General features: G+C 65.3%; 54 protein-coding genes, 1 tRNA gene and 1 pseudogene (1 of these 56 only partly in view). 26 read left to right on the top strand and 30 right to left on the bottom strand.

The window, feature by feature from the left end; all coding sequences use genetic code 11:
* The 4 genes and pseudogenes from IPP28_07040 to IPP28_07025 all read right to left on the bottom strand — a co-directional run.
* Positions 1-613 carry the 5' portion of a cell surface protein gene (locus IPP28_07040; protein MBL0040792.1) on the bottom strand. 593 nt of this gene lie to the left of the window's left edge, so the window shows 613 of its 1,206 coding nt (coding positions 1-613); the start codon lies at positions 611-613; the stop codon falls past the left edge of the window.
* An 82-nt stretch (positions 614-695) separates the two neighbouring features.
* Entirely contained in the window at positions 696-1,712 is a 1,017-nt protein-coding gene (locus IPP28_07035) for a fructose-bisphosphate aldolase class I (protein MBL0040791.1), read from the bottom strand.
* A gap of 58 nt (positions 1,713-1,770) precedes the next feature.
* Positions 1,771-3,741: pseudogene (locus IPP28_07030) on the bottom strand (bifunctional (p)ppGpp synthetase/guanosine-3',5'-bis(diphosphate) 3'-pyrophosphohydrolase).
* A 3-nt stretch (positions 3,742-3,744) separates the two neighbouring features.
* Entirely contained in the window at positions 3,745-5,004 is a 1,260-nt protein-coding gene (locus IPP28_07025; protein ID MBL0040790.1) for a 2OG-Fe(II) oxygenase, read from the bottom strand.
* Positions 5,005-5,081: 77 nt separating this feature from the next.
* On the opposite strand from IPP28_07025, the gene IPP28_07020 reads away from it, so the two are divergent.
* From IPP28_07020 to IPP28_07010, 3 genes are all read left to right on the top strand, one after another.
* Positions 5,082-6,038 (top strand): 2OG-Fe(II) oxygenase, encoded by a 957-nt coding sequence (locus IPP28_07020; protein ID MBL0040789.1) that lies wholly within the window; start codon positions 5,082-5,084, stop codon positions 6,036-6,038.
* A gap of 144 nt (positions 6,039-6,182) precedes the next feature.
* Positions 6,183-7,208, top strand: coding sequence for a class I SAM-dependent methyltransferase (locus tag IPP28_07015; protein MBL0040788.1), 1,026 nt, complete (start codon positions 6,183-6,185; stop codon positions 7,206-7,208).
* Between the two features lie 5 nt (positions 7,209-7,213).
* Positions 7,214-8,290 carry an acyltransferase gene (locus tag IPP28_07010; GenBank protein MBL0040787.1) on the top strand — a complete coding sequence of 359 codons (1,077 nt, stop codon included), beginning with the start codon at positions 7,214-7,216 and terminating at the stop codon, positions 8,288-8,290.
* Between the two features lie 8 nt (positions 8,291-8,298).
* On the opposite strand, the gene hrpA is transcribed toward IPP28_07010, so the two are convergent.
* The gene (gene hrpA / locus IPP28_07005; protein MBL0040786.1) at positions 8,299-12,135 is read right to left on the bottom strand and encodes an ATP-dependent RNA helicase HrpA; all 3,837 of its coding nucleotides are present in this window, start codon (positions 12,133-12,135) and stop codon (positions 8,299-8,301) included.
* Positions 12,136-12,297: 162 nt separating this feature from the next.
* On the opposite strand from hrpA, the gene IPP28_07000 reads away from it, so the two are divergent.
* From IPP28_07000 to IPP28_06945, 12 genes are all read left to right on the top strand, one after another.
* Positions 12,298-13,098: a S1/P1 nuclease gene (locus IPP28_07000; GenBank protein MBL0040785.1), complete on the top strand. Its 801-nt coding sequence runs from the start codon at positions 12,298-12,300 to the stop codon at positions 13,096-13,098.
* The gene (locus tag IPP28_06995; GenBank protein MBL0040784.1) at positions 13,095-13,496 is read left to right on the top strand and encodes a response regulator; all 402 of its coding nucleotides are present in this window, start codon (positions 13,095-13,097) and stop codon (positions 13,494-13,496) included. Before IPP28_07000 ends, IPP28_06995 begins: the two co-directional genes overlap by 4 nt.
* Before the next feature lie 91 nt (positions 13,497-13,587).
* Positions 13,588-15,015, top strand: a complete 1,428-nt coding sequence (gene ccoN / locus IPP28_06990) for a cytochrome-c oxidase, cbb3-type subunit I (protein ID MBL0040783.1) — start codon at positions 13,588-13,590, stop codon at positions 15,013-15,015.
* 11 nt (positions 15,016-15,026) lie between these two features.
* Positions 15,027-15,635: a cytochrome-c oxidase, cbb3-type subunit II gene (gene ccoO / locus IPP28_06985; protein ID MBL0040782.1), complete on the top strand. Its 609-nt coding sequence runs from the start codon at positions 15,027-15,029 to the stop codon at positions 15,633-15,635.
* Positions 15,636-15,638: 3 nt separating this feature from the next.
* A complete protein-coding gene (locus IPP28_06980; GenBank protein ID MBL0040781.1) occupies positions 15,639-15,788 on the top strand; it encodes a CcoQ/FixQ family Cbb3-type cytochrome c oxidase assembly chaperone in 150 nt (49 codons plus the stop codon).
* The gene (gene ccoP / locus IPP28_06975) at positions 15,785-16,693 is read left to right on the top strand and encodes a cytochrome-c oxidase, cbb3-type subunit III (protein MBL0040780.1); all 909 of its coding nucleotides are present in this window, start codon (positions 15,785-15,787) and stop codon (positions 16,691-16,693) included. The genes IPP28_06980 and ccoP overlap by 4 nt, the downstream gene beginning before the upstream one ends.
* 3 nt (positions 16,694-16,696) lie before the next feature.
* A complete protein-coding gene (locus IPP28_06970) occupies positions 16,697-17,026 on the top strand; it encodes a hypothetical protein (GenBank protein MBL0040779.1) in 330 nt (109 codons plus the stop codon).
* 38 nt (positions 17,027-17,064) lie between these two features.
* On the top strand, positions 17,065-18,453 hold the full coding sequence (gene ccoG / locus IPP28_06965) for a cytochrome c oxidase accessory protein CcoG (GenBank protein MBL0040778.1): 1,389 nt from the start codon (positions 17,065-17,067) through the stop codon (positions 18,451-18,453).
* 7 nt (positions 18,454-18,460) lie between these two features.
* Positions 18,461-18,943 carry a FixH family protein gene (locus IPP28_06960; protein MBL0040777.1) on the top strand — a complete coding sequence of 161 codons (483 nt, stop codon included), beginning with the start codon at positions 18,461-18,463 and terminating at the stop codon, positions 18,941-18,943.
* Positions 18,940-21,333 carry a cadmium-translocating P-type ATPase gene (gene cadA / locus IPP28_06955; GenBank protein MBL0040776.1) on the top strand — a complete coding sequence of 798 codons (2,394 nt, stop codon included), beginning with the start codon at positions 18,940-18,942 and terminating at the stop codon, positions 21,331-21,333. Before IPP28_06960 ends, cadA begins: the two co-directional genes overlap by 4 nt.
* Complete coding sequence (gene ccoS / locus IPP28_06950; GenBank protein ID MBL0040775.1) at positions 21,330-21,521, top strand: cbb3-type cytochrome oxidase assembly protein CcoS; 192 nt, start codon at positions 21,330-21,332, stop codon at positions 21,519-21,521. Before cadA ends, ccoS begins: the two co-directional genes overlap by 4 nt.
* Entirely contained in the window at positions 21,518-22,243 is a 726-nt protein-coding gene (locus IPP28_06945; GenBank protein MBL0040774.1) for a sulfite exporter TauE/SafE family protein, read from the top strand. The genes ccoS and IPP28_06945 overlap by 4 nt, the downstream gene beginning before the upstream one ends.
* A 4-nt stretch (positions 22,244-22,247) precedes the next feature.
* Here the strand turns inward: IPP28_06945 and fnr are convergent, their stop codons facing one another.
* From fnr to IPP28_06930, 3 genes are all read right to left on the bottom strand, one after another.
* Positions 22,248-23,027, bottom strand: a complete 780-nt coding sequence (fnr, locus tag IPP28_06940) for a fumarate/nitrate reduction transcriptional regulator Fnr (protein MBL0040773.1) — start codon at positions 23,025-23,027, stop codon at positions 22,248-22,250.
* 82 nt (positions 23,028-23,109) lie between these two features.
* Complete coding sequence (locus IPP28_06935) at positions 23,110-24,426, bottom strand: hypothetical protein (GenBank protein MBL0040772.1); 1,317 nt, start codon at positions 24,424-24,426, stop codon at positions 23,110-23,112.
* Complete coding sequence (locus tag IPP28_06930; GenBank protein MBL0040771.1) at positions 24,423-25,415, bottom strand: hypothetical protein; 993 nt, start codon at positions 25,413-25,415, stop codon at positions 24,423-24,425. The genes IPP28_06935 and IPP28_06930 overlap by 4 nt, the downstream gene beginning before the upstream one ends.
* A gap of 717 nt (positions 25,416-26,132) precedes the next feature.
* Between IPP28_06930 and IPP28_06925 the strand changes: the two genes are divergently transcribed.
* Positions 26,133-29,123 (top strand): diguanylate cyclase, encoded by a 2,991-nt coding sequence (locus IPP28_06925; protein ID MBL0040770.1) that lies wholly within the window; start codon positions 26,133-26,135, stop codon positions 29,121-29,123.
* 50 nt (positions 29,124-29,173) lie between these two features.
* Here the strand turns inward: IPP28_06925 and IPP28_06920 are convergent.
* The 15 genes from IPP28_06920 to ruvC form a co-directional block, all read right to left on the bottom strand.
* Positions 29,174-29,249: transfer RNA gene (locus tag IPP28_06920), tRNA-Lys, on the bottom strand.
* 81 nt (positions 29,250-29,330) lie between these two features.
* Positions 29,331-30,008 (bottom strand): 7-cyano-7-deazaguanine synthase QueC, encoded by a 678-nt coding sequence (gene queC / locus IPP28_06915; GenBank protein MBL0040769.1) that lies wholly within the window; start codon positions 30,006-30,008, stop codon positions 29,331-29,333.
* Complete coding sequence (locus IPP28_06910; protein ID MBL0040768.1) at positions 30,005-30,424, bottom strand: MAPEG family protein; 420 nt, start codon at positions 30,422-30,424, stop codon at positions 30,005-30,007. The genes queC and IPP28_06910 overlap by 4 nt, the downstream gene beginning before the upstream one ends.
* 2 nt (positions 30,425-30,426) lie before the next feature.
* The gene (queE, locus tag IPP28_06905) at positions 30,427-31,122 is read right to left on the bottom strand and encodes a 7-carboxy-7-deazaguanine synthase QueE (GenBank protein ID MBL0040767.1); all 696 of its coding nucleotides are present in this window, start codon (positions 31,120-31,122) and stop codon (positions 30,427-30,429) included.
* 3 nt (positions 31,123-31,125) lie between these two features.
* Positions 31,126-32,079 carry a tol-pal system protein YbgF gene (gene ybgF / locus IPP28_06900; GenBank protein ID MBL0040766.1) on the bottom strand — a complete coding sequence of 318 codons (954 nt, stop codon included), beginning with the start codon at positions 32,077-32,079 and terminating at the stop codon, positions 31,126-31,128.
* A 9-nt stretch (positions 32,080-32,088) separates the two neighbouring features.
* The gene (pal, locus tag IPP28_06895) at positions 32,089-32,601 is read right to left on the bottom strand and encodes a peptidoglycan-associated lipoprotein Pal (protein ID MBL0040765.1); all 513 of its coding nucleotides are present in this window, start codon (positions 32,599-32,601) and stop codon (positions 32,089-32,091) included.
* A 73-nt stretch (positions 32,602-32,674) separates the two neighbouring features.
* Positions 32,675-33,985, bottom strand: a complete 1,311-nt coding sequence (tolB, locus tag IPP28_06890; GenBank protein ID MBL0040764.1) for a Tol-Pal system beta propeller repeat protein TolB — start codon at positions 33,983-33,985, stop codon at positions 32,675-32,677.
* Positions 33,982-34,896: a cell envelope integrity protein TolA gene (locus IPP28_06885; protein MBL0040763.1), complete on the bottom strand. Its 915-nt coding sequence runs from the start codon at positions 34,894-34,896 to the stop codon at positions 33,982-33,984. Before IPP28_06885 ends, tolB begins: the two co-directional genes overlap by 4 nt.
* Before the next feature lies 1 nt (position 34,897).
* A complete protein-coding gene (tolR, locus tag IPP28_06880) occupies positions 34,898-35,341 on the bottom strand; it encodes a protein TolR (protein ID MBL0040762.1) in 444 nt (147 codons plus the stop codon).
* A gap of 33 nt (positions 35,342-35,374) precedes the next feature.
* Positions 35,375-36,160 (bottom strand): protein TolQ, encoded by a 786-nt coding sequence (gene tolQ / locus IPP28_06875; protein MBL0040761.1) that lies wholly within the window; start codon positions 36,158-36,160, stop codon positions 35,375-35,377.
* The gene (ybgC, locus tag IPP28_06870) at positions 36,161-36,559 is read right to left on the bottom strand and encodes a tol-pal system-associated acyl-CoA thioesterase (GenBank protein ID MBL0040760.1); all 399 of its coding nucleotides are present in this window, start codon (positions 36,557-36,559) and stop codon (positions 36,161-36,163) included.
* A complete protein-coding gene (gene ruvB, locus IPP28_06865; protein ID MBL0040759.1) occupies positions 36,556-37,599 on the bottom strand; it encodes a Holliday junction branch migration DNA helicase RuvB in 1,044 nt (347 codons plus the stop codon). The genes ybgC and ruvB overlap by 4 nt, the downstream gene beginning before the upstream one ends.
* Before the next feature lie 62 nt (positions 37,600-37,661).
* Positions 37,662-39,551, bottom strand: coding sequence for a potassium transporter Kup (locus tag IPP28_06860; protein MBL0040758.1), 1,890 nt, complete (start codon positions 39,549-39,551; stop codon positions 37,662-37,664).
* A gap of 54 nt (positions 39,552-39,605) precedes the next feature.
* Positions 39,606-40,199, bottom strand: a complete 594-nt coding sequence (gene ruvA, locus IPP28_06855) for a Holliday junction branch migration protein RuvA (protein MBL0040757.1) — start codon at positions 40,197-40,199, stop codon at positions 39,606-39,608.
* Positions 40,196-40,714 carry a crossover junction endodeoxyribonuclease RuvC gene (gene ruvC / locus IPP28_06850; GenBank protein MBL0040756.1) on the bottom strand — a complete coding sequence of 173 codons (519 nt, stop codon included), beginning with the start codon at positions 40,712-40,714 and terminating at the stop codon, positions 40,196-40,198. Before ruvC ends, ruvA begins: the two co-directional genes overlap by 4 nt.
* 122 nt (positions 40,715-40,836) lie before the next feature.
* Between ruvC and napE the strand changes: the two genes are divergently transcribed.
* The 5 genes from napE to IPP28_06825 are packed head-to-tail and all read left to right on the top strand — an operon-like array spanning position 40,837 to position 44,885.
* Complete coding sequence (gene napE, locus IPP28_06845; protein ID MBL0040755.1) at positions 40,837-40,992, top strand: periplasmic nitrate reductase, NapE protein; 156 nt, start codon at positions 40,837-40,839, stop codon at positions 40,990-40,992.
* Complete coding sequence (locus tag IPP28_06840; protein MBL0040754.1) at positions 40,992-41,261, top strand: chaperone NapD; 270 nt, start codon at positions 40,992-40,994, stop codon at positions 41,259-41,261. Before napE ends, IPP28_06840 begins: the two co-directional genes overlap by 1 nt.
* Entirely contained in the window at positions 41,242-43,737 is a 2,496-nt protein-coding gene (gene napA, locus IPP28_06835) for a periplasmic nitrate reductase subunit alpha (protein ID MBL0040753.1), read from the top strand. The genes IPP28_06840 and napA overlap by 20 nt, the downstream gene beginning before the upstream one ends.
* A gap of 10 nt (positions 43,738-43,747) precedes the next feature.
* Entirely contained in the window at positions 43,748-44,287 is a 540-nt protein-coding gene (locus IPP28_06830; GenBank protein MBL0040752.1) for a nitrate reductase cytochrome c-type subunit, read from the top strand.
* A 4-nt stretch (positions 44,288-44,291) separates the two neighbouring features.
* The gene (locus tag IPP28_06825) at positions 44,292-44,885 is read left to right on the top strand and encodes a NapC/NirT family cytochrome c (protein ID MBL0040751.1); all 594 of its coding nucleotides are present in this window, start codon (positions 44,292-44,294) and stop codon (positions 44,883-44,885) included.
* Positions 44,886-44,897: 12 nt separating this feature from the next.
* Here IPP28_06825 and IPP28_06820 read toward each other — a convergent pair whose 3' ends face one another.
* A complete protein-coding gene (locus tag IPP28_06820) occupies positions 44,898-46,013 on the bottom strand; it encodes a DNA alkylation repair protein (GenBank protein MBL0040750.1) in 1,116 nt (371 codons plus the stop codon).
* Positions 46,014-46,092: 79 nt separating this feature from the next.
* Positions 46,093-46,638 carry a carboxymuconolactone decarboxylase family protein gene (locus IPP28_06815; GenBank protein MBL0040749.1) on the bottom strand — a complete coding sequence of 182 codons (546 nt, stop codon included), beginning with the start codon at positions 46,636-46,638 and terminating at the stop codon, positions 46,093-46,095.
* Positions 46,639-46,747: 109 nt separating this feature from the next.
* On the opposite strand from IPP28_06815, the gene IPP28_06810 reads away from it, so the two are divergent.
* Positions 46,748-47,608, top strand: a complete 861-nt coding sequence (locus IPP28_06810; protein MBL0040748.1) for an AraC family transcriptional regulator — start codon at positions 46,748-46,750, stop codon at positions 47,606-47,608.
* A gap of 51 nt (positions 47,609-47,659) precedes the next feature.
* The gene (locus IPP28_06805; GenBank protein ID MBL0040747.1) at positions 47,660-48,892 is read left to right on the top strand and encodes an alpha/beta hydrolase; all 1,233 of its coding nucleotides are present in this window, start codon (positions 47,660-47,662) and stop codon (positions 48,890-48,892) included.
* On the opposite strand, the gene IPP28_06800 is transcribed toward IPP28_06805, so the two are convergent.
* From IPP28_06800 to aspS, 4 genes are read right to left on the bottom strand one after another with little or no spacing between them, the layout of a single operon-like run.
* Positions 48,813-50,231: a DUF11 domain-containing protein gene (locus IPP28_06800; GenBank protein MBL0040746.1), complete on the bottom strand. Its 1,419-nt coding sequence runs from the start codon at positions 50,229-50,231 to the stop codon at positions 48,813-48,815. The genes IPP28_06805 and IPP28_06800 overlap by 80 nt on opposite strands.
* A 52-nt stretch (positions 50,232-50,283) precedes the next feature.
* Positions 50,284-50,898, bottom strand: coding sequence for an alpha/beta fold hydrolase (locus IPP28_06795; protein ID MBL0040745.1), 615 nt, complete (start codon positions 50,896-50,898; stop codon positions 50,284-50,286).
* A 1-nt stretch (position 50,899) separates the two neighbouring features.
* Positions 50,900-51,601 carry an AIM24 family protein gene (locus IPP28_06790; protein MBL0040744.1) on the bottom strand — a complete coding sequence of 234 codons (702 nt, stop codon included), beginning with the start codon at positions 51,599-51,601 and terminating at the stop codon, positions 50,900-50,902.
* Positions 51,602-51,635: 34 nt separating this feature from the next.
* The gene (gene aspS / locus IPP28_06785; protein ID MBL0040743.1) at positions 51,636-53,456 is read right to left on the bottom strand and encodes an aspartate--tRNA ligase; all 1,821 of its coding nucleotides are present in this window, start codon (positions 53,454-53,456) and stop codon (positions 51,636-51,638) included.
* 151 nt (positions 53,457-53,607) lie between these two features.
* On the opposite strand from aspS, the gene IPP28_06780 reads away from it, so the two are divergent.
* A complete protein-coding gene (locus IPP28_06780; GenBank protein ID MBL0040742.1) occupies positions 53,608-54,669 on the top strand; it encodes a hypothetical protein in 1,062 nt (353 codons plus the stop codon).
* Between the two features lie 3 nt (positions 54,670-54,672).
* On the opposite strand, the gene IPP28_06775 is transcribed toward IPP28_06780, so the two are convergent.
* Positions 54,673-54,972 carry a zinc ribbon domain-containing protein gene (locus tag IPP28_06775; protein MBL0040741.1) on the bottom strand — a complete coding sequence of 100 codons (300 nt, stop codon included), beginning with the start codon at positions 54,970-54,972 and terminating at the stop codon, positions 54,673-54,675.
* Positions 54,973-55,107: 135 nt separating this feature from the next.
* Between IPP28_06775 and IPP28_06770 the strand changes: the two genes are divergently transcribed.
* Positions 55,108-56,994 carry an FG-GAP repeat protein gene (locus IPP28_06770; GenBank protein ID MBL0040740.1) on the top strand — a complete coding sequence of 629 codons (1,887 nt, stop codon included), beginning with the start codon at positions 55,108-55,110 and terminating at the stop codon, positions 56,992-56,994.
* Positions 56,995-57,043: 49 nt separating this feature from the next.
* Positions 57,044-57,282: saccharopine dehydrogenase (locus IPP28_06765; protein ID MBL0040739.1), on the top strand; the 239-nt coding region annotated here is incomplete at its 3' end.

The raw sequence follows: 57,282 nt of genomic DNA, 5'->3' as shown, positions 1-57,282 counted from the left end.
TCACCGCATCGGAGGCCGCCTGCAATGCGCTACGCGCCGCCGCCAGCGACTCCTCGGCCTTCTTCAGCACGCTGAAACCCAGCACCTGCGATTCCTTCAGCGCGCCGCGGAAATCACGGTAGGCGTCGAGGATGGTTTGCTCGCGCTGGATCTGCTCCTTCGAATCCTTCGCGACATCGAGATAACTGTCCTTGATGCGCGCGAAACGGCTCGGGATGTCGCCGCGGGTCACTTTCATCCAGATGTTGGACAAGCGTTCCATCGTGTCGATCTTGCCGTCCTCGACCTGCGCGACCATGGCCTTGGCATCATCGCGGATGGTGTTGAAGGCTTCGGTGATGCCACGGTAACGCTCGCCGATCGACATGCCGGTGATCTGGTCACGCACGACTTCGTTGAACAGCGTCGCCTGCGACAGCGTGCGCGCGATTGCGACGGTCTTGTCCGGGTCGAGATGGGCGATGCGATCGATCAGCGCGACCACCGGCGCCTCTTCCGGCTGCGATTTGATCAGTCCGAGATCACGCAGCGCACCGAGCGCCTTGTCGAGTTGCTTGAGCGGAGTCATGGCCTGTCCTCGTGGGGTCGGTTCGAATCGGCGAAATGATGCCATCGAGCGCGTATTGCAAGGGTTCGCGGGACAAAAAGAAAGGGCGGGATGTCCCGCCCTCTCGTCGACATCGTTGAACGTTCGCTTACGCGGCCATGTCCGGCGTCCAGCGACCGAGGGCGGCCATGCCGTTTTCGCGGGCACGGCTGGCAACGATGGTCTGGGCCTTGCTGAAGTTGCCGACCAGGTCCTGCGACCACAGCTTGAGCGCGGCCGACTGCATGGCACGGCCATACGAGAACGACAGCGGCCAGGGATGCGGGCCGATCTGGTTCATCAGGCTCAGGTGGCGGGTGGCATCCAGATCGGACTGGCCGCCCGACAGGAAGACGATGCCCGGCAGGGCCGACGGCACCGCCGACTTCAGGCAGCGCACGGTCAGTTCCGCGACTTCCTCGGCACTGGCCTTGTCGGCGCTGTCCTTGCCATGGATGACCATGCTCGCCTTCAGGATCACGCCTTCCAGCATCACGTTGTGCTCGTACAGCGCGCCGAACAGGCTGCGCAACGCGGCTTCGGTCACGTCATAGCAGGTGTCGATATCGTGGGTGCCGTCCATCAGCACTTCCGGTTCGACCATCGGCACGATGCCGGCTTCCTGGCAAAGCGCGGCATAACGCGCCAGTGCGTGTGCGTTCGCGTCGATCGCCGTCGCGCTGGGCATGTCTTCGCCGATGTTGATGACCGCGCGCCACTTTGCGAACTTGGCGCCGAGACGGGCGTATTCGTTCAGGCGATCACGCAGGCCATCGAGGCCTTCGGTGACGACTTCCCCCGGAAAACCGGCCAGCGACTGCGGACCCTTGTCGACCTTGATGCCGGGCAGGATGCCGTGGTCGAGCATGAGCTGGGTGAACGGCACGCCGGCCCGGGTGCTCTGGCGCAACGTCTCGTCGTACAGGATCGCACCCGAAATGTGGTCGGACAGGTTCGGCGTCGACAGCAGCATTTCGCGATAGGCGCGTCGGTTTTCTTCGGTGCAGTCGATGCCGACGCCGTCGAAACGCTTCTTGATCGTGCTGTTCGACTCGTCGATGGCGATGATGCCCTTGCCCGCGGCCACCATGGCCTGGGCGGTTTCTTCCAGTTGTTCGATGCTCATGGCGGATTTCCGGTGGGTCAGAAGGACTGCAGAACATCTCGGCGATGCCGTGGTCGCGGTCGAGACGGGTGCTGGCCGCGAGCACATGGGCATCGGCTGCCGCGATTGCCGCGGACACGTCTTTCAGCAGGCCCTTGCGGTCATAGCCGCGCACCAGCACGTCGACTTCGTATTCGCCGCTGCGCCCGCCCCAGTCGACGTGGATGACGCGGCCAGGATCGCGCGCGACCAGGTTGTTGAAACTCTTGCAGCCCTGCCGATGCACGCTGACGCCGCGGCCCTTGGTCAGCCAGCCGATGATCGGATCGCCCGGCACCGGCTGGCAGCAGCGCGCCATCGTCGTCAGCAGGTTGCCGACCCCTTCAATGGTGATCGCATCCTTATCGCGCGGCCGCAGGCGCACCGGATCGGCGCTGAGCTCGGGCTTCTCGACCTTGGGCTGGACGATGTCCTGCAATGCGCGCGCGATGTGTCCCGGCGTCACTTCACCGACACCGATCGCGACCTGCAGGTCGTCCATGGTCTTGAGGTTGAAGCGACCCGGCAGCGAGGACAGGTCGACCTCGTGGAACGCGAGTCGCTTCAGTTCCTTGTCCAGCAATTCGCGACCGGCGACGACATTGCGATCGTGATCAAGTTTCTTGAACCAGGTGCGGACCTTTTCCCTGGCACGTGGCGAAGTCAGGAATCCGCGCGAGGCGATCAGCCAGTCGCGCTTGGGTTCGCTGACCTTGCCGGTGATGATCTCGACGGTCTCGCCGCTGACCGGCGCATGATCGAGCGGCACCAGGCGTCCATTCAATCGGGCGCCGCGACAGCGGTGCCCGACATCGGTATGGATGTGGTAGGCGAAATCCAGCACGGTCGCGCCTTTCGGCAAGTCCACGACGCGGCCCTGCGGGGTCAGCAGGTAGACGCGATCCTCGACCACTTCGGTCTGCAGACCCGCCAGCAGCGCGGCGTCCGACTCGGTGTCGGCCTTGGCTTCGAGCAGGTTGCGCAGGCCGGCGATCTTGCGTTCGAACGCCGCATCGCCGCCGCCGCCCTCCTTGTAGCGCCAGTGCGCAGCGACGCCGAGTTCGGCATGTTCGTGCATCTCCGGCGTGCGGATCTGGATTTCCAGCGTCTTGCCCTCCGGCCCGACGACCGCGGTATGCAGCGAGCGATAGTTGTTGCCCTTGGGCCGCGCGATGTAATCGTCGAACTCGCCCGGCACCGGCGGCCACAAGGCATGGACGATGCCGAGCGCGGCGTAGCAACTCGCGACATCCTTCACCATCAGCCGCACCGCGCGAATGTCGTAGAGCCCATCGACGTCGACTTGCTTGCGGCTCATCTTGCGCCAGATCGAATAGATGTGTTTCGGGCGCCCGGCGACATCGACCTCGATGCCTTCACGGCGCAACGTATCGGTCAGCTCGCGCTTCACGCGTTCGATGAAGGCTTCGCGGTCGCCGCGGCGCTCGTCCAGCGCATTCGCGATGCGGCGGTAGGCCTCGGGGTTCAGGAATCGGAACGACAGATCCTCCAGTTCCCACTTCAATTGCCAGATGCCGAGCCGGTTCGCGAGCGGCGCATGGATGTCGGCGGTGAGTTGCGCCAACGCACGCTGCTCGTGTTCCGGCAACGCCGCCGCAGTGCGCAGCCGCACCAGCTGCCGCGCCAGCAAAATGAAAATCACGCGCAAGTCGCGAATGATCGCCAGCAGCAAGCGGCGCAGACCTTCCGGCGCGACACCCTGGCCCTTCTCGGCATACAGCGTCCAGACCCGCCCGGCCTCGCGCTGGCCATCGACCAGCGCGTGCAGGCTGGGCGGCAATTTTTCCGGCGCCAGCTGCAGCTCATGCGCCAGCGTCGCCGCCAAGGTGTCGCTGTCGACACGCAGATGCTGCAGCAGCGTCAGTGTCGGCACCAGCGCCGGATCCGCCACGCTCGGCAACACCACATCCTCGCCCAGCAGCTTCGCGACGGCAGCGTGCTGGGCCAGCCACTCGCCGAGCGAAGTCGGATGCGAGGCCGATGTCTTCATCGCTCAGCCGTGGCGCAGGCGCAGGTCGATCAAGCGAAATGCGAGTGCACGTGTATCGCCGGATTCGCCGGTCGAACTCGGCTGCCAGTCGCGACTGGCCTCGAAGCGAATCGTCACGCGCTCGCCGGACAGCGCCCTCAGCGGCAAAGCCAGTTCGCTGACACGACCGGCGCGCGGATGGTGGATGGCACGCTGGCCACCGATGTCGATGCAGAGTTCGTAACCCTCATCAAGGCCGTCCGGGACCCAGACGCGTGCGATCGCGGACTTGCAGGACTCGACCATTTCCAGGGTGATCGCCGCGTTCCGGGCGGCCCAGGCATCGGGCCAGAAACCCTCGGGCGCACCGATCTGGCGAGCGAATCCGAGCACGTCGAGCTTGGCCGCTGCACGGGCTTCGTTCAACGCGTAGTCGTAGGCTTCGAACTGGCGCGACACGTCCTTCTCGCGTTCGTACAGGAAATGCAGCTGGCCGCGCGCACCGGCGAAGCGGCGATCGAGTTCGCGCACGTCCTCGGCCGTCAGCACGTGCCCGACGACGAGGTGATCGGGGCGCGGCTCCGGCACGTAGACGGTCGCATGCGCCGGCGCCGTCTCCTCGACCGGTCGCTCCTTCGTGTACAGATAGATCGCGAACGAGCGGCGCGAGATCGACTTCCGGCCTTCCGGCAGGTTGATGCGCGGAAAGCCATGCCAGGAGCGCTCATTGGTCTCGAAGATCACTGCACGATTGAACAGCGGCAGCACCGCGGTCTTGTTGCGGTTGTGCGGATTCCAGGGATCTTCCGCGAGTTCGATGCAGCCGCCCCAGGCCGCCTCCCATTCCGGGTTGAGGTAGACGATCAGGTTCAGGCGACGATGGGTGCGATTGCCCGGGTGGAAGTTGAAGTCGATGTGCATGTCGAGGCCCTGGCCATCGACATTTTCATGGGTGCCGCCGCCGATGTAGTCGGCGTCGTAGAGCAGGTCGGGAATGCCGGTGATGGTCGCGACGCTGCCGAGAAAATCCGGGGTCTGCAGCCAGGCATCGAGTTGCGGATAAGGCTCGGGCAATTCGCGCACATGCTCGCGCACTGCCTTGCCGCCGACCTGACCCATCTCGTTCAGCGCGAACTTCGCATCGAATCCCGGGAACGACTGCAGCAGCGCCTGGGCCACTGCCGGTTCGAAGAAGTCGTCGATGACGACATGGCGGAACGGCCGGGCATCGCGAAACGCATCGGCATGGCGCACCAAAGCGGCGCGCACGGCGGGATTCAACATGGGCAACTCTCGGCAAACAGGCAGCGGCGATCATTATGGCATCGCTCCTGCAGACAAACCTGTCGCGAATCAGGACAATGCGCGGTCTTGCACGGATTCCTGCCGACGTGATCTCCGAAGCCACCCACGCCCGCTTGCCCGAACTCGCCGCGCAATTCCAGCGCCGCGAGCCGTTCCGCCATGTCGTCATCGACGACTTTCTCGATCGAGCCGCGGCCGACCGTCTGCTCGCCGAGTTTCCGGTCTTCGATGCGAAGTTCGCGCTGAACGAGCATGGCGAAGTCGGCCAAAAAGCCGTGGTCGAGCGGATTCGCGGCATCGGCCCGAGTTACGCCGCACTCGATGACCTGATCCAGACCCGTGAATTCCTCGCCCTGGTCTCGCGCATCACCGGTATCGAGGACCTGCAATACGACCCGCATTATTTCGGTGGCGGCACGCACGAGAATCGCGAAGGCCAGGATCTCGATGCGCATGTCGACTTCAATCGCCATCCGGTGACGCATGCGCATCGACGCCTGAACCTGATCGTGTACCTGAACCACGAGTGGGACGATGCCTGGGGCGGCAGTCTGGAATTGCACAGCGACCCGCATGCCGACGACGACACGATCACGCCGGTGACGCCGCTGTTCAATCGCGCGGTGATTTTCGAGACCACCGAATGGAGCTGGCACGGCTTCTCGCGCATCACACTGCCGGAAGACAAGCGCGCGCTGTCGCGCAAGTCGATCGCGCTGTATTTCTACACGCAGGAGCGTCCGCAGGAGGAACTCGCGGATACGCATTCGACGATTTATGTCGACCGCCCGCTGCCCGAGCGTTTTGCCGAAGGCCGCAGCCTGGATGCGGAGGACGTGCAGGAACTGAAAGTGCTGCTCAAGCGCCGCGACATGCACATCCAGCGCCTGTATCGCGACATCCGGGGCGTGCAGGCGCAATTCGAGCACCTGCAACGCCAGGTCGGGCTGATCAAGGGCAGTCGGGTCTATCGGGCACTGGTCTTCGTTCGCCGCATGATTCGAGGCGGTTAAGATGACCGCTGACAAGGATGGTCTGACACAGTGCCGACGTGTCCCAGCGATTCGCAAGCGGCGACAGCTTCCCAGCAGAACGAGGTGCTCGTGAACATCGTTTTCAACCTCCTTCGCAAGCTGGCCCCAATCCTCCCTCCCGAGATGCGAGTACGGCTGAAGCGTTCACTGCCGACAATCACCGCCACGAGATCCGATTACGAGGCCCGCATCGCCCAGGAAACCGAAAGGTTCGCCGGGGAAGTGGACGTGAATGCGCTTCCGGAGATCTTCCACTACTGGTCGAACACCTATCTCCGGCCCATGCAGGAAACCTTCGGCTTCGCCCATCCCGAAGACTTCTTTGCGAAGAGCATTCTGAAACATGCCGAAGCGGTCGGCCGAGCCTTGCGCATCGTGAGCATTGGTTCGGGCAACTGCGATGCCGAAGTGCGGATTGCCGCATCCCTGAAGTCGTCTGGCCTCGCCGAGTTCAAGATCGAATGCCTCGACCTCACCGGGCCGATGCTCGAGCGAGGGCAGCAACTGGCAGCGGAGAACGGACTCGCCCGGCACTTCGAATTCACGCGCGCGGATTTCAACCGATGGCAGCCGACCGAGCGCTACGACGTGGTGATGGCGAACCAGAGCCTGCATCACGTGGTCGAACTCGAGCACCTGTTCGATGCGATCGCGAGTGCGATCGGCGACCAGGGCATTTTCATCACGTCGGACATGATCGGTCGCAATGGCCACCAGCGCTGGCCCGAGGCCCTCGCCATGCTTCAGGAATTCTGGCGCGAACTCCCGGAATCGCATCGCTACAACCTGCAGTTGCGGCGACAGGAACACGAGTTCATGAATTGGGACTGTTCCGTGGAAGGCTTCGAAGGTGTTCGCGCGCAAGACATCCTGCCATTGCTGATCGACCGTTTCGGCTTCAAGTTCTTCCTGGCATTCGGCAACCTGGTCACGCCGATCGTCGACCGGAGTTTCGGCCATCACTTCGACGCGAACGGCACGTGGGATCGCGACTTCATCGACCGGGTCCAGGCGCGCGACCAGGCGGAAATCGAGGCGGGTCGGATCAAGCCGACTCACATGATGGCAATCCTCGGAAATGATCGCGGCGCACGCCCGGTCGTCTACAAGCATCTGACGCCGGAATTCTGCATGCGACGCCCGGACTGACCGCAATGCGGACCCTCGCCGACGGCCTCGCCCAAAAAAGCGACAACTTTCTCCTGCTTCGCTTCATCGCCGCGAGCATGGTCATCTACGGCCATGCGCCGGCCGTCACCGGGCATCCCTTGCCGGCCGACCTCTTCGCCTGGCTGAACTGGGGCACCTATTCAGGCAGCATCGCCGTCGATGTGTTCTTCATCGTCAGCGGTTTCCTGGTGACCGGAAGCTTCCTGCGCAATCCGCAACTGGCCGATTTCGCCTGGGCGCGCGCGATCCGCATTGTTCCCGGCTATGCGTTCTGCTTGCTGCTGTCGGCCTTCGTCCTCGGGGCCGTGTTCACCAACCTCCCGTTGCGCGAATACTTCCAACACCCCGACACCTTCGGGTACATCTGGCGCAATCTGAAGTTCGACATCTTCCTCCAGTGGCAATTGCCCGGCGTCTTCACGCGCAATCCGGGCAGCGACGTCGTCAATGGCTCGATCTGGACACTGCCCGCGGAAGTCCGCATGTACGTGCTGGTCGCGGCCATGGGCGTGATCGGTGCATTGTCGTGGCGTGCGCTGTTCAACGTCGCGGCGATCGCCATGCTCGTCTTGGCATCGCTGTATCCGGACCAGACGCCGATGTCGAATCCGCACGAGTACCTGCGCCTCGCCGCATTGTTCGTTGCGGGCGCGTTCTGCTACGTCAATCGCGATCACATTCCCCTTCGCGGCAGCCTGTTGCTCGCGTTGGCCGGCATGGCATGGATGTGGCGGAGCACGCCCGCGTTCCCGCTTCTGTTCGCTGCGACCGAGGTCGCCTTCGTATTCTGGTTTGCCTACGACACGCGCTGGCGCGGTTTCAACCGTTTCGGCGACTACTCCTACGGCATCTATCTATGGGGCTATCCGGCGCAGCAGATCATCGCGGCGCTGGCCGGCGATACGCACAACCACATCAATGCACTTGGCGGATTCCTGATCGCGCTGGTGCTCGCCGTCGCGTCATGGCATCTGGTCGAGCAACCCGCGCTGCGGCTCAAACGATTGCCGGCCACGGTTCGGCAGCGTTGGCGCGAACGGCACACCGATGCCGCAGACTGACGCGTCGCTCAGGAAAGGTTCGTTGCTTCCGCCTGCTCCAACAATTTCTGCATTCGCTTCTCGCTGACCGGTTCGCGGGTACCGAGCTCCTGGGCGAAAAGTTGCACGCGGAGTTCTTCGAGCACGAAGCGCAGGTCGCTGATGCGTTCGGCCGGGCAGTTGGCCGCGAGTCGGTCGAGTTGCGCATCGAAGTCGCGCACCACGAGCATGCGCGCCTGGTCCTTGCGCGGATCATTCTGCAGGCGTTCGGCGCGCAGACGCATGGCTTTCAGGTAGCGCGGCAGATCTTTCAGTCGTGCCAGCGGGAACAACTTCGCGAAACCCGCGAACACCAGGCGACGATGCTGCTCGCGCAGATCCTCGAAGTTCGCGGTGGCGAATCCCATCAACGGCGGCTTCAGTTTCGGCAGCAGTTCGGCATGCGCGGCAAGGGTCGCTTCGACCGCCTTCAGGCGTTCGATGCAGTCGCCGAACAGACGCTTCTCGATGGCCTGGAACGACAGCCGGAAGCTGTCCTCGCTGCGCGCCGTGCACGGGTCGGCATGGATCAGGTCGGCAAGCGCGCCCTCGACGATGTCCTCGCGCAACTGGTCCGGCGACGCGATCGGCGTATAGGCGAGCGCGAGTTTCGGCGCCAGCGGCAACTGCTTGCGCAGCTGCTTGCACTTTTCGATCAGGGCCAGGCGCAACAGGCGCGCGATGCCGCCACGATGCGCACTCGCCGCGTCATCGGCGCGTTCGAACACGACCAGATCGACGCGATGGCCGCGATCGACCAGGGCCGGAAACGCCGACAGGCCGGTATCGGTCCGGACGATCTCGGGCAATGCGTGCGCCGGCAGCACGCGCACGTCTTCGCGCGCGAAGTCGCGGCTGGTCTGCACCGCGAAGGCTTCGCGGGCCAGCGTCCCGAACTCGCGGCGCAGGGCGTCGAGATCGCGGCCGACGGCAAGCACCTTGGCATTCGCATCGAGCAAGCGGAAGCGCATCCGCAGAAAGCTCGGCAGACTCGCGTTCGCCTCATGCAACAGGGTGATCGGCAACGTCACGCCCGCCACCTTGGCCAACCACGACGCCAGTGCTTGCAGCAGCCCGCGATCGCCGGGCAGCTCGGCCTGCACGAAGGCGCGCGCGAAATCCGGCGCCGGCACGAAATTGCGGCGCAACGCCTTCGGCAAGGCGCGGATCAGTTCCGCGACCTTCGCTTCCAGCAATCCCGGCACCAGCCATTCGGCCCGCGCCTCCGACACCGCATTCAGCAAGGACAAGGGCAGATCCAAGGTGACGCCATCCTCATCCAGCTTCGGATCGAAGGCGTAATGCAACCGCAGGCGCTGGTTGCCGACGATGAAACTCTCCGGAAAGCGCTCGGCCGTGGAGGCGCCCGCTTCGAGCACGTCGGTGAGTGACCATTCGAGGCCGCGGCGCAGTTCCGGATCGAGCCGCTTGACCCAATCGTCGAACGCCCTGGTGGTCGTGATGCCTTCGGGCAAACGGCCTTCCCACCACGCGGCCAGTTCGTCCGGGCCGCGCAGCAGTCCGTGTCGGCGCTGCTTGGCTTCCTCCGCCGCCGCCTGCACCAGCACACGCCGGTTGTGCGCAACGACTGCGGCCCTGGCGTCCAGTTCGCACGTCACCAGCGCTTCGCGGATGAAGATCGTTCGCGCCTGCACCGGATCGATCGTGCCGAAGTGCACCGGGCGGCGCTCCACCAGGGTCAGTCCGAACAGCGTGATCTGCTCGTAGGCCATCACTTGGCCGCGCCCACGATTCCAGTGCGGATCGTGATGCGCGCGCTTGATCAGGTGCGCGGCTTCCTGCACCGCCCATTCCGGCTCGATGCGCGCATTCATGATCGCGTACAACTTATGCGTGTCGAGCAGGGTCGCCGACAGCAGCCACAACGGCGGCGCCTTCGCGACGAAGGAGCCCGGGAAGATGCCGTAACGCTTGCCGCGCGTACCCTGGTACTGGCCCTTCTCGTCCTTGCGCGCGAGATTGGCCGGCAGGCCGCTGAGCAACGCGCGATGCAGGGCTTCGAACGACGCGGCTTCGCTGTTCAGGCGCCACCCGAGTTCGTCGCCGAGCACCAGCAACTGCCGATGCAGCTCGCGCCATTCGCGCATGCGCAGGAAACTCAGGAACTGCTTCTCGCACCAGTCACGCAACTTCGACTGGGTCAGATCTTCATGCGCCGTCGAATACGCCTCCCACAGCTTGAGCACCGCGACGAAATCGGATTTCGGATCGCCGAACTGGGCATGCGCGAGGTCCGCGGCCTGCTTCGCATCGGCCGGACGTTCGCGCGGATCCTGGATCGACAGGAAGGACGCGATGATCAGCAACTCGCGGGCGGCGCCATGCTGCTGCGCCGCGATCAGCATGCGCGCGAGCTTGGCGTCGATCGGGATGCGGGCCATGTCGCGGCCCAGCGCAGTCAACTCGTGGCGAGCCTCGCCGATCGCACCGAGCTCGACCAGCTGGCTGATGCCTTCGTTGATCGCGCGCTCTTCCGGACGTTCCAGGAACGGAAAGCGCGCGATGTCGCCGAGCCCGAGGCTCAACATGCGCAACACCACGTTCGCGAGCGAGGCGCGCAGGATCTCGGGATCGGTGTAGCGCGGACGCGCCACGAAATCGGCCTCGTCGTACAAACGGATGCAGAGGCCCGGACCGAGGCGTCCGCAGCGGCCCTTGCGCTGGTCGGCACTGGCCTGCGAGATCGGCTCGATGTGCAGGCGCTGCACCTTGTGCCGAGGGCTGTAGCGACCGACGCGGGCGCTGCCGGTATCGATCACCGCACGGATGCGCGGCACCGTCAGCGAGGTTTCGGCGACATTGGTGGTGAGCACGATGCGCCGCTTCGGTCCGGGATGAAACACCCGGTCCTGCTCCTTCGCCGACAGGCGCGCGTACAGCGGCAGGATCTCGGTCTCGCGGAAATTCCGCCGTGACAGGGCCAGATGGGCGTCGCGGATCTCGCGTTCGCCGGGCAGGAACACCAGCACGTCGGCCAGGGCTTCGCTTTGCCCGATCTCCTCGACCGCGGCGATGATCGCCTGATTCACGCCTCGCTCGTCGCGGTCTTCGGCCAGCGGGCGATAGCGCACATCGACCGGAAAGGTGCGGCCTTCGACATTGATCACCGGTGCATTCCCGAAGTGCTCGGAGAAGCGTGCGGTGTCGATCGTAGCCGAGGTCACGATCAGCTTGAGGTCACGCCGCTTCGCCAGCAGCTGCTTGAGGTAACCGAGCAGGAAGTCGATATTGAGGCTGCGTTCGTGCGCCTCGTCGAGGATGATGGTGTCGTACTGCTGAAGCAGGCGGTCGCGCTGCGTCTCGGCGAGCAGGATGCCGTCGGTCATGAACTTGATCAGCGAGGTGTCGGCGACCTGTTCGGTGAAACGCACCTGGAAGCCGACCAGTTGTCCGACCTGGGTGCCGATTTCTTCGGCCACGCGCCGGGCCACGCTGCGTGCGGCGATGCGCCGCGGCTGGGTGCAGCCGATCAGGCCATCGACGCCGCGTCCGGCCGCGAGCGCGAGCAGGGGCAGCTGCGTCGTCTTGCCCGAGCCGGTTTCGCCGGCAATCACGACCACCTGATGCTCGCGGATCGCCTTCAGGATCGCATCCGCCTCGCGTGCGATCGGCAAGGCCTCGTCGAGTCGGATCGCAGGCACGACCGCGGCACGCGCAGCGCGGCGCGCGACACTGGCGTCGACCGCGGCGCTCAGGGCCTTCAGGCGTTCGCCATCGATGCCGGTCTTCGCCGCGGCGAGTTGATCCAGACGCTGACGCAGGCGCGGTCGGTCGCGCCCGAGCACGTCGCTCAACCGTCGCCTCAAGGCGCTAAGATCCGATGACGGATTGACGGGTTCGATCGGATCCATCCAGACGACTGACTTTCACGGTGACGGCAGGCCGCATAGCTTAGCGGCACCGCATCAGGAGACCGCGATGAACATCGATCAGCAGAAAAATGCATGGATTTTGCGGAGTCTGCAGGGTTGAACGCGCATCGGTTCTTCCTCGTCGCGGCGCTGTTGTTGTCCGGCGGCGCATTCGCCTGGGGGCCGCACGGTCATCAGGTGGTCGCGGAAATCGCCGCACGCGAACTGACGCCGCGTGCACGGGCCGAGGTCGAGCGGCTGCTCGGCGACCGCGCCAGCAATGCCATGCGCGAGGCCAGCACCTGGGCCGACGAAATCCGCGGCGAAGCGCAGTGGCGCCATACCGGCAGCTGGCATTACCTCAATTTCGAGCGTGGCGATTGCCACTACAGCGCCAAACGCAATTGTCGTGGCGGCAACTGCGTGGTCGCGGCGATCGAACGCGAAGTGCGCACGCTCGGCAACCGCAAGGCCGGCAAGACCGAGCGCACGAATGCGCTGCGCTTCGTGATCCATTTCATCGGCGACGTGCACCAACCCCTGCACGCCGGCTTCGGGCATGATCGCGGCGGCAACGATTTCCAGGTTCGTTACGGACGTGAAGGCGAGAATCTGCACGGCTTCTGGGACCAGGACATCTTCCGGGCCGCACGCGGCACGCTGAAAGTGATGCCGCACGTGCAAGACCTGCTCACGCAGCCCGGTCCGACCATGGACTGGCGGTGGCGGCCGAGCGCCCCGGCGGAATGGGCCGTGGCCTCCTGCGCGATCGTGCAGCGCAACGACTTCTATCCGGTGCGCGGCGTGATCGACAGCGGCTACATCAGCCGCTACGTCCCGGTCGCCGAGGACCAGCTTGAAGCCGCCGGCCACCGTCTTGCCGAAGTATTGAACCTGACCTTGGACAAGGCGCCATGAGTCCGCAGCCGCATGTACTGGTCATCGATGACGATGCCGACATGCGCATGCTGATGGGGGCGCTGCTCGAACATCTCGGCGCCCGGGTCGACAGTGCCGGATCCGCGAACGAGATCGACCCGATCCTGGCGCAGTCCGCAGACTTGATCCTGCTGGACCTGGTGATGCCGCCCGGCATCTATGATGCCTGCGTCCAGCGCCTGCTCGAAAGCGGCGCGCACGCTCGGGTCTGTCTGCTCAGCGGCAGCAGTGCGCAGGCCCTGGCGCAGGAGCGCGCACGCATCGATGCACTGGGGTTGCGGACGACTTCACCGATCACCAAACCGGCGCGCCTCGATGCACTGGCCAGCCTGCTCGCCTCTCTCCACCCTGCGGCGGAACCGAGCCGGGAATCGTGACGAGAGGTGACCCTCGCCTCAATTGACCAGGGTCAAGATCGCTCCGATTCGCGACTGGGAAACTGCCTCGGTAACTTGCCTAGGAGTGTTCATGTCCACTGTTCCCGAGACCTACAGCGACAAGGTCGTACGGCAATTTGCCGTCATGACCGTGATCTGGGGCATCGTCGGCATGCTGGTCGGCGTCTTCATCGCCGCCCAGCTGTACTGGCCTGCCCTCAATTTCGACATCCCGTGGCTGAGCTACGGCCGCCTGCGGCCACTGCATACCAATGCCGTGATCTTCGCGTTCGGCGGGTCCGGCCTGTTCGCGACCAGCTACTACATCGTCCAGCGCACCTGCCACGCGACACTATTCGCGCCCAGGCTGGCCGCGTTCACGTTCTGGGGTTGGCAGGCGGTCATCGTGGCGGCGGCGATCACCTTGCCGCTCGGCATGACCTCGGGCAAGGAATATGCCGAGCTGGAATGGCCGATCGACATCCTGATCACCCTGGTCTGGGTCGCCTACGCTGTGGTGTTCTTCGGCACCATCGTGCAACGCAAGATCCGCCACATCTACGTCGCCAACTGGTTCTTCGGCGCCTACATCATCACCATCGCGATCCTGCACATCTTCAACAACCTGGAGATGCCGGTGACGCTGACCAAGTCCTACAGCCTCTACACCGGCGCAGTCGATGCGATGGTGCAGTGGTGGTACGGACACAATGCCGTCGGCTTTTTCCTGACGACCGCCTTCCTCGGCATGATGTATTACTTCATCCCGAAGCAGGCCGGGCGCCCGGTGTACTCGTACCGCCTCTCGGTGGTGCACTTCTGGGCGCTGATCTCGATCTACATGTGGGCCGGTCCGCACCACCTGCACTACACGGCGTTGCCGGACTGGGCCCAGTCGATCGGCATGGTGTTCTCGCTGATCCTGCTGGCACCGAGCTGGGGCGGCATGATCAACGGCATCATGACCCTGTCGGGTGCCTGGGACAAACTGCGCACCGACCCGATCCTCAAATTCATGATCGTCTCGCTGTCGTTCTACGGCATGAGCACGTTCGAGGGTCCGATGATGTCGATCAAGACCGTCAACGCGCTCAGTCACTACACCGACTGGACCATCGGCCACGTGCACTCCGGCGCCCTCGGCTGGGTCGCGATGATCACCATCGGCTGCATCTACTCGCTGCTGCCGCGCGTGCTCGGCCTGAAGGCCATGTACTCGACGAAGATGATCGAGCAGCACTTCTGGATCCACACCATCGGCGTGGTCTTCTACATCGCCGCGATGTGGATCGCCGGCGTCATGCAGGGCCTGATGTGGCGTGCCACCAATGACGACGGCACCCTGACCTACACCTTCGTCGAATCGCTGAAGGCCACCTACCCGTATTACCTCGCGCGCCTCGGCGGCGGCGTGCTGTGCCTGTCCGGCATGGTGTTGATGCTGGTGAACGTGGTGAAGACCCTGCAACTGTCCAAGGGCAATGTCGACGTGGCGGTTCCCGCCCCGGCGCACGCGTAAGGAGACGAGCCATGTCCCATGAAAAAGTTGAAACCAATGTCTCCCTGATGGGCATCCTGGTCGCGCTCGTGGTCGCAGTCGGCGGCCTCGTGCAGATCGTCCCGCTGATGTACCAGGCGCAGGTCGTGAAACCGCTCCCCGGCGTCGTGCCGTATCCGCCGCTGGAACTGGCCGGACGCGACATCTACGTGCGTGAAGGTTGCTACAACTGCCATTCGCAGATGGTGCGTACCCTGCGTTTCGAGACCGCACGTTATGGCCACTATTCACTGGCCGGCGAGTCGGTCTACGACCGCCCGTTCCAGTGGGGGAGCAAGCGCACCGGACCCGATCTGGCCCGCGTCGGCGCGCGTTATTCCGACGACTGGCATCGCGTGCACCTGATGGACCCGCGTGCGGTGGTGCCGGAATCGAACATGCCGGGATTCCCATGGCTGGCGGAAACGCCGGTCGACGGCGGCTTGATCGAGAAGAAGCTGAAGGCATTGCAGACCATCGGCGACCCGTACACCGACGAACAGATCGCCGGTGCTGCCGCGGCCGTGGCCGGCAAGTCCGAACTCGATGCGCTGGTGGCCTATCTGCAAGGCCTCGGCAAGCACGCGCCGAAGGGGGGTTGAGCCATGGACTTCGGTGTCGTTTCCGGCGTCATCACCGCCGTATTGCTGATCACATTCCTCGCCGGCGTGGCCTGGGCATGGAGCGCGCGGCAGAAGCCGGCCTTCGATGCGGCCGCCCGCCTTCCGCTCGAAGACAATGAGGTGAAGCCATGAGCCAGGGCTGGACGCTCTACATTTCGATCCTCACGATCGTCAACATCCTCGCCTGCCTGTGGCTGCTGTGGTGGACGGCGAAGAACCGCTCGAACAAGGCCGAGGACCAGGACACCGGCCACGTCTGGGATGGCGATCTGCGCGAGTTGAACCGGCCGTTGCCGAAGTGGTGGCTCAACCTGTTCTATCTCACCATCGTGTTCGCGCTCGGCTATCTCGTCTACTACCCGGGCCTCGGCAGTTTCACCGGCACCTCAAAGTGGACATCGGGCAACGAGCATGATGCCGACGCCGTGGCGGCCGAGACGAAGATCGCACCGATCTTCGCGCGGTTCCGCAGCAAGGCGGTCGCCGACCTGATCCACGATGCCGATGCGCAGCGTCTCGGCGCCTCGGTGTTCGCGAACAACTGCGCGACCTGCCACGGCTCCGACGCGAAGGGCGCCAAGGGCTACCCGAACCTGACCGACCAGGACTGGCTGTGGGGCGGCGAGCCCGACACCGTGCTGACCACGATCCTCGATGGTCGCCAGGGGGCCATGCCGGCCCTGGGTGCGGCGCTCGGCGAGGATGGCGTGGCCGCGACCGCGGTCTATGTGCAGAGCCTGTCCGGGATGCAGGTGGACGACGCACTCGCCGCCAAGGGCCAGGCGCAATTCCAGACCATCTGCGCGGCCTGCCATGGCCCCGAGGGCAAGGGCAATCCGCTGCTCGGTGCACCGAACCTGACCGATCACACCTGGCTGTACGGCAGCGAGTTCGCCGTCATCGCGGAAACCATCCGCAATGGCCGCGCTGGCCAGATGCCGGCACATCGTCCGATCCTCGGCGAAGACCGCGTTCGCCTCGCCGCCGCCTGGGTGCTGGCACAATCCCAGGCCCAGCCGAACGCCGAGGCGCACTGACGCATGAGCAGCGATACCGACCGCGACCCGAGACCCGAGCCCTTCGACCACCCGCCGCGCCCGCTGGTGCAGCGGGTCGGCGCAGTGCTGTGGCCCTCGTTCTTCGCGGCCGGTGTCGCGACCATGGTGTTTTTCGCGAACGTCGATCCGCTCGAACTCGCCGGCATCAGCTTTTCGGATCTGGACGTGTCACGCGAGCTTGGCTATTCGATCGGATTCTTCATGTTCTGGTCTTGCACGGCCGCGTCCAGCCTGTTCACCTGGCTGCTGCTGCGACCACGCAGCCGCTACAACCATCGCCCGCCGCGCACGGAAGGCAAGGACGCGACGTGAGCAAGCAGATTCCGCTGAAGGTGGTCGACGACGGGGGCATGTACCAGTCGGCGCCGAAGGTCTATCCGCGCGAGGTCGATGGCCGCTTCCAGCGTCTGCGGACGATCGCGGCATGGCTGCTGCTCGGCCTGTTCTACCTGATGCCGTGGATGAGCTGGGAGGGTCGCCAGGCGGTGCTGTTCGACCTGCCGGCGCGCAAGTTCTACATCCTCGGCCTGAGCTTCTGGCCGCAGGATTTCGTGTTCCTGGCGATGCTGCTGATGATCGCGGCGTTCGCGCTGTTCTTCTTCACCGCGCTGGCCGGACGCCTCTGGTGCGGCTATGCCTGTCCGCAGACGGTCTGGACCGAAGTCTTCATCGCGATGGAGCGCCTGTGCGAGGGCGATCGCGGTCGCCAGATGAAGCTCGATGCGAGCCCCTGGAACCGCGACAAGCTGCTGCGCAAGGGCGCGAAGCACACGTTGTGGATCGTGTTCGCGCTGTGGACAGGATTCACCTTCGTCGGTTTCTTCACGCCGATCCGGACCTTGGGACTGGAAGTCTCGATGTGGACGCTGGGCGGCTGGGAATGGTTCTGGATCCTGTTCTACGCCTTCGCAACCTGGGGCAACGCCGGCTTCCTGCGCGAACAGGTCTGCATCTACATGTGCCCCTATGCACGTTTCCAGGGCGCGATGTTCGACCGCGACACCCTGATCATCGCCTACGACAGCGAACGCGGCGAGCCGCGCGGCTCGCGCCGCAAGGGCGTGCCGAGCGTGCTGGAACTGCCGAAGCTCGCCGACGGATCGTTCACCGACGGCGCACCCAAGCTCGGCGACTGCATCGACTGCACGATCTGCGTCCAGGTCTGTCCGACCGGCATCGACATCCGTGATGGCCTGCAATACGAATGCATCGCCTGCGGCGCCTGCGTCGATGCCTGCGACAACGTCATGGATCGCCTCGGCTATCCGCGCGGCCTGGTGCGCTACGCCACGATGAACACGCTGGAACACAAGACGCCGCACGTGGTCCGTCCGCGCATCGTCATCTATGGGCTCATCCTGCTGGCACTGATCGGCAGCTTCACCTATGCCGTGTTCAATCGCACGCCGCTGATCGTCGACGTGCTGCGCGATCGCAACGCGCTGTATCGCGAACTCGGTGACGGCGCGATCGAGAACGCCTATACCTTCAAGATCGTCAACAAGGACATCGTTGCGCACCACTACTCGGTGCGCATCCTCGACGGCGGCGACGGACTGACGCTGAGCGCGAACGCGGCCGACGTGAAGGTCGAGGCCGAAGGCGTGGCGAACGTCGCGATCACGGTGCAGTCCGCCGCGGGCGCGGTAAAGGGACAGCGCGAAGTCGTGTTCGAGGTCAGTGCAAGCGACGGCGACTTGCGTCGCACCCAGAAGTCGCGCTTCTTCGGGCCGTTCTGAGGTCGCGATGGCCGGCGCCGCCCGCCAACCCCTGCTGTGGCTGGTCGTGGCCTTGCCGCTGGCTGCGATCGTGGCCGGCCTCTGGATGATCCGGCTCGCCGGCGGCGCGATGGATGCGTCGCCGGACGCCGTCAAGCGCCTGGCCCAGATCCAGACCCTGGACGACCCGCGCGATCGCCGCGCCGGTGAACTCGATATCCACGCCGCGGTTGAAATCAATGCACTGGGCATCGCCGTCCACGTCAACGAAGCCGCCGTTGGCGACGGTCGCGCGCCGACCCTCGCGCTGATCCATGCCACCGATGCGAATCAGGATCGACACCTGATACTGACCGCGTGCGGTCCGCGCACCTGGTGTTCGAGCGAGCACCCGGCGAGTGCACGTTGGCGCCTCGCGCTGACGCCGGCGTCGAACGCGTGGCGGGTCGTGGGCACGCTCGAGCTCGGCACCACTGCGGTCGCTCTGGAGCCAGCCTGGTCGCCGCAATGAGCGCGGGCACCTGCTATCACTGTGGCGAGATCGTGTCGGCCCATGCGCTGATCCGCGCCACGCTGGACGGTAGCGAACGCGCCTTCTGCTGCAGCGGCTGTCGCGCCGCCGCCGAGTGGCTGCATCACGGTGGCCTGGCCGATTACTACGTCCTGCGCAGCGAAGCGACCGGACGCGTCGATGCCCTGCAGGACTTCAGCGACTGGGACAGCGCCGGTTTCCGTCGCCTGTACGTGCACGAGGTCGATGGCCAGTCCGAGTGCGACCTCAGCATCGGCAATATTCGCTGCGCCGCGTGCGCCTGGCTGATCGACCGTGTGGGCCAGCAGATGCCGGGCGTCACTGCGATCAGCGTCGATCCCGCGACCACGCATGCGCGCGTGCGCTTCGACCCGGCGCGCACGCCGCTGAGCGCGATCGCGTCGCGACTGGCAGCCATCGGTTATGCGCCGCGCGTCGTGCAGGATCCGGCCGACAGCGCACGCGCGCGCCGGCAGTCGCTGAAACGGCTGGCGGTCGCCGGGCTCGGCGCGATGCAGGCGATGATGTTCACCGAAGCGCTGTATTGGGGCGACGGCGAACTCGACATCGGCACGCGCGACTTCTTCCGCATCGTCGCGATGCTGGTGGCGACACCGGTGGTGTTCTATTCGGGCCTGCCGTTCTTCCGCGGTGCCTGGCGCGAACTCGCGCTGCGCCGACCGGGCATGGACGTGCTGGTCGCGCTCTCGGTCGGGCTGGCCTACCTCGCGTCGATGGTCGAGACCGTTCGCGGCGGCCCGGTCGTGTATTTCGATGCAGCGGTGATGTTCGTGTTCCTGCTCGGCGCAGCACGGCATGTCGAAGCCATCGCCCGCAGCCGCGCAACCGAGCGATTGCAGCTGATCGCCGGCGCGCAATACCTGCATGCCGACCGCATCGATGGCGAGGGCCGGAGCAGCCCGGTCGGGCTCGCAGAATTGCGCCATGGCGACCTGATCCGCGTGGCCAGCGGTGAATCGGTGCCGGTCGATGGTCGACTGCGATCGGCCGGCGCGCGTGTCGACGAATCCCTGCTCACTGGCGAGGCCACGCCCGTGCAGCGCACGCCGGGCGAGACCGTGCTCGCCGGCAGCATCGCACTGGATTCGCCGCTGTTGCTCGAAGTGACGGCTGTCGGCACCACCACCCGACTCGGGCAGTTGCGTGCACGCATCGGCGCCGGCCTGCATCAGGCCTCGGCGAGTACCGAACTCGGACAGCGCATCGCCGCCCGATTCACGCTGGCGATGCTCGTCGTCGCGGCGCTCACGGCCGCGTACTGGATCCATGCCGATCCAGCGCGGGCCATGCCGGCGGTGCTCGCGGTACTCGCCGCGGCCTGCCCCTGCGCATTCGCACTCGCCCTGCCCGCCAGCCTGGCGACAGCGCATTCCTTGCTCGCGCGCCACGGCGTGATTGTGACCCGGCCCGACGCCCTGGCGCGCGCGGCGGACATCGACCGCATCGTCACCGACAAGACCGGCACCCTGACCGAGGGCCGCCCGCGCCTGCTGGATGCCGTCAGCCTCGATCCGAACCTGTCACGCGAGCATGCACTGGCGATCGCCGCCGCACTCGAGCGCGACCATCGGCATCCGCTGGCGCACGCGTTTCGCGAATTCGACATCGGCCTGGGCATCGAGGATGCACAGGCCCGGGCCGGCATCGGCGTACGCGGGCGCGTCGAAGGACAGGACTGGCGACTTGGGCGGTCGGAGGTCACCGACACGCGCGACGACCGCGATGACATCGTGCTGTCGAACGCCACCGGCGTGGCGGCGCGCTTCCGCGTTGCCGATCGTCTGCGCGCAGACGCAGCCGAGGTGGTGCGCGATTGGCAACAGTTCGCGCACGTCGAGATCCTGTCCGGCGATCACGCCGATGCGGTCGACACGGTGGCCTCGGCATTGCGGATTCCCGGCCAAGGACGCCTGAACCCGGAGCAGAAGCGCGCGCGGATCGCAGGCATGCGTGCCGCCGGCCAGCGCGTGATGATGATCGGCGACGGCCTGAACGATGCCGAATCACTGGCCGCCGCCGATGTCGGTGTGGCCATGGGCGGCGGTGCCGCGATCGCGCAGTGCCATGCCGACGTGTTGCTGCTGCGCGACGATCTGCGGCTGGTGCGCCTGCTGGTCGATACCGCGCGGCGGACACGCCGCATCGCCCGCGAGAATCTGGCGTGGTCGATCGGTTACCACCTCGTCATCGTGCCGTTCGCGGTCGCCGGCGTGATGTCGCCGTGGCTGGCGGCCGTGGGCATGGCGACCAGTTCGCTGCTGGTCACGCTGAACGCGCTGCGCCTGCGTCGCGTTCCCGGCGCGCACACACACGACGCGCGCAAGACGCTGGTCGAGGCTGGCGCATGACCATCCTGCTGGTATTGATCCCGGTCAGCCTCGTCCTCGTCGGCCTCGCCATCTGGGCCTTCTTCTGGGCGGTGGACGACGGCCAGTTCGACGATCTCGACACCCCGGGCTTCCGTGCTCTCGATGACGATGTCCGTGCGCCAACGACCGATGTTGCCGCAGACGTCGACGCCGATCAGGACCGATGAGCCTTCTTGTCGCCACCGCTGCAGCCTTCGCCGCCGGACTGGCCGGTTCGGCGCACTGCCTCGCGATGTGCGGCGCGATCAGCGTCACCCTGTCACGCGCATCGCCGCCGCGCGCGGGATTCGTGGTCGCGCGCCAACTGGGGCGTGTCGGGGCCTATACGCTGGCGGGCGCAATGATCGGCGGTGTCGGCCAGACCCTGCTGCTCGTCGGCCACAACGGCCCGCTGCGGCTGACGCTGCAAGTGCTGTTTGCGCTGTCCTGGCTCTGGCTGGCGGCGCGTCTGCTCAAGCCTGGCCTGCGCCTGCCCTGGGCGTCCGATCTCGGTGCGCGCCTGTGGTCGCGGCTGCAGCCGCTGACGCGAATGGTCCTGCCGGCCTCGACCCTGCCGCGTGCCTTCGTGCTGGGCGGGCTCTGGGGCTTCATGCCCTGCGGCCTCAGTTACGCGATGCTGATGATCGCGGCAACGCAAGGCTCGGCACTCGGCGGTGCGGCGATCATGGCCGCGTTCGGCATCGCGTCGACCTTCGCCCTCGGCGCGCTGGATCTCGGCGCGGGCCGTGCCGATTCAACCCGGATCGCCCCCTGGCTGCGCCGGCTCGGTGCAGCGACCGCCATCGCACTGGCAGCGCTCAGTCTGTGGATCCCGTTCAAGCACCGCGGACACGCCCACGACAACGCGGTATCGATGGCCTTGAGCGGCGACGACTATTGCGTGAAATGACGGCTCAACACGCTTCGCTTTCGAGGTTCGGCGAGGGCTCGCCCGCCAGCTCGTTGAGCTTGGCGAAATCGACGATGCGGATCTGCTTGCGATTCACCGCCAGAACGCCGAGTTCCTCGAACCGCGTGAACAGCCGACTCACCGTTTCCACGACCAGGCCGAGGTAATTCGCGAGCTCGTGCCGGGACATCGGCAGTTCCAGCAACTCCGGCGCACGATGCAGGCCGCGATAACGATCAGACAGGCTGCGCAGGAAGATCGCGAGGCGTTCTTGTGCCTGCTTGCGCCCCATGATCATCAGATGCTCGTGATCCTTGACCACTTCGCGGCTGGCCACGCGCATGAGCTGCCGCCGCAACCCGGGCACGGTGGACGCGAATTCATCGAGCTGTGCAAACGGTACTTCGCAGACCGAGGAACGCTCCATGGCTTCGGCGTTGCAACGATGTACGTCGTCCGACAGGGCATCGAAACCGATGATCTCGCCGGGCAGATGGAAGCCGAGCACTTGCTGATCGCCGCCGTTGGTCTCCAGCATCGTCTTGAACGAACCGGAACGCACGACGTACAGGGACTGGAAACGCGACCCGCTCGCGAACAGCTGTTGTCCGCGATCGAGCGGTCGCCGCGCGCGCACGATCGCATCCAGCGAATTCAATTCATCCGGCGAGATCGAGGCGGGCAGGCAGAGTGCATGCAGCGCGCAGGCCCGACACGTTCGCCGCAGCAGCGGCAGATCCAGCGACGGAATGGGTGTGGCCAACGGTTGCAATTCGACAGGCATTCGCGAATTCTAGCCCGAACAAATCATCGATGGACGTCGTCGCCGCGGCCGGACCACGGTACTTTGGTCCAAGCCGCGAACCTCAATCAATCTTTGCAATCGTCGATGCGTCCTTGCGGTCATTGCCGGGCAAGTCGGCGAACACGGCATGGAACAGGGCGCACTGCTGCAAAGCGCAATGCAGCCCCTGCAAGGCTTCTCGATGCGGGCTCACTTCGTCTTCGCCATGACGCTCAACGAGATGCCGCAGGGTGTCGTCAAAACCTGCTCCACGCCACATGCAGGCGAGCATCTCGAGCGCGGTCGCGTTGAAGTCGATGCCGATCAGGTTCGGATAACGCTCGCTATTGCCGCTGATTTCGCTGATCCATTCGCACACCTGCGCGACCGGATCGGCACAGCCGGTGTCGCGTTGCACCAGTCGCAGCAGCTCGGCGCGATCGAACACGTTCAGCAACAGGGCCAGCAGGAAGCGGTGCTGCGGCGCGTGCAGTTTGCGTCGCAGGTCGATGAGGCTGCGGCTCAGCAGATCGTTGTGCGCGGCGCGATGCAGCAGCTCGCGCTCTGCCGACGACAGCCGCGTGCACAGTCGTGACAGACGCCGCGCCTCGTCGACATCGGCGCTGATCTGGATCTGCTCCGACACCAGCGTGTACGCGAGGTACAAATCGGCTTCGGGCAGCACGCGTGCGAGATGGCTCTGGAAGGCATCGGCATCGAGCACGCGCAGCATGCGCAGGTACTGCAGCTTGCGGAGCGTCGGTGCGTGCTTGTGGAACGGATCATGCGCGAGGCCGGGCCAGCGATAGTCGTACTGGACTTCGGCACCGGGCGTGTCGGTGATGGTGCGGACGACGATGGTCACCGACGGCCGGATCATGTGGAACAGCGAGTGGATCAGCGTGTCGCCGCGCCGGATCACGCGCGTGTCGCCCGGACGCAGCACCTCGATGTCGACCAGCGTCAGCTCGCCGGCGATGGCGCGCTGCATCGGCTCCGGCGCACTCCACGGTGCAAAGCGGTAGCGGCTATGGATGCTCGACCCGGCCAGCACGTGGAAGGCGCCGCAGAACGCATGCTGGTGGATGCTGGTGGTGCCGTCGAGCCAGATCAACGCCGAGATGTCGAAATGCCCGCCGTTGTAGAGCGACAACGGCGGTTCGGCGAACCGGGCATCGAGATCGGCCTGTTTGCACAACGCATCGGCACCCAGCACGTAATCGACCAGGTCGGCGTGACCGAGATGCGCCGACGGATCGTGCTCGGCGAGTTTCGCCAGCGCCACCGCTTCCAGATTCGCGTACACGGCCTCGCGCGATTCGCCGAGCATGGCTGCGATGTCGTCGCCGAGGCGGCGGAAGAATGCCTCGACGCGATGCGGCACGGCCGTCGCGGTCAAGCCATCACTCCGTCGTAATCGGCGTCGACGAAATGGAACAACAGCGAGGCCGAACGATGTCCGGTGGGCAACACGTCGCGACTGTGCTTCAGCTCGCGACCCTTGAAGATCAGGGCGTCGCCCACGCGCTGATGCAGCTCGCGCGTGCGGCCGTCGCGGGCACGCAGCTTCAGCGCCCAAGGCGAATGGTCGGCGGCGTCGAGTGGCGCGTAGTCGACCAGCAGCGTGATCGTGTATTCGCAGGGCGGACGGTCGACGTGCCACTTCAGGTCGCCGCCTTCCCGATACAGCGACACGAAGGAATACGAAGGCTTGGTCGCACACCCGACCAGTTGCGAGACGCGCGCGTTCAACTGATCGTGCCAGAAGTCCGCGACCGGATGGCTGTGCGCGATGTGACGCAGGCAGCCGCGGTGGTCGTCGAGCTGCAGGAAGCCCTCGCCGGCCAAAGCCCAGTAGTAACGTGCGAGCTCGGCGACATGGGATGCGGGCAGCAGGTCATGGAGCTCGACGTAACCTTCGCGCGCGAAGAAGTCGCGGGTGGCGGGCGAATCGAATTCGCCGGCCGCAGCGTTCGCAGGCGGCATCGCATCTGCATCCGAGTCCGCCAGAACCGGCGCCCAGACGCTGCCGTGATGATGCGGCCGGAAGCGCAACGGCAGGTCGCTCCAGTCTTCGGGCAGACGCAGGCCGCGACCGAGCATCGGCTCGCCCGCGCTCGCGACCGCCTGCGGTCGATCAAGAACCGCCCCGAGCCGACCGTGACGCTCGGTCGACAGGTCGTAATGCACCGGTTGCGGCAAGGCATCGATCGGCGCCAGCAAACCGATGCCGCGCAACTCGTCGATGCCCTGTTCGGAGACGAGGTCCACGGCTTCGCCGCGAATCAGTGCAGCGGCCAGAAAGCCGTGGGCCGCCGGAAACTCGTCCGGTGTCACCAGGCGCTCGCAGATGTGCGCGCCCTTGATCGGCGCCCGCACCAAGAACAAAGGCGGCTCGGAGCCGCCTTGAACGCTGATGCTGGCGCAGGGGTTGAGGGCCAACCCCAGCGATTGCAATTGCATGGTTCGACCTACCCGATCACGGCCCCGGTCCCGGCGCGGGCGTCGGCCGTGGGGATGGGCCGGGCGATGGGACCATCATCGACTCGATGACCTCAGGCGCGAGCTTGGTCAAACTCTTCAGCTGTTCGATCAACGAACTCGGCACCGAAATCTTCGACTCTACTTGCACGACGATGGCCGATTCGGCCTGTACACCGGTGTCCATGGCAATTCCTCCTGATTAGGTCAACGCTCTCTCGCGTTCGCGAGGCCGGCGACGTTATTAGCTCGTCACGTTTCGTGTCAATCGACGCCCCTTTGCAAGGACGTCGATTGACACCCTGAGCCTTTCGCCTCCGAGCAAACGCCCGTCACACGGTCTCAGGCGGGACCCGGACCGGGATCAGGACGAGGTGCGGGCGCCGGAACCTGAGGAGCCGCCATGATCGACGCATCGACCGGCTTGGCCATGCGCTGCAATTGATCGATCAATGACGTTGGCACAGAAACCGCCGACCCCGCTTTGACTATGGAATTCATTGCACTCCCCTCGGTTCGTCGCCTGCGACGGAATATCGCAGTGCTTTTCGAGCCTACGATTGGCACCGTTGCGCGTCAATTGGTGACTCTCTATGGTGCCTGAACTCGCCGCCTTCCTGTCTCATGCCACTGCGACATCTCATCCTCTTCGCGATTCTCTTGTCTGCGGTTTCGCCGCTGCGTGCCGCTGAAGTCGGAGCATTGCCTTCGCGAACATGGGATATCCGGCAAATCCGGCTGGGTGATGACTATCCCGACCCCGCATTCAATGCGCTTGTTCAATCTCACGACGGGGTCATTTATTCGGGTGACCAACGCGGCGTTCTGGAATTCGACGGACGGAACTGGCGGCGACTACCCATCGGTATCAACTTCGCAGTGACGGCACTTGGCGTTACTCGGTCCGGGCAATTGGTCGTCGGTGGCGCGGAAACATTGCTGGTGGTTTCCGATCCAGGCGGTGCCAACGAGGTTCTTGATGTCGGAGAAATGCTTCCAGAAGGGCTCCATGGCGGCGGCGACTTCTGGGAATTCGCGGAAGATCGCGATATGTGGTGTGTGCGTTCCAGTGAGCTGCTGGTATGCCGACAATCGTCAGGGTTCAAGGCGTTCCGCACTGAACAAGAGTTCGGTCGACTTTTTCAAACCAGCGACAGCATCTTGATTCATGTTCATCGTGTCGGCTTGAGTCGGATCACCTCGGATGGCCCGCTTCTTGTTCCCGGTGGAGCCGTGTTCGCCAACATCGGCGTCTCCTCTCTCGTTGAATTTCCGGACAAATCCTACGCGGCGATTACAAGGGAGCCGTTCGGCATATGGCGGTGGCGAGACGGCGAACCGCCGATGCTGTCGGCGACGATCAGCGCCTCGGACGTGATGCGTCCAATCGGGATCGGCCAACTGGTAGCGGCCGACAAGATCGCTATTCCTGAGGGAAACGGGGGTGTTGCGATTCTCGGTATTGATGGAGCAGTTCACGACCGCATTGAACCTGCCGATCTGAACGTCGGCACTGGCGCTCAAGCCCTGATGGTCGACCGCGAAGGAGCGCTATGGATCGCTTGGCGCAGCGCGATATCAAGAATCGAATATCCGTCCCGAGCGCGCGTCTTCTCATTGCCGCCAAATTTGTTCGGTCAATCGATGGTGCTGACCAGAACTGAGCTGGGAATTTCCGCCTTTCACGGTGGCTCAGTGGTGAGCCTGCGACAGGAATCCAACTCAAAACGCTGGAGTCTGCAACAGATCAACCAAGCGCCGGCCTCGATCCTGATGATTCGATCGATCAACGGATCAGACCTGGTCGGCACGATCCGCGGCATCTGGTCATTGCAGGACGGAGCCGTCGCGCTCCCGAACGACCTGGTGTTTTCCGCGACATCGGTTGCTCAATCATCTACCGATATCTGGGCAGGGCTGCGCAACGGCGTATCGAGACTGCAACGCGGTCCAACAGGATGGCGCGAAATACAGCGAAACCCGAATGTTTCTTTTGATGTGATCTCGATCCTGCAGACCGAGCCGGAAACGGTTTGGCTGGGCTCACTCGTCGGGCGTGTAGCAAGACTGCGACTGAGCAACGGCACAACATTGGCCGAAGCGCGAGTTGAAGAGTTCGATGATTCCGCAGGACTGCCCAAGGCAACGATTTCGCTGGAGCGGATTGGGGACGACGCAAGCATCTGGGTGCAGGGCGGGCAGTTCTACGAGTTCGATGGGCAGCGATTCCACCCCAGCACGATCGTCCCCTCCGAAGAATCGGGGCCGATCCAAGATGTCAAACGCATTGACGACGCTCAATTGCTGATCAGCAACCCGAACAGTCGGCTGCGACTTTTGCGCCGAGACATCACTGGCGTGTATCACCACCAGCACAGCATCTTCGATGAATTCGTCAGCGTCGAGAAAACCCGTTCGATGCACGTCGACCCTGATGGCATCGTATGGCTGGCTCAGGATTCGAATGTCGTGCGCATCGATCCGAAGGCGGACGTGCCGAAGCCGGTGCCGCAACAGGTGTTGATCCGCGACGTATCGGTGGGCGACGTGAGCTTGCTGAAGGGCCGCGGCGATGCCACGCCGCTGAATCTCGGCGAGGGCGCCAGCCTGCGCGTCGAATACACGCTGCCGAGTTACCGCGCGCCCGAGTTAAACCGGTTCCGCTCGCGTATCCGGACCATCCACGCGGCGACCGAATGGAGCAACTGGAGCAACGAAACGCGGCGCGACTTCACCAACCTGCCCGCCGGCGAATTGCTGTTCGAAGTCGAGGCGCAGGACGCGGCCGGCATCAGCGGCGGTATCGCGTCGGTGCCGATGACCGTGGTCGCGCTCTGGTATCGGCGCGGTTGGGCGATGGCTGCATTCGCGGTCGCCGGGCTGTTGCTGGTCGGTGCCGGCGTGCAGTGGCGCGTACGTGCCCTGCGCGCGCGCGGCGCCGAACTGGAGCGCTTGGTCGCGCTCAAGACCGAAGCGCTGCAGGTCGCCGCCAACACCGACCCGCTGACCGGGCTGTGGAATCGCCATCGCTTCGGCCAGTGGCTGCGCAGCGAACTGGGCGACATCCAGCTGCGGGCGGCCGTCGCCGCCGCGTCCGACCCGGCGGACCTGATCGTCTGCGGCATCGACCTGGATCATTTCAAGCGCGTGAACGACCAGCATGGCCATGCCGCTGGTGACGCGATCCTGAAGGCCGTGGCCGAGCGACTGCAGGCCTTCAAGCGACCGAACGACCTGATCTTCCGCTTCGGCGGCGAGGAATTCGTTTATATCGGCACGCAGCGGCACCGCGACGAAGGGCGCGCACTGGCCGAGGCCATCGTGCGTGAAATCGCCGAAGTCCGCGTCGAACTCGAAGACGGCGTGCTGCTGGAGCCGACGGCTTCGGTCGGCTGGTCCGGGTATCCGTTCTATCGTGAACGCCCGGACCTGTTCGGCATCGACTTCGTGCTCGGCATCGCCGACCGCGCGCTGTACGTGGCCAAGCAGGAAGGCCGCAACCGCGCCTGCGGCTACCTGCCGAACCTGCCAGTGGACGACCTCGACCGCACCCAGGCGGACTGGCGCACGCAAGTCTTCAACCGCCACCCGGATTTCCTGCAGCGCGTCGGATGAGCTCGGGAACAGGCGGACCGAGACCCGCTGTGGCACTGGATGACGGGAAGTGGTGGGTCATGACAGATTCGAACTGTCGACCAACGGATTAAAAGTCCGCTGCTCTACCGGCTGAGCTAATGACCCGGTGATTGCTTCCCGAAAGGGGCGCGAAGTTTAGGCGAGCGCAGATGAACGCTCAAGGAAATTATCTGCAATCGTCGCTGGTCAGCGATAACGCGTCGGATCGGCGACGCCGGCATCGACGAATCCTTGCCGGCGCAGCCGGCAGGCATCACAGCGACCGCAGGCACGCCCGGCCTCGTCTGCCTGATAACACGAGACCGTGGTCGAGAAGTCGACGTCATGGGCAAGCCCGGCACGCACGATATCGGCCTTCGACATTGCCATCAGCGGTGCATGCACGGTGAAGCGCTGGCCCTCGACACCGGCCTTGGTCGCGAGATTGGCGAGCTGCTCGAAGGCACGGATGAACTCGGGCCGACAGTCCGGATAGCCGGAATAGTCGACTGCATTGACGCCACAGAACAGATCACGCGAACCCAGCACCTCGGCCCAGCCGAGCGCCACCGACAACATGATGGTGTTGCGCGCCGGCACGTAGGTTACGGGAATACCACTGCTGGGCGCTTCCGGAACGGCGATGTCGTCGGTCAGCGCCGAACCGCCGAGCATGCGCAGGTCGATGTGCACGATCTTGTGCGCGATCGCACCGAGCGCCTGCGCATTGCGCTTCGCGGCATCGAGCTCGGCGTGATGACGCTGGCCGTAATCGACGCTGAGCGCGTAGCAATCGAAGCCTTGCGCGCGGGCGATTGCGAGCGTCGCGACCGAGTCCATGCCGCCCGACACGAGCACGACGGCGCGCGGTGCGGGCTGCGTCATTGGGCGACCCGCAGCATCAGCAGCGCCCACAGCGCGAACAGCGTCAGCGCGCCGAGTGCGTAGACGATGAAGCGATGCATGACGCGGTTGTAGGTGATGTGGATGAGACTGTGCAACACGCGCAACCCGACGAAGGTCCAGGCGAGCGTCGACAGCCAGCGATCGTGCACCGCCAGCAAGGTCGCGAAGCCCATCGCGACATAGAACAGCATCGGCAGTTCGAGCAGGTTGTTGAAGTTGTCAGCCGCCGAGGTGCGCTGCAGCAGTTCGACACGGGCTTTGCGGTTGAACAGGCGCTGCGCGTCGATGCGGCTCGCGCGCATCTCGCCGATCCGTTGCACGTAGAGGGCAACCCAGACCAGGGCGGTCCACGCGACGAGCGCGGCGCAGGGCCAGAACAAGTCGGTTGTGATCATCGTCAGCGCCCCGGCAAGTCGCCCCAGAGCTGCTTGTGCAGCTGGAGCTGGAAGCGGACCGGCAAGCGGTCCGCGAGGATCCATTCGGCCAGATCGCGCGGCGCGACCTGGCGATGGCTCGGTGAAAACAGGACCGCGCAGCGCGCATGCAGGCTGCGTTCCAGCACGATGCGCTTCGCCCATTCGTAGTCGGCGCGCGAACACAGCACGAACTTGAGCTGGTCGTGCGGATTCAGCAGGTCGAGGTTCTCGTAACGATTGCGCTCGCACTCGTTCGAATCGGGCGTCTTCAGGTCGACGACGCGGGACACGCGCGGGTCGACCGCCGCGATATCCAGCGCGCCGCTGGTTTCCAGCGACACCGAATAGCCGGCATCACAGAGGGCTCTCAACAGATCGATGCAGGCGCGTTGCGCGAGCGGTTCACCGCCGGTCACGCAGACATGGCGCGCAGCGAAGTCCGCGACTTTCTGCAGGACTGATTCAATCGTCCACCATTCGCCGCCGTAGAAGGCATACGCGGTGTCGCAATAGGTGCAGCGCAGCGGGCAACCGGTCAGGCGAATGAAGACGGTCGGCCAACCGACCGCGTCCGCCTCGCCCTGCAGCGAGTGGAAAATCTCGGTGAGCTTGAGGCGCGGTTCGTTCGCGGCCGTCGCGGCCCCGGAATCCGCGGCCGCGACGGCTGCTTCGTTCATCGCTTACGGTGTCTTGCCTTCGAGACGCAGCGCACGCAGGCGACCCTGCGCCAATCGCGCGACAGTCGAACCGGGATAACGCGCGACGACGTCGTTCAAGGCGGCCTCGGCATCGTTCCACTGTTTCAGTTCGTAGAGGCAATAGCCGACCTTGAGCATGGCGTCCTGGGTCTTGGCGCTTTGCGGGTAGGCGGCCAGCAGCGCGCGAAAGGTATCGAGCGCAATCTGGTAGTTCTGGGTGACGTAGTAGGACTCGCCGAGCCAGTACGTCGCGTTGTCGGCGAGTTCGCCTTGCGGGTATTGCTCGAGGAAGGCCGAAAAGCGGCGCGCCGATTCGGCATAGCGGCCTTCGCGCAGGGCATCGAAGGCCGTGTCGTAGCTGGCCTGTTCGCCAGCCTGAGGAATCATCGTCGTCGAGGCGACGGACGGATCAGTCGGCTCCGCCAGCGTCGGCGCGATCGGCGTCGCCGCAGCTGCCGATTCGGCGCCTGTCATCGGGTCGGTCGTGGCGGGGGCCACCGGCGCGTCCATCGTCAATTGTCCGGGCGCAACGGGTGCGGCCGGGAGATCCTGAATCTGACCCGGCGCAATCGCCGCAGTCGGTTCGGACGGCGGCGCCGAGGACACGGGCGCCGGATTGCCTTCGAGGCGGCTGATGCGCGAATCGAGATCGACGTACTGGTCGCGCCCGCGCTTCTTCAGTTCTTCGATCGCGAAGGCCTGTTGTTCGACCAGTCCGCGCAGCGACTGCACTTCGGACTGGAGGTCATCGATACGGTTCAGCAGGTCGACGGTGGACTGGCCACTCCCCTGCCCCTGACTCTGGGCTTCGATGCGGGCAACACGCTCAGCGAGACTCAGACGACCCGTTTGGGCGCCCACCGACCCCGAAAACGACGTGGCGGCGACCAAGGCCGCCGCCACGAGGGGTCCACGAAACAGTGAACCGGACTTCATCATCGCTGTTTACTTAGCCGTGTAGACGATTTCGACGCGACGGTTCTTGCCCCAGCACTCATCGTTCGAGTCGGAGCAGGTCGGGCGCTCTTCGCCGTAGGAGACGACGTTCAGCTGCGCGGCCTGGCCACCGTTGGCCTGCAGGGCCGACGACACGGCGTTGCCGCGACGCTCGCCGAGGCCGAGGTTGTATTCACGCGAACCGCGCTCGTCGGCATGGCCTTCCAGCGTCATTGCCGCCGACGGACGGTCGACGAGGTACTTGCCGTGGCAAGCCAGAATGGCCTGGGCTTCGGCGCGGATCTCGGCCTTGTCGAAATCGAAGTACACCACGCGCTGACGCAGGCAGCTGTCGGTGTCGAGATCGCTGGCATCGTACTTGCCGTCGTCTTCCATCGGCTCGACGACGTCGGCGGGCTTTTCCGGCTGCGGCGGCGTTTCGATGACTTCGGCTTTCTTGGTGCAGGCGGCGAGGGAAGCGACCATCGCCAGGGACAGGACTACGCGCATCGTGTTGTTCATTGTGTTGTTTCCTCGAGGTTTTTTTTGGATGAATCAGGGCATTGCATCGCGCGAGACTTTACCGGCCGATGACTTAACGCTGGCGGAAGGGACCCCACGCAGGTTCACGGACATCGCCATCGGCCAGTACCAAGCGCTGCCGTACCCGCCCGTCGGCGGACACGGCAAAGAGTACGCCACGCTTTCCTTCGCGTGCGGCGTACAAGATCATGCTTCCGTTCGGCGCGAAACTCGGTGATTCGTCCAGATTACCGGGCGAAATCAGGCTCATATCCCCAGCCCCGCCGCGCGACCGATCCACAACCGCAATACGATACACATTTCCGCTGCCCTGTGCCATAGCCAAGGTCTTGCCCTGGTAACCAATGGTGGCGCGGGCATTGTATTCACCCTGAAAGCTGACCCGGGTGGCGTCGCCGCCACTGGCCGGGACGCTGTAGATCTGCGGCTTGCCGGCGCGGTCGGAGGTGAACAGCAGGGTCGCGCCGTCCGGCATCCACACCGGCTCGGTGTCGATCGAGAAATGTCGGGTGATCTGGGTCGTGCGGCGCGAGGCGATGTCCATCACGTAGATTTCCGGGTTGCCGGACTGCGACAGCGTCAACGCCAGCTTCGAGCCGTCCGGCGAGAACGCCGGCGCACCGTTGATGCCGCGGTAGGACGCCACGACCTGGCGCGAGCCGGTGGTCAGCTCCTGGATGTAGATCGAGGAATTGCCGCGCTCGAAGCTGACGTAGGCCAGGCGCTTGTTGTCCGGCGACCAGGCCGGCGACAGCAGCGGCTCGCGCGAGCGCACCACCGTCTGCGGGTTGAAGCCGTCCGAGTCGGCGACCATCAGCGCGTACTGGGTGTCGCGACCGATGCCGGTCGCGGTGACGTAGGCGATGCGTGTCCAGAACGCGCCGCGGACACCGAGGATCTTCTCGTAGACGAGGTCGGCGATCTGGTGCGCGGCGCCACGCAGGTCGTTCGGACGCGCGCCGATCGCCAACCCCATCAACCGCGCCTGCTTGGCCACGTCGAACAACTCGAACTCGATGCGCAACGCACCGGCGTCGGCGTCCGATATGCGGCCGATCACCAGGAAATCCTGCTTGAGCAGGCGCCAGGTCGCGAACTTCACGTCGGCCGGGCGCGCCGGCGTCTCGACGATGTCCTGGCGACTGAGCGCTCGGAACTGGCCGCTACGACTCAAGTCGGCGCCGATAACCGCGCTGATGTCGGTATCCGGCGGCAGGCCCGCACCCTCGAACGCGAACGGCACCACCGCAACCGGCAATGCGGCCTCGTTCCCCGAGACCGGCCCGACCGCCAGCGTTTGCGCGATGCCGACACGGGCGACCATCAGGCCAAACAGCACAAAGAACCATTGGAGTCGCTTCATTGGGTGCAGATCTCTCTGGGAAAGCAGAACGGGACAGTGACTTTGCGAGCGAATACGTTCTCGAAGCCACGATAGGGTAAGGGTTCACGCTGAACGGCAGCTTCGATGCTGCGCACGATGTTCGGGTCGCCGAAGCAGGACGAGGTATCGACCGCGATGACCTCGCCACCCGGAATCTGGGTGACGGTGACGTTGCAGCGAAAGCCTTCGCGCAGCGAGTCCGGGCGCAGCCAGTTGCGGTCGATGGTGTTGGTGATCGCGAGCTTGTATTGCCCGAGCAAGCTGTCGTCGCGACCGTTGGTGCCGGGGCGCTGTGCGGCCTCCTGCTTCGAAAGCTCGTCCATGCGCTGCTGTTCCAGCGCGCGCTGCTTGTCGGCCTCGGTCTGCTTTTGCTTGTCCTGCAGCTGCGCCAGCTTCATTTCCTCGATCTTGCGCTTGCGCTCGGCTTCCTCGCGCAGGCGCTTGATATCCTCGAGCTGCTTCTGGCGCTCCCGCTCCATCTTGGTCAGCTCTTCCTGGCGATCGAGATCGACCTGCTCCTGCTTGCGCTTTTCTTCCTGCTCGCGCTCGGCCTGTTCCAGCGCCTCGGCTGCCAGGCGCACTTTTTCCTGATCGATCTGGTCCTGCGCCGGCGGTGGCGTCTGCGTCTCTTCGGGCGGTGGCGGCGGCGGTTCCGGCTGCGGCTTGGGTGGCTCCGGCTTGGGCGGCGTCGGCTTCGGCCTCGACGCGGCTGCAGGCAGCGGCGGCGCACTGAAATCAACCAGGACCGCCTCGATCACCGGGCCGGCCACATCGGCCGGCGCGATCGTCGGCTTGAGCCACATCGCCACGAACACGATCGCCACGATGCCGGCATGCAGCAGCAGCGAGCCGCCGAACGCGAACAAGGTGTCGTCGCGGCGCTCGGCCATGTCAGCGCGCCTTGGCCTTTTCGCCGGCCGGCTGGCTCATCAGCCCGACGCGCGGCACACCCGCCTGCTGCAACACCACCATGATCTCGTAGACCCGGCCGTAGTCGATGCTGTGGTCGCCGCCGACCAGTACCGGCACTTTCGGGTTCTGCCGCACGAAGGCCGCGACCTTGTTGCCGAGATCGGTCATCTCGATGGCTTCGCGCTTCTCGTCGCCCAGGGTCAAGTACATGGTGCCGTCGCGGGCGATGCTGACCAGCACCGGATCCGAGTCCAGCGACACCGTCTTCGCATTCGATTCGGGCAGATCGATGTCGACGCCGAGGTTCAGCATCGGCGCGGTGACCATGAAGATGATCAGCAACACGAGCATCACGTCGATGTACGGCACGACGTTGATCTCGGACTTCAGTTTCCTGCGTTTGCGCAGCTTTCCGGCGGACATGTCAGCTCCAACGCGACGCGGATGCGGACGGGGTCAATGGTTGTCCTCGACATGGGCCTGACGTTGCAGGATCGACGAGAATTCCTCCTGGAAGGCATCGAAGCGCACGTTCAGGCGCTCCACCAGATTCGAGAAACGATTGAACGCCCACACCGCCGGGATCGCCGCGAACAGCCCCATCGCGGTCGCGATCAAGGCTTCGGAAATCGGCGGCGCCACGGTCGCGATGGTCGCGGTCTTGGCCGTGCTCAGGTCCATGAACGCGATCATGATGCCCCAGACCGTGCCGAACAGGCCGATGTAAGGCGAGATCGATCCGACATTGGCGAGGAATTCGAGGTCCTTCTCGAGACGATCGACTTCGCGACCGGCGGCGGCGCGCATGGCGCGCTGCGCGCCCTCGACCATGATGCGCGGGTCCATAGTGCGGCGCGAACGCAGGCGCGCGAACTCGCGGAATCCGGCCTCGAAGATGCCGGGCAGGCCATCGCTGTCCTTGCCGGGCGCGGACACTTCCTTGAACAAGGCGCCGAGGTCGCCGCCTGACCAGAAGCGCTCCTCGAAATCGTTGGCCTGCTTCTTCGACTTCTCGAGAATGCTGCGCTTGCCGAGAATGATCGTCCAACTCATCAGCGAGGCCGCCAGCAGCAGGCCCATGACCAGTTTCACCGGCAACGACGCGCCGATGACCAGCTTGAGGATGTCGAAGCCGCCATCCGGCGGCACCACCGCGGCGGCGGCCTGGACGGCATCCCCCAATTCGATCGGTGCCGCCGCGCTGGCTGCGAGGCTGAGCAAGGACAGGACTGAAGGCATCATCTACTCCGGAAACAGGTCCCGCGGCAGGGCCACGGGACGGAAGGAATCGGCGGTCACGCAGGCCGCAAGCACGTCGGCATCGAGCAGCCGTTCGCCGCTCCCGGCCTTGCGCAGTTCCTGGGTGAAACGAAGGCTGGCCCCGCGCTGTTCGACGAGCACGCACGTGGCGAGCAACTCGTCATCGAGCGTCGCGGGGCGGCGGAAGGATAGCGAAACCCTGCTGACCACGAACACCAGGCCGCGTTCGCGCTTCAGCCGCGATTGATCAATGCCGATGCTGCGCAGCCATTCGGTGCGGGCGCGTTCGAGGAAATGCAGGTAGCGGGCATGGTAGACAACGCCGCCGGCATCGGTGTCCTCGTAGTAGACGCGGATCGGCCATTCGAAGACCGGACTCACTCTCCGGCCCCGAACAGATCCGGCACCGGCGCATCGGCGCGGCGCGGCGGACTCAGCCCGAAATGCCGGTACGCCTTGGCCGAGGCCATGCGTCCGCGCGCAGTCCGCACCAGGAAACCCTGCTGGATCAGATAGGGCTCGATCACGTCCTCGATGGTGCCGCGTTCCTCGCTCAGCGCCGCCGCGATCGATTCCACGCCGACCGGGCCACCATCGAAGTTCTCGATGATCATGCCCAGCATGCGCCGGTCGAGCGCGTCGAAGCCTTCCTCATCGACCTTCAGCATCTTCATCGCCTGGGTGGCGATGGCGCTGTCGATATGGCCGTCGCCGCGCACTTCGGCATAGTCGCGTACGCGCCGCAGCAGGCGATTGGCGATGCGTGGCGTGCCGCGCGAGCGCCGCGCGATCTCGTCGGCACCATCGCCATCGCAATGAATGCCGAGGATGCGCGCCGAACGCGTGACGATCTGTGCGAGTTCGGCGCGCTCGTAGAATTCGAGGCGTTGCACGATGCCGAAGCGGTCGCGCAGCGGCGCCGTCAGCAATCCGGCGCGCGTGGTCGCGCCGATCAGCGTGAACGGCGGCAGGTCGAGCTTGATCGAGCGCGCGGCCGGTCCGTCGCCGATCATGATGTCGATCTGAAAATCCTCCATCGCCGGGTACAGCACCTCTTCCACGACCGGCGACAGGCGATGGATCTCGTCGACGAACAACACGTCGTGCGGCTGCAGATTGGTCAGCAACGCGGCGAGATCGCCGGCCCGCTCCAGCACCGGCCCCGAGGTCGAACGCAGGTTGACGCCGAGTTCGTTCGCGATCACCTGCGACAGCGTGGTCTTGCCGAGCCCCGGCGGCCCGAAGATCAGGACATGATCCAGCGACTGTGCGCGCCGTTTCGCGGCCTCGATGTAGATCGCCATCTGTTCGCGCACCGGTGCCTGCCCGAGATATTCGGACAGACGCTTCGGGCGGATGCTGGCCTCGATCGCGTCGTCTTCGCGGGTCGCCGTGGCGGAAGTGAGGCGGGTATCGGTCATCGGGCCATTGTAGTCGCGTCACGACCGCAGGGGCGTAGCGTGCTACGGCCCTGCCGGCAACATCAGATCTCGACCTGAGTCCCGAGCTCGATCAGGCGGTTGCCGGGAATCTGGAAGAAGGTCGTGGCCGATTGCGCGTTGCGCGCCATGAATGCGAACAGCTTGTCGCGCCAGGGCGGCATGCCCTGTTCCTGGCTCGGAATCAGGGTTTCGCGCGACAGGAAGAAGGTCGTGTCCATCATGTCGAAGGGCAGGCCGCAGGATTCGCACCCCCCCAGCGTCTTCGGCACATTGGGCTCTTCGGCGAATCCGTAACGCAAATACATCGCGTAGAAATCATGACCGAGCGGCTCGACCTTCATGCGCTCGCCGGGTTCGGCAATCGGCGTTTCCACGGTTTCCACCGTCAGCAAGACGTTGCGGTCGTGCAATACCTTGTTGTGTTTCAGGTTGTGCAGCATCGCGTGCGGCACACCTTCCTGGTTCGCGGTCATGAACACCGCCGTGCCGGGCACCCGCAGCGGCGGATGTGCGGCGATCGAACTGATAAACGGGGTCAGCGCCAAGCTTTCCTTGCGCATCTGCGACACCACCAGGGTGCGCCCCTTGCGCCAGGTCGACATCAGCAGGAACAGGCCGGCGCCGAGGACCAGCGGGAACCAGCCGCCGTAAGGAATCTTGATCGCGTTCGCGGCGAAGAAGGCCGTATCGATGGTGATGAAAACCGCGCCCACCGCGACCACGATCCACTTGTTCCATTTCCACATCATGCGCGCGACGATCAGCGCCAGCACGGTGTCGATCAGCATGGTCCCGGTAACGGCAATGCCGTAGGCCGCGGCCAGGTTGGACGAGGTTTCGAACCCGAGCACGACCAGCACGATGGCAATCAGCAGGAAGCGGTTGATCCAGGGCACGAACACCTGGCCGACGGTCTCGTCCGAGGTGTGCTTGATCTGCATGCGCGGCGCGAAGCCGAGTTGCACGGCCTGGCGGGTGACCGAAAACGCACCCGAGATCACCGCCTGCGATGCGATGACCGCCGCGGCGGCCGCGAGAACGATCATCGGATACAAGGCCCAGTCCGGGGCGAGCAGGTAGAACGGATTGGTCGCGGCTTCGGGGTGCGACAGGATCAGCGCGCCCTGACCGAGATAGTTCAGGACCAGACCCGGAAAGACGATCCAGTACCAGGCGATGCGGATCGGGCGGCGGCCGAAGTGGCCCATGTCGGCATACACCGCTTCGGCGCCGGTGATCGCGAGCACGACCGTGCCGAGCGCGAGAAAGGACATGAGCGGGTGGGCGGCGAAGAACAGGACGCCATACCAGGGGTTCAGCGACTTCAGGATGGCCGGGTATTCATGGATTTCGGCCACGCCGAGTGCGCCGAGCACGACGAACCACAGCACCATCACCGGACCGAACACCGCGCCGACCCGGGCCGTGCCGCTGCGCTGGAACGCGAACAATCCGACGACGATGAGCAGGGTGATCGGCACCACGTATTGCTCGAACGCCGGCGCGGCCACCTTCAGGCCTTCGACGGCACCGAGGATCGACATCGCGGGCGTGATCACGCCATCGCCATAGAACAGGGCGGCGCCCAGCAGGGCGAGCACGATGATGAAACGTCGCGCCCGCTTGTTGTCGCCGACCGCCTTCATGGCCAGCGCCATCATCGCCATGATGCCGCCTTCGCCGCGGTTGTCGGCGCGCATGATGAAGATGACGTACTTGAGCGACACCACCAGGATCAGGGACCAGAACACCAGCGACAACACGCCGAAGACATTGGCTTCGGTCAGCGGCATCGCATGCGGGCCATGGAAGGCCTCGCGCATCGTGTACAGCGGGCTCGTGCCGATGTCGCCGAAGACGACGCCGACTGCGGCGACGGCGAGACCGGCGATCCCGCCCTTGCCGGCTTGCTGCCCGTTGGAAGTGCCCATAAAACCCGGTGTCAGCCTTGCGGCCCGGAAAAAAGGTCGCGTAGTGTAGCCATGTCAGGTGCGCAATGCGGCCTTCAAGGCTTTGCGAATGATCGTTTCTGCGGAATCACCCGGTTCGGCCGCATCTTTCAACAACTTGGCGATCTCGACGGGCTTGTATCCAAATTGTTCCAGCGCCGCGGAAGCCTCCGCGACCGGGTCGTGGGCAACGATCTTCACGCCACCGACCACCATCGGCGCCAGCCCTGCCCCGAGCTTGTCGCGCAATTCGACGACGATGCGCTCCGCGGTCTTCTTGCCGATGCCGGGAATGCGGGTCAACGCCGTGAGGTCGCTGTTCGCGACCATGCGCGCAAAATCGTCGGCGGAGACGCCGGAGAGAATCGACAGCGCCGTCTTCGCGCCGATGCCGCTGACCTTGAGCAAGGTACGGAACAGCCCGCGTTCGCGCTCGGACTGGAAGCCGTAGAGGTTCACGGCATCCTCCTTTTGCGCGTAGTGGATGACCAGCGTGATCTCGCGACCGAGTTCCGGCAGTTCGTAGAACGTCGACATCGGCGCTTCGAGTTCGTAGCCGACGCCGTTCACGTCGATCATCAGCGCCGGCGGCGCCTTCATCACCAACACGCCCTTCAGGCGTCCAATCATCTGCGTCTCCAGGCGGTGCGCGGAATGCCGAGGCGGGTGAGACTGGCGCGGGTGTGCGCATGCGTCAATGCGATCGCGAGCGCGTCGGCGGCATCGGCCTGCAACTTGCCGGGCAAGGACAGCAGGATGCCGACCATGTGCTGCACCTGGGTCTTGTCGCCCGAGCCACTACCGACCACGGCCTGCTTCACTTCCTTCGGCGCGTATTCGGTCAGCGCCAAACCCTTGCCGACGACAGCGACGATGGCCGCGCCGCGCGCTTGACCAAGCTTCAGTGCCGAATCCGGATTGCGCGCCATGAACACCCGCTCGATCGCGACCTCGGTCGGCCGATGCGTCTCGACGATCTCGCCGACCTCGTCATAGATCTGCTTCAGACGCAGATGAAACGTCTCGTTGTCGAGCAGGTGCAGTGCCGTGTGAAACACGTGCACGCAGCGCCCGTCCGGCAACGCATCGATGATGCCGATGCCGGTGCGTTGCGAACCGGGGTCGATGCCGAGGATGCGGGTCATGGTGAGACGTGGAGTCTAGCAATCGTCGTGGTGATGAAACGGGCAGCCGAGATGGCAGTCAACTCCAGCGGCGAACAACGGCGTTATAGTCTGATCTCAGGCTCGACGCGGAGATCGCGCGCATGGATGACAATGCTGTGGACAAACGCCGCGAGTTGCGTGCGTTCCTGTTCCTGACGGTGTTCCTGGCGCCGATCCTGGCGGTCGGGCTGGTCGCCTCCTGGGGCTTCATCGTCTGGATCTTCCAGATGTTCGCGGGCCCACCGGGGCCGCAGTGATGGCCTGGCACATCGCCAGCCTGATCGTGCGCTGCCGACCCGACCACGAGGCGGCCGTCGCGGCGCGTCTCAACGCACTGCAACTGACCGAAGTCCGCGGTGCGCAGCACGGCCGCATCGTCGTCATCGCCGAGGGCGCGAACGAATACGAACTGGCGCAGCGCTTCGACGCGATCCGCGCCACACCGGACGTGATGACCACCGATCTGGTCCACCATGAAATCGATACCGACGACAGCGAGGCCGCCCATGCACAGCACGCGCCGTGACTTCATCCGCCATTCCGCCGCTGCGACTGCAGCCGCGGTCGCCGGCATCCCCCTGTACGCGGACGCCAGCAACATCGTCACCGACCGCGCCGACACGCAACTCAAGTGGAGCAAGGCGCCCTGCCGGTTCTGCGGCACCGGTTGCGGCATCAATGTCGCCGTGAAGGACGGCCGCGTCGTCGCGACCCATGGCGACATCCACGCTGAAGTGAATCGCGGCCTGAATTGCGTCAAGGGTTATTTCCTGTCGAAGATCATGTACGGCGAAGACCGTCTAACCCGGCCGCTGCTGCGCAAGACCAACGGGCAATACGACAAGCGCGGCGAGTTCACGCCGGTGTCCTGGGACGAGGCCTTCGACGTGATGGCCGCACAGTTCAAGCGCGTGCTGAAGGAGAAGGGCCCGACGGCGGTCGGCATGTTCGGCTCGGGCCAATGGACGATCTGGGAAGGCTACGCCGCCAACAAACTGTTCAAGGCCGGTTTCCGCAGCAACAACATCGACCCGAACGCACGCCACTGCATGGCCAGTGCGGTGATGGGCTTCATGCGCAGCTTCGGCATGGACGAGCCGATGGGCTGCTACGACGACATCGAAGCCGCCGACGCCTTCGTGCTCTGGGGCTCGAACATGGCCGAGATGCACCCGATCCTGTGGACCCGCGTCACCGACCGCAAGCTCTCGAATCCGGGCGTCAAGGTCGCGGTGCTGTCGACCTTCGAACACCGCAGCTTCGATCTCGCCGACATCCCGATGGTGTTCAAGCCGCAGACCGACCTCGCGATCCTCAATTACATCGCGAACCACATCATCCAGTCCGGTGCGGTCAACAAGGACTTCGTCGGCAAGCACGTCAACTTCAAGCTCGGCGTCACCGACATCGGCTATGGCCTGCGCCCCGACCATCCGAAGGAAGTCGACGCCAAAGACGCGGCCGACCCGAACCAGGGTTCGCCGATCGATTTCGAGCAATTCGCCGCGTTCGTGCGTCCCTACACGCTGGAATACGCGGCCAAGCTCAGCGGCGTCGACGCGACCTGGCTGAAGCAGATGGCCGAGTTGTACGCCGACCCGAAGATCAAGGTGATGTCGTTCTGGACCATGGGTTTCAACCAGCACACGCGCGGTGTCTGGGCGAACAACATGATCTACAACATCCACCTGCTGACCGGAAAGATCGCGACGCCGGGGAATTCGCCGTTCTCGCTGACCGGTCAGCCGTCCGCCTGCGGCACCGCACGCGAAGTCGGCACCTTCAGCCATCGCCTGCCGGCCGATTTGCTGGTCGCGAAACCCGAGCATCGCGCCAAGGCCGAGGCGATCTGGCAACTGCCGCCCGGCACCATCGTGGAAAAGCCCGGACTCCACGCCGTCGCGCAGAACCGCGCGCTCAAGGACGGCAAGCTCAATGCCTACTGGGTGCAGGTCAACAACAACATCCAGGCCGGCGCGAACACTGCCAACGAAGGCATCCCGGGCTATCGCAACCCGGATAACTTCATCGTCGTGTCCGATGCCTACCCGACCGTCACTGCACAGGCCGCGGACTTGATCCTGCCGGCGGCGATGTGGGTCGAGAAGGAAGGCGCCTACGGCAATGCCGAACGCCGCACGCAGTTCTGGCATCAACTAGTGGACGCACCGGGCGAGGCCCGCTCGGACCTGTGGCAGCTGATGGAATTCTCGAAGCGCTTCACCGTCGACGAATGCTGGCCGGCGGAACTGGTCGCCGCGAAACCGGAACTGAAGGGCAAAACCCTGTTCGAGCTGTTGTTCGCGAACGGCGTCGTCGACCAATTCAAGCCCGACGAGATCGAAGCCGGCTATGCCAATCATGAATCCGCGGCCTTCGGCTTTTACGTGCAGAAGGGTCTGTTCGAGGAATACGCCCAGTTCGGCCGCCACCACGGCCACGACCTCGCGCCGTTCGACCAGTATCACCAGAGTCGCGGCCTGCGCTGGCCGGTGGTCGAAGGCAAGGAAACGCGCTGGCGTTACAAGGAAGGCAGCGACCCCTACGTGAAGGCCGGCAAGGACTTCGAGTTCTACGGCTTCCCGGATGGCCGTGCGGTGATCTGGGCCCTGCCCTATCAACCGGCCGCCGAAGAACCGGACGAGGAATTCGATCTGTGGCTGTCGACCGGGCGCGTGATCGAACACTGGCATTCCGGTTCGATGACGATGCGCGTACCCGAGCTCTACAAGGCGGTGCCGCAGGCGGTGATCTTCATGCATCCGGACGACGCGACCGCGCGCGAACTGCGCCGCGGCCAGGAGGCCAGGGTGATTTCGCGGCGCGGCGAGATTCGCGCCCGCATCGAGACCCGCGGTCGCAACAAGCCGCCGCGCGGCCTGATCTTCGTGCCCTGGTTCGACGCTTCGCGTCTGATCAACAAGGTCACGCTGGACGCCACCGATCCGATCTCGAAACAGACCGACTTCAAGAAGTGCGCCGTCAAAGTGGTTCGGGCCTGAGGAGGACGCGATGAAACCCGTGCAGATTCTGAACTTCGCGGCCGTGCTCGTGTTCGGCCTGCTGGTCGGGCATCAGTGCAGTCGCGCGCCCGCGCCCAAGCCGGCCGCCACCCCCACGGGCAGCGTCGCGGTGCCGACGACAACGCAGACCTCGCGATCGATCGACGCCTTGCGCCGCGGCGCCGACCTCGCGACCGAGCCCGAATCGCTGCCGCTCGCGCGCGTCGAGAATGCCGACATCAAGCGCGCTCGCGCCTATCCGATGCAGCCACCGACGATTCCGCACGCGATCGACGGCTACCAGGTCGACCAGCATGCGAACCGCTGCATGCTCTGCCACGGCCAGGTCAACTCGACGCAGTTCCAGGCGCCGCCGGTCAGCGTCACCCACTACATGGACCGCGACAGCCAGGTGCTGGCGGAGATCTCGCCGCGGCGCTACTTCTGCGTGCAATGCCACGTCGTCCAGACCGATGCGAAGCCGCTGATCGCGAACACCTACACCGGCGCCGACGACATCCTCGCCGCCACGCCCGCGGCCAGGGAGTGAGGCCATGGCCTGGCGCGAACGCATCCTCGGCATCTGGCGGCTGTTCAATTCGCCGAGCCGCCATTACAGCCTGATGTTCCTGACGCTCGGCGGCTTCATCGCCGGCATCGTCTTCTGGGGCGGCTTCAACACCGCGCTCGAAGCGACCAACACGGAAACCTTCTGCACGTCCTGCCACGAGATGAAGAACAATGTCTTCGCCGAACTGAAGAGCACGATCCACTACAGCAATCGCAGCGGCGTGCGCGCCACCTGCCCGGATTGCCACGTGCCGCACCAGTGGACGTCGAAAATCGCGCGCAAGATGCAGGCCTCGAAGGAAGTCTGGGGCAAGATCTTCGGCACCATCGATTCGCGCGAGAAATTCCTCGACAAGCGCCGCGAGCTGGCCGAGCACGAATGGGCACGCCTCAAGGCGAACGATTCGCTGGAATGCCGCAACTGCCACAACTACAACTCGATGGACATCACCCGCCAGAGTCCGCGCGCCGGTGCCATCCACGAACGCCATCTGCTCAGCGGCGACAAGACCTGCATCGACTGCCACAAGGGCATCGCCCACCAGCTGCCGGATATGGCCGGCGTGCCGCAGGGCTGAGCACGCACGGGACTAGTCGCGCAACAGCCGGAACGCACCGAGGTCGTGCATGCGCCCGTTCAACTGCGCCTGCACGCGGTGTTCGCCGGGATAGTGCTTGCGCGTGGTCATCGGCACCAGCGCGAGCGTCTTCGCGAGTGCAGCGGATTCGCCGGCGGCCAGCGCCAGCGCCTTCAGCTTGAAGGTTTTGGCCGAGGTCTTGCCGTTCGCCTTGACGAAGTGCACGACAAAGTCGGCCATGACCCGTTGTTCGCGCGGGCCGGTGTTGCGCAGCGTGAATCCGATCTCGACGCGATCGCCCTCATGCACGCGTTTTGGCGCGACGCGCACCCGCTCGATCGCCAAGGTCGGAGCGGCGCCGTACCCCAGCGCCGACAGGGCACCCGGCTCGGCGCGCTTGATCGCCGAACGCAGCGCATGGCGCACGATCCAGCGTCGCTCCGGCGACGCATTCTGCAACCAGCGGCGCGCCACGTCCGCGAGCAGATCGGGGTGGTCCTTGCCGATGTCGTTGAGGTTGTTCGCGACCGAACGACGCACGTACAACTCGGGATCGTCCTTCAGACGTTCGAGCAGGGCCAGCACCGGTGTCGGGTCGCGCTGGAAGTCGCGTAATCGCGATGCCCATGGCAGGCGCGGGCGCGTGCCCTCGGAGACCAGTCGGCGTACGTGCGGATGGGCGTCCTGCGTCCATTGTGCGAGTCGCGCCAGCGTCGCTTCCGGATGTCGCTCGATGAAAGGGCGGATGCTGAACTCGGCGGTGAAGCGCTGTGTCAGTTCGTGTTGCGCCTGCATCGATGCCTCGAAGTGATCGAGTCCATGCTCGGCGATGAACATCATGTGCGGCATGAACAGGAAGCCGCCCATACCCTGGGCCGCGCGACGCGCATGCGACACGCGCGACGAGGCGAGCAGCAGACGAATCGCCTGCGGATAGTCAGCTGGCAGATGTGCGTGCAGCGCCCGGCTGATCTGCCTTGCACGTTCGGTCAGCGACAACGGTTCGTATCCGGCGAGCGCGTCGCGCAGGAAGGCCGCGCGCGGAAAGCGGTCGTGCACGGCCACGAGCATGTCCGCGATCGCACGCGGCACGCTCGGGCCAAACTGGTCCCTCAGGGCTGCGGCCATGCGACGCTCCGTTCGACACGCCGCAGTCTAGTGGCTCGGCGACCGCCTTCGCGGCCGCCGATGTCCGTGTCGTGATCGATCACGCCGCGAGTGCGCGCGGTGCGGCCGGGAAATCGATCTCGGTGTCGGCGAGGTGGTTGGTGTAATTCGTGTAGATGTTCAGCACGACATTGACCAGCACTTCGAGGATGGTCGCGTCCGAATGGCCTTGCGCCTTGAAGGCGTCGAGCTCGGCGACCGGCACGCGGCCGCGGGTGTCGACGATGCGCTTCGCGAGTTGCAACAGCGCTCGGTCCTTGACCGATTCGGACTGTGCGGCACGGGCTTGCGCGATCTGCTCGGGTTTCAGTCCGACCATCGTGCCGATCGCGCTGTGCGCGGCCAGGCAGTAGTCGCAGGCGTTGGCGTCGCCGACCGCGAGCGCGATCTGTTCGCGCTGCTTCGCGTTGAGCGTGCCGTGTGCGGCCACGTCGGCCAGTTGCACGTAGGCGTTCAGCGCGACCGGCGCCTGGGCCAGGGTCAGGAACAGGTTCGGCACCGTGCCGAGCTTGGCCTTGAAGGCATCCAGCGTGGCGCGGGTGGCCGCATCGGCTTGGGCGGCTTGAATGGTCGGGATGTAGGACATGGCGAACTCCGGAGGAAGATGATGTGCGGATTGCACGGGACCTACTTTAGGGATCGCTTTCGTACTGAAAGTGACTTATCGTCCGCATCTATTGTCAGATCGTCCGAATATGCACACCGATCGCCTCGAAGCCCTACTGCAACGATTCCGCGTCAGCGCGCGCCTGTTCCACTCCGGCCCATTGTGCGGCGTGAATGATTTCGCACCCGAACAGGGCCGTGGCCAGTTGCATCTGTTGAGCGGCGGCGAACTGCGCGTCGAACACCCGGATGGCACGGCGATCACGGTCGACGAACCCAGCCTGCTGTTCTATCCGCGTCCGCATGCCCATCGTTTCGTCAGCGATACGGACCGCGGTGCCGACATGGCCTGCGCCTTCATCGAATTCGGCGACGGTGCGCGCAATCCGCTGACCGCTGCCCTGCCCGCCTGCATCGCTCTGCCGCTGTCGGCACTCGATGGCACCGCACCGGTGCTGGACCTGTTGTTCCGCGAAGCCTTCGCGCAGCATTGTGGTCGGCAACTGATCGTCGACCGACTGTTCGAAGTGGTACTGATCCAGATCCTGAGATTGCAGATGGCGAAGGCGCCAGAGCGCAGCGGCCTATTCGCGGGTCTGGCGCATCCGCAGCTCAGTCGTGCGCTGATCGCGATGCACGGCGAACCCGGACAGGCCTGGACACTGGCGTCCCTCGCCGAGGTCTGCGGCATGTCGCGCACGCAATTCGCGGAAACCTTCCGCGCCCGGGTCGGGATCACGCCGCCGGGCGACTATCTCGCCGGCTGGCGCCTGACCGTCGCGCAGCAACTGCTCGACGAAGGCCGCGCGCTCAAGCACATCGTCGATGCGGTCGGCTACGGCAGCGTCGCCGCGCTGTCGCGGGCGTTCAAGGCGCAGACCGGTTCATCGCCGCGGGACTGGCGCAAGGCTCGCGACACTGGCACGAATCGGGTGCGTGATGTGCTCTAGCCCCGCGCCCGAGGCTGCGCGCATGGATCATCGCAACGGGAGACTGCCGCCATGAATGTCGAAGTGCGAAAGCGACGCCTGCGCTCGTCCGTGTCCGACGTCCGTGGCTGGGCGCAGCTGGCGACCCAGGCCACGCGCGGCATCACCGCCATCGTCGAGGGCGTGCATCAATCGGTCTGGCGGACGCTCGGTGCACCCGAAGGCGAGCACGTCGGGCGCACACGCGGACTCACCGGCCATGTCTATCGCAGCATCGACGGCATCACCCGTGCGGTCGGCGGCGGTGTCGACGGGCTGCTGGCGCGGCTGCAGGAACGCTTCGATGACGAAGCCCTCGACCCGCCGCAACGCGTGGCGATGCGCTCGATCCTGAATGGCGTGATGGGCGATCACCTCGTGGCCAGTGGCAACCCGCTCGCGCTGCCGATGTCGCTGCGCCAACTCGGCCGCGAGATCAGCGCGCAGACCGTGCACGATCTGCAGGATCCGCGCAGCCACATCGTGCTGAGCCTCCACGGCCTGTGCATGAACGACCTGCAATGGCAGGGCGGGCATCGGGGCGAAGCGGTCGATCACGCTGCGGCCATGGCCGCGGCGCTGGGCGCGACCGCGCTCTCGCTGCGCTACAACAGCGGCCTGCACGTGTCGCAGAACGGCCGCAGCCTGTCCGAGCTGCTGGCGCAGTTGCAGGCGTTCTGGCCGGTACCGATCACCGACCTCAGCATCGTCGCGCACAGCATGGGCGGGCTGGTCGCTCGCAGCGCGGCGCAACACGGCGCCGACACCGAACAGCCGTGGCGCACACGATTGCGCCATCTGGTGTTCCTGGGCACGCCACACCACGGCGCGCCATTGGAGCGCGGTGGCCAGTGGATCGATCGCCTGCTCGGGCAAAGTCTGTACAGCGCACCGTTCGCGGCGCTGGGCCAGATGCGCAGCGCCGGCATCACCGATCTGCGCCACGGCAATGTCCGCGACGCCGATTGGCAAGGACGCGACCGCTTCGCTTCCGGCCACGATCATCGCGAGCCATTGCCCTTGCCCGACGATGTCGCCTGCTTCAGCGTCGCCGCGACACTCGCGGCGAAGCGCGGCCCGCTCGCGGAACGTCTGATCGGTGATGGTCTGGTGCCGCTGCGCAGCGCACTCGGCCAGCACGACGACCCGGACCGCGACCTCGGCCTGCATCGCCACGCGCACTGGATCAGCCACGGCACCGGGCACATCGAATTGCTGCATCGCCCCGAGGTCGGCGCGCGTATTCTGGAATGGCTGCGCCGATGAGCGGCGCGACTAGAATTCGAAGCCGTCGCTGAACAACAGCACCGGGATCACCAGCGTGTCCTCGACCTCCTGGTTGTTCACCGCCGGCGCAGGATCGGCGACGGCACTGCTTGCCGTCACGCTCGTCTGCACCGTGCCGCCGGTCTGCGGATTGATCAGCTGCGGGTCGGTGCGTACGGTGACAAGGAACTGCACGCTGGCACCGTTCGCGAAACTCGGCGTCGAGCACGACAGGATCGGCGCATTGCCGACCGTCGGCAGCGTGCACTGGAAGCCGGGCGGCGCCACGATCGAGCGGTAACGCAGGTTGCCGTTGTTGTAGAGGCTGAAGGTCGCGTTCGGGGCAGCATCCGGGCCGAGGTTGCTCAGCGTCACCAGATAGTCGAAGTCCTGGCCGAGCAGCACCGGATCGACCGTGTCCTGGACGGCCACGGACAAGTCCGCTTTCGGCGTCACGTAGGCCGTGTTCTCGGTTTCGGAGTTGTTGTTGTCGTTGGTGTCGTCGCCGGTGCCGTTGACGCTGAGCACGGTCGAAATGGTGCCGTTGTTGACGCCGAGCACGGCATCGTCGACACGCACGACGACATTGAACACGCTCGTCGCACCGGCCGCGAAGCTCGCGGTGTTGCAGGTGAAGATGGTGGCGGCCCCGACCGCGGGCGGCGTGCAGGTCCAGCCCGCGGGCGGCGTCACCGATTTGAAGGGCACGTAGCCCGGGTTGTAGACATTGAAATTGAGGCTGGTGGCCGGATCCGGGCCGTGGTTGGTCACCGTGGCGGTGTAGGTCAGGTCCATGTCCGGCCCGACCGGATCGGGCGTGTCGGTCACGCTGATCGCGAGATCCATCTGCGGGCTGTTCCAGTTCGTGGTGATCGTCCGACTGTTGTTGGCGCCGCTGGTTCGGAGTCACGCCGGAGGTGCTGACGGTCATGTCGAAGGAGCCGTCCGGGAAATTGATGCGGCTCGGATCGACCTGCGCCGTCAGCGTGATCGTCGCCGTCGTGCCCGCGGGCAACGACGCGATGTTGCAGCCGGCACCGGCCCAGAAGGTGATGCAGCTCCATCCCGGCGGATGCGTGAACGTCGCATTGAGCAGGTTGCCGTTGTAGTAGAGGATGTTCAGGCCGCCGTTGGCGGCCGCATCCGGACCGTTGTTGCGGATCACGAAGGTGTAGGTGACGGTTTGGCCCGGCACCACCGGATTCTGCGAAATGGCGACGCTGACCACCTCCTGGTCGGCCGTTTGCGCCGACACGGCGCCGGCGCAGAGCAATGCAGCGATCAGCAGGACAGCGCGACGGATCATGGCAAGACGCTCGACGGAAACGGACGCCGCCATTTCACCGGCAGGCGCGCCTCCGTCCAACCCCGCAAATGCGGGGGCCAGCGCTTCACGCGGCGTCGGCGAAACGGCCTCGACGCAGGAAGTTCGCGGTCATCGTGATCGCCTCGTCCGAAAATGGCAAGCCGGTGTGCGTGGCGGCAATCACCGCGTGATCGCGGATGCCGGGCAAGCGCGTCTCCGCGACCGCCACGGTGCCGTCATTGTCGCCATCGAGCCCGCCGAGCAACAACGCCATGCCGAACGGCACGCGCCCGGCGATGACGCCGACCTCGCGCGCACCGCGCCATTCGCCGAGGCCTTGCAGCAGGCGCTCGCGGCTGCGGCCCATCATCCACGGCGCGAAGTTCGACAAGGTCTTCGCCGCCGCACTGCCGATCAGCGGCGAACCGAGGCACACGGTGCGGCCGCGCGACGACGCGTCTTGCGTGGCGAGCAACGCGACCAGTCCACCCAGCGAATGTCCGACCACGTGCACGGTGTCCTCGCCGTGCGCGGCGATGCGTGCGCGCAGGTCGTCGGCGCAGGCATCGGCGCCCTTGCTCAACGACGGATAGTCGACCACGTCGACGGCATAACCCTGGCCGGCCAGATGGTTCGCGATGCGCGTCATCATGAAGCCGCGCATCCAGATGCCGTGCAACAACAGCACGCGCTCGGTCATGTCAGCGTCGTGCCTGGAACGGCCGCTCTTCATAGGGCTGCACGACCACGAAGCCCTCGCCGCTGAAGGCCATCTGCACCGATTCGCCGCTGGTGCGGCCGATCAGGGTGCGCAACGAGATGTCGGTCTTGAACTCGGGTTCGAGGTTGGACGACCAAGCGACGGTCGCGTTCGGGTCGGTGAACACCGGCAGGTTGCGCGCGACACGCAAGGTCAGCGGGCGACCATGCGTGGTCAGCGCGATCAGGCCATGGCCCTTCAGCTGCAGGTTGAACAGACCACCGGCGACCATGCCGCTGAGCTTGCGGGTCATGCGGATGTCCCACTCGATGCCGTCCTGGAACGCGAGCAGGTCGTTGCCGTTCACGGTCACGCCGTCGCCTTCGAGCTTCAGCAGGGTGATGCGCTTGCCGCCTTCGGCGAGAAACAGCCGACCACTGCCCGACGCCTTGGTCAGCTTCGCGCCTTCGCCGGTGAACATCTCCTTGAAGAACCGCGACGCCCCATGCTCGAACGCCCCCTCACGCTCGAACTTGATGCCGCCGCGATACGCCACCATCGCCCCCGCCTTCATCCACACCCGCTGCTGCGACAGCTTCACCTCGAGAATGCGCTCGTTCTCCAGCTCCCACGGCGCATCGCTCTGGTTCTGGTCCGCGGTTTCCGCAAGGAATTCGGTGAGGGTCTTGGGGTGGTCGTGGATTCCTCGAAGCGTCTCAGTTAGGCGGTCGTCATCGCTAGGGCATTTCGACGCTTCTAACCATCCCCTCTGCGAGCTGGGTCGCGGCCTTCTTCTCCGGCTTCACCACGCGCACGTGCAGCTCTTGCAGCTGGTTCTCGGCGACGACGGAGGGGGCCGAGGTCATGAGGCAGGTGGCGGACGCGGTCTTCGGGAAGGCGATGACGTCGCGGATGGATTCGGTGCCGACCATGAGCGCGGCCATGCGGTCGATGCCGAAGGCGATGCCACCGTGCGGCGGTGCGCCGAACTTGAGGGCGTCGAGCAGGAAGCCGAACTTCAGCTCCGCTTCTTCGGCGCTGATGCCGAGCAGGTCGAACACCGCGCTCTGCATGTCCGGGCGATGGATGCGGATGGAGCCGCCGCCGATCTCGTTGCCGTTCAGCACGCAGTCGTAACCGCGCGACACCGAGGTGGCCGCATTGGCCTTGAGGTCGGCGACGTCGTCGATCTTCGGCGCGGTGAACGGATGATGCAGCGCGACGTAGCGCTTCTCGTCGGCGTCGTATTCGAACATCGGGAAATCGGTGACCCACAGCGGCGCCCAGCGGTTCGCCACGAGCCCCATGTCCTTCGCGACCTTCAGGCGCAGTGCGCCCATGAAGTCGGACACGGTCTTGTACGGACCCGCGCCGAAGAACAACACGTCGCCCTGCTGCGCACCCACGGCCTTGAAGATGCCCTCGATCGCGGCATCGTCGAGGAACTTCACGATCGGCGAAGTCAGGCCTTCGCGGCCCTTGGCGAGGTCATCGATGCGGATCCAGGCCAGACCCTTGGCGCCATATTTCTTGACGTATTCGCCGAGGTCGTCGAGCTGCTTGCGCGTCATCTCCGAACCGTTCGGCACGCGCAGGCAGGCGACGCGGCCGCCCGGATCCTTCGCGGGGCCCGAGAACACCTTGAACTCCGAATTCGCGACGGCGTCGGCGATGTCGACGAGTTCCAGGTCGATGCGCAGGTCGGGTTTGTCCGAACCATAGCGACGCATCGCCTCGGCATAGGTCATGCGCGGGAACGGATTGGCCAGCTCGGTGCCGTTCACTTCCTTGAAGATGTGGCGGACCATGCCTTCGACCATGTCCTGCACGTCGCGCTCTTCGACGAAGGCGAACTCCATGTCGAGCTGGGTGAATTCCGGCTGGCGGTCGGCGCGCAGGTCCTCGTCGCGGAAGCAGCGCGCGATCTGGTAGTAGCGGTCCATGCCGGCCACCATCAGCAGCTGCTTGAACAGCTGCGGCGACTGCGGCAACGCGTAGAACTCGCCCGGATGCACGCGGCTCGGCACCAGGTAGTCGCGCGCGCCTTCCGGCGTCGCCTTGGTCAGGATCGGGGTTTCGATGTCCTGGAAACCGCGCGCGTCGAGGTAACGGCGGATTTCCTGGGTCAGGCGCGTGCGCAGGCGCATCGCGCGCTGCATCGCCGGGCGGCGGATATCGAGGTAACGGTACTTCAGGCGCGCTTCCTCGCCCGGCGTATCGTCGAGCTGGAACGGCAGCGGCGCCGAGGCGTTCAGCACTTCGACCTTGTCGCAGACGACTTCGATCTTGCCGGTGCGCAGCCGGTCATTGACCTGCGAGGCCGGACGGGCGCGCACGCTGCCGGTGATCTTCAGGCAGAACTCGTAGCGCACACCTTCCGCGGCCTGGAACGCGGTCGCGTTGTCCGGTTCGATCACGCATTGCACGAGCCCCTCGTGGTCGCGCAGGTCGATGAAGATGACGCCGCCGTGGTCGCGACGGGTATCGGCCCAGCCGCACAAGGTGACGGTCTGGCCGATCAGGGTCTCGTCGACGAGACCGCAGAGATGACTACGCATGGAATCTCCGGAGCCGGCCGGGGAAGGCCGCGCAAGGGTTGGACAGGACCGCGCATGCTACGGAGCGGACGTGGAGCTTGCAAACGCCGCGCGCTGTCCGCTTCAACCGGAATCCTGCGTTCCCCAAGGCGATACCACTCGGGAGCTCCCCATGCGCACCGTCCTCGCTGGCCTCGGCCTGTTGTTCGCCGCCGAATCCGCCCTTGCCGCCAACCCGCCCGTCTGCGTCAGCACCGGCATCGAATTGCGTGCCGCGCTGATGACGGCGGCGAGCAATGTCGGTGACAACGAGATCCGCATCCGCCAGGGCACCCTGACCCTGTTCGACAACATCCTGCCCTACGAACCGGCGAAGACCGGCAACCTCACCGTCAGTGGCGGCTGGACCGGGGCCAGCGGCCAGTGCACCAGCCAGGGTCGCGCCCACACCACGATCATCGACGGCCAAGGCAACCGGCAGCTGTTCCGCATCCGCCCAACCGCGACGGCCGGCGGCCTGATCACGCTGTCCAACTTCACGTTGACCGGCGGCTATCGCGGCGCGACGGTGGAATCGGCAGCGCTCGAGATCAGCTTGCCGGCAGGCAGCAGCGTCTCGGCCAAGGCCGAACACCTGATCATCCGCGACAACGACGAAAACCACTGGGGCGCGGTCGTCACCCTCTGGGTCGGCGGCAGCGGCACCCTCGCCTTCCGCAACAACCTGGTCACCGGCAACACCGCCGGCGCCTACGGCGTCATTCGCGCTTCGGTGGCTGCGAACACGAGCATGTACCTGGTCAACAACACCATCGCCGACAACCGCCGCAGCCCGACCAGCGCACATCCCAGCACCGGACTGGAACTAGCCGGCCAGGGCACGTTCCATTTCGGCAACAACGTCATCGTCGGCAACCGCGACGGCCAGAACAATCCGTCCGACGTCGGCCTGCTGTGGGGTCAGAGCCCGATCTTGCGCCTGCGCAACAACCACATCGGCGCACTCACTGGCACAACGACCGAGAACAGCGGCACCACGACCGGCGACGACGTGTTCGAAGACGGCAACGGTTATCGCCCGAAACCCGGTTCCGCCTTGATCAACAGCGGTGACCCTCAGGCGCCGGGCGGCATTCCGGGATTCGATCTCGACGGCAACACCCGTCCGCTGGGCAACCAGATCGATCGCGGCGCCTACGAATGGAAGCCGCTGTTCGCAAACGGTTTCGACTGAGGCTCAGTCGCTCGATGCCGGTGCGGCTGGCGCGACCGCTGGCGCAGGCGACGATGCCGCTTCGGCCGGCTTGCTGTCGCCACTGCCGCTGCCTTCGCTGAGGTTGCGCTTCTTGTCGCCGTCTTTCTTGAAATCGGTTTCGTACCAGCCCGAGCCGGACAGCCGGAACGACGGCGCCGAGACCGCACGCGTCAACGTCGCCGGTCCACAGGTCGGGCATTCCGTCGGATCCGGATCGGACAGGCGCATCAGGTGGTCGCTCTTCTTGCCGCAGGTGGCACAGACGTATTCGTAGATCGGCATGACGGCGGCATCGGCAACGAAGGATCGGGTCGGCAGTATGGGTGCCGCGCGTGAGCTTTCAAGTCGAACAGGCCGGATTGGCGGACCTGCGCATGGTTTCGGGTTCTTCAGAGCACGCCACAACCGAGACCCGCCATGCTGCCGAACTGCCGCCACCGAATTGCCGCCCTGGGCATGACCCTGCTCTGCGTCGGACCGATCGACGACGCCATCGCCGTCGGCCTGGCCGTCGAACGCGACCAGCTCATCCTGATGGGCTCGGCCGCATTGCCCGCCCCGACCGGCCCCACCAACGCCGATGCACTCGCCGTCGGCGACTTCAACTGCGACGGTGAATCCGACCTCGCCGTCGGATCACCTTTCTCCGCCGTCAACGGCTTCGATGACGCAGGATCGGTGTCCATGCTGTACGGCGAGATCACGACCGGCGTGGCCGCGACCGGGAAATTGCTGCATCAGGACCTGGGCACCGTGGACGGCGCCGCCGAGGCGAGTGATCGCTTTGGCAGCAGCCTGGCGAGCGCCGACTTCAACGGCGACAACTGCAGCGACCTCGCCATCGGCGTCCCCTCCGAGGATGTCGGCGCGACCGCCGGGACGGGACTGGTCGCCTTGCTGTTCGGGGAAGCCGGCGGCATCGCGACGAGCAATATCGATCTGACACTGCCGGGCGGCGGGGCTGCCCCGAATGGCGACGGCGAGAACCACGTCAAGGGCGTGGCCCTGGCTGCAGTGCCGCGCATGACCACCGCGAGCACCCTGCCTTTCCTGGCCATTTCCGCGACCGGGCACGATCACGATGCGCTCGCGACCAACTCCGGCGGCGTGAGCGTGCGCCGCAATGCCAGCGCCGTGCTCGACGGCGTCGCGACGTTCTTCGAGCGCAGCGATTTTCCGGGCGAGTCGGATCGCTTCGCAGGCGCGTTCGGCGAGGCACTGGCTGCCGGCGACTTCGATGGCGACGGCTTCGGCGACCTGGTCGCCTACACCCAGGCCCTCGACGGTTGCTTCTTCAGCGGCAGCAACTGCGTCCGCAACGAGGGCGTATTGTTCGTGAACTATGGGGCGGCGTCGGCCGCGAACTTCCGCTACGAGGTGCTGCACCAGAATGTCGCCGGCATTGGCGGTGCCGTCGAACTCAACGACAAGTTCGGGGAACAGATGGCCGTCGGCGACTTCAACAACGACGGACTCGACGACCTCGCGCTCGGCGCGATCTCGGAAGACGTCGGCACCTTGTTCAACGCCGGCACGGTGACCGTGCTCTACGGCCATCCGGGCGGCCTGGCCGCGAACACCGCCAGCAGCGACACCTTCGACGAAAACGATTTCAACGGCCTGCTGCAGGAAGAGAGTGACGAATTCGGTGGCGGACTGGCCGCAGGCGATTTCAACCGCGACGGCTTCGACGACCTCGCCATCGGCGTAGCCGGCGAAGATCTGGTGAATGGTGGCGTCAACGTCGGCAGCGTGATCGTCGCCAATGGATCGGCCGCCGGCATCGTGCTCGGCACACGCACGGTGATCAATCTCGATTCATCCGGTCGTAGCCGCAGCGGAGATCGCTATGGTGCGACGCTCGCCAGTGGCGACTTCAACAACGACAACGTCGATGACCTAGCGGTCGGCATTCCGAACCGCAAGGACGGCAGCAGCACGATCAAGGGTGCGGTGCACCTCGTGTTCAGCACCGCTGACACCAGCACCTCGATCCAGTCGATCTCGCCGCCGCAGGTGATGCCCGGCCAGACCTACACCGTGACCGTGCGCAGCCGCCGTATCGGCGTGGCGACCGCACCTCTGGGCCGTGGCAGCGTCACCGTGCAGGAAGTCGGCGGCGGCAGCTGCGTGGCCACGCTGAATTCGGTCGGCGATGGCAGTTGCACGATCACCGCCGGCACGTTGGGCACCCGCACGGTCAACGCCAGTTATCCCGGCGTCGCCGGATTCCGCGCCAGCAACGCATCGTCGGCGACCGTGAGCGTGGTCGGCACGGGCATCTTCCAGAACAGCTTCGAGTAAACCCAGCGGCGTCGCCGCGCCCGCGCATCGAAGCTGCGACACTCGCCACATGGGTTTTCGCATCCTCGTCCTCGGCGGCTACGGCAATTTCGGTGCGCGCATCAGTCGTCGCATCGCGGCTTGGGCCGATGTCGAACTGCTCGTGGCCGGTCGCGATGGCACGCGCGCAGCCAGCTTCGCCGCAGCACTGCCGGGCCCGGCCCGATGCCGCGGGATCGCGCTCGACCTTGACGCCGCAGACATCGCCGACGCGCTGGCCTCGCATGCACCCGACCTCGTCATCCATAC

Source organism: Lysobacterales bacterium, from assembly GCA_016721845.1.
Lineage (GTDB): Bacteria > Pseudomonadota > Gammaproteobacteria > Xanthomonadales > Ahniellaceae > JADKHK01.
Note: the sequence above shows the minus strand (reverse complement) of the source record. Positions and strands in the feature narration are given on the sequence as shown.

Bases quoted from the DNA above. Each gene is read 5' to 3' on its own strand.
- tolQ (MBL0040761.1), bottom strand. From the start codon at position 36,160: ATGATGCCTTCAGTCCTGTCCTTGCTCAGCCTCGCAGCCAGCGCGGCG.
- napE (MBL0040755.1), top strand. From the start codon at position 40,837: ATGGATGACAATGCTGTGGACAAACGCCGCGAGTTGCGTGCGTTCCTG.
- IPP28_07015 (MBL0040788.1), top strand. From the start codon at position 6,183: ATGCGAGTACGGCTGAAGCGTTCACTGCCGACAATCACCGCCACGAGA.
- ruvB (MBL0040759.1), bottom strand. From the start codon at position 37,599: ATGACCGATACCCGCCTCACTTCCGCCACGGCGACCCGCGAAGACGAC.
- napA (MBL0040753.1), top strand. From the start codon at position 41,242: ATGCACAGCACGCGCCGTGACTTCATCCGCCATTCCGCCGCTGCGACT.
- IPP28_06840 (MBL0040754.1), top strand. From the start codon at position 40,992: ATGGCCTGGCACATCGCCAGCCTGATCGTGCGCTGCCGACCCGACCAC.
- IPP28_06910 (MBL0040768.1), bottom strand. From the start codon at position 30,424: ATGATCACAACCGACTTGTTCTGGCCCTGCGCCGCGCTCGTCGCGTGG.
- pal (MBL0040765.1), bottom strand. From the start codon at position 32,601: ATGAACAACACGATGCGCGTAGTCCTGTCCCTGGCGATGGTCGCTTCC.
- IPP28_07010 (MBL0040787.1), top strand. From the start codon at position 7,214: ATGCGGACCCTCGCCGACGGCCTCGCCCAAAAAAGCGACAACTTTCTC.
- tolR (MBL0040762.1), bottom strand. From the start codon at position 35,341: ATGTCCGCCGGAAAGCTGCGCAAACGCAGGAAACTGAAGTCCGAGATC.
- IPP28_07025 (MBL0040790.1), bottom strand. From the start codon at position 5,004: ATGTTGAATCCCGCCGTGCGCGCCGCTTTGGTGCGCCATGCCGATGCG.
- IPP28_06995 (MBL0040784.1), top strand. From the start codon at position 13,095: ATGAGTCCGCAGCCGCATGTACTGGTCATCGATGACGATGCCGACATG.
- IPP28_06820 (MBL0040750.1), bottom strand. From the start codon at position 46,013: ATGGCCGCAGCCCTGAGGGACCAGTTTGGCCCGAGCGTGCCGCGTGCG.
- tolB (MBL0040764.1), bottom strand. From the start codon at position 33,985: ATGAAGCGACTCCAATGGTTCTTTGTGCTGTTTGGCCTGATGGTCGCC.
- queE (MBL0040767.1), bottom strand. From the start codon at position 31,122: ATGAACGAAGCAGCCGTCGCGGCCGCGGATTCCGGGGCCGCGACGGCC.
- IPP28_07020 (MBL0040789.1), top strand. From the start codon at position 5,082: ATGCGCGGTCTTGCACGGATTCCTGCCGACGTGATCTCCGAAGCCACC.
- IPP28_06970 (MBL0040779.1), top strand. From the start codon at position 16,697: ATGAGCAGCGATACCGACCGCGACCCGAGACCCGAGCCCTTCGACCAC.
- ybgF (MBL0040766.1), bottom strand. From the start codon at position 32,079: ATGAAGTCCGGTTCACTGTTTCGTGGACCCCTCGTGGCGGCGGCCTTG.
- IPP28_06945 (MBL0040774.1), top strand. From the start codon at position 21,518: ATGAGCCTTCTTGTCGCCACCGCTGCAGCCTTCGCCGCCGGACTGGCC.
- IPP28_06795 (MBL0040745.1), bottom strand. From the start codon at position 50,898: ATGACCGAGCGCGTGCTGTTGTTGCACGGCATCTGGATGCGCGGCTTC.
- IPP28_06825 (MBL0040751.1), top strand. From the start codon at position 44,292: ATGGCCTGGCGCGAACGCATCCTCGGCATCTGGCGGCTGTTCAATTCG.
- IPP28_06815 (MBL0040749.1), bottom strand. From the start codon at position 46,638: ATGTCCTACATCCCGACCATTCAAGCCGCCCAAGCCGATGCGGCCACC.
- ccoS (MBL0040775.1), top strand. From the start codon at position 21,330: ATGACCATCCTGCTGGTATTGATCCCGGTCAGCCTCGTCCTCGTCGGC.
- IPP28_06960 (MBL0040777.1), top strand. From the start codon at position 18,461: ATGGCCGGCGCCGCCCGCCAACCCCTGCTGTGGCTGGTCGTGGCCTTG.
- ccoP (MBL0040780.1), top strand. From the start codon at position 15,785: ATGAGCCAGGGCTGGACGCTCTACATTTCGATCCTCACGATCGTCAAC.
- IPP28_06770 (MBL0040740.1), top strand. From the start codon at position 55,108: ATGCTGCCGAACTGCCGCCACCGAATTGCCGCCCTGGGCATGACCCTG.
- ccoG (MBL0040778.1), top strand. From the start codon at position 17,065: ATGTACCAGTCGGCGCCGAAGGTCTATCCGCGCGAGGTCGATGGCCGC.
- IPP28_06860 (MBL0040758.1), bottom strand. From the start codon at position 39,551: ATGGGCACTTCCAACGGGCAGCAAGCCGGCAAGGGCGGGATCGCCGGT.
- ccoN (MBL0040783.1), top strand. From the start codon at position 13,588: ATGTCCACTGTTCCCGAGACCTACAGCGACAAGGTCGTACGGCAATTT.
- IPP28_07035 (MBL0040791.1), bottom strand. From the start codon at position 1,712: ATGAGCATCGAACAACTGGAAGAAACCGCCCAGGCCATGGTGGCCGCG.
- IPP28_06980 (MBL0040781.1), top strand. From the start codon at position 15,639: ATGGACTTCGGTGTCGTTTCCGGCGTCATCACCGCCGTATTGCTGATC.
- IPP28_06810 (MBL0040748.1), top strand. From the start codon at position 46,748: ATGCACACCGATCGCCTCGAAGCCCTACTGCAACGATTCCGCGTCAGC.
- IPP28_06830 (MBL0040752.1), top strand. From the start codon at position 43,748: ATGAAACCCGTGCAGATTCTGAACTTCGCGGCCGTGCTCGTGTTCGGC.
- IPP28_06885 (MBL0040763.1), bottom strand. From the start codon at position 34,896: ATGGCCGAGCGCCGCGACGACACCTTGTTCGCGTTCGGCGGCTCGCTG.
- fnr (MBL0040773.1), bottom strand. From the start codon at position 23,027: ATGCCTGTCGAATTGCAACCGTTGGCCACACCCATTCCGTCGCTGGAT.
- IPP28_06925 (MBL0040770.1), top strand. From the start codon at position 26,133: ATGCCACTGCGACATCTCATCCTCTTCGCGATTCTCTTGTCTGCGGTT.
- IPP28_06775 (MBL0040741.1), bottom strand. From the start codon at position 54,972: ATGCCGATCTACGAATACGTCTGTGCCACCTGCGGCAAGAAGAGCGAC.
- ruvC (MBL0040756.1), bottom strand. From the start codon at position 40,714: ATGACCCGCATCCTCGGCATCGACCCCGGTTCGCAACGCACCGGCATC.
- cadA (MBL0040776.1), top strand. From the start codon at position 18,940: ATGAGCGCGGGCACCTGCTATCACTGTGGCGAGATCGTGTCGGCCCAT.
- aspS (MBL0040743.1), bottom strand. From the start codon at position 53,456: ATGCGTAGTCATCTCTGCGGTCTCGTCGACGAGACCCTGATCGGCCAG.
- IPP28_06805 (MBL0040747.1), top strand. From the start codon at position 47,660: ATGAATGTCGAAGTGCGAAAGCGACGCCTGCGCTCGTCCGTGTCCGAC.
- IPP28_06800 (MBL0040746.1), bottom strand. From the start codon at position 50,231: ATGGCGGCGTCCGTTTCCGTCGAGCGTCTTGCCATGATCCGTCGCGCT.
- IPP28_06780 (MBL0040742.1), top strand. From the start codon at position 53,608: ATGCGCACCGTCCTCGCTGGCCTCGGCCTGTTGTTCGCCGCCGAATCC.
- ccoO (MBL0040782.1), top strand. From the start codon at position 15,027: ATGTCCCATGAAAAAGTTGAAACCAATGTCTCCCTGATGGGCATCCTG.
- queC (MBL0040769.1), bottom strand. From the start codon at position 30,008: ATGACGCAGCCCGCACCGCGCGCCGTCGTGCTCGTGTCGGGCGGCATG.
- ruvA (MBL0040757.1), bottom strand. From the start codon at position 40,199: ATGATTGGACGCCTGAAGGGCGTGTTGGTGATGAAGGCGCCGCCGGCG.